Raw genomic sequence first — 57,671 nt, 5'->3', positions numbered from 1 at the left:
GTTTTCGTTAATAGATTCGCTCATTCTGCCGAATTCGTCTTGTGTAGTTACTACTAGCTTTTCCGGAGCGTTAGGGGTTTCGTAGGTAATAAATTTAAACGCATCTTCAAGCTTGGTTTGAATAGTTCTAATAGGGCTAAGCGATTTTTTAAGAAGAGTAAATACGATAGCCGAAAGTATGACTATAAAAGCTACGGCTAGGATTATTTGAGCTTTTAATAAAGGCAAGGTATTAGACGAAAAAGTATCCGCTCCGATAGCGGCTACGGCTAACCAGCCTTGATCGTTTATAGGAAGGACTTTGGCGGTTACGTTTTCGCCTTTATAGTTCGTATAAGGGATAAGTCCATTTTCATCAAATCTCTTAGCCGCAAATTCATCGGCCAAATATTTGCTTGCCGGAATCGCTTTACCGACATTTTCAGGATTTGAGTGCATAAGAATAACGCCGTCTTTATTCATTAAATAGACGTAGCCGTATTTCGTTTTACCCATTTCGAGAATTTTTTTACTTAAAGCATCCATATTTAAATCAAGTCCCAAAACACCATCAAAATTTCCATTTTTATTTACTGGAGCGGCAAAACTAATTACTAAAGCATTAAACAAGGCAGCTTTGTAAGGTTCGGTATATATAGCACCATTTGTACTCTTCGCTGCTTTGTACCAACCTCTAGTTCTAGGATCGTAGTTATCGGCTGGAGTTGTTCTAGTGCCGTCAGACTGGAAAAAATGTCCATCACTCTCGCGACCATAAAAAATATCAGTAACTAGATGACTAACATTTTCTTTTTGTATTTTTGTTTTTTCCATGTACGAGTCATCATTATTTGGTGTTTGTGCTATATCTAAAGCATACTTTTTAGCAATTTCTAAATATTCTTCAAAAAAAGAATCCGTAGTAGCTTTGATGTCACTTAGAATCTGATCCTGGGTCTGGCTGACCAACTCTACTACCTTACTTTCCGCTGTATAGTAGCTGACTGCTGAAATAGCAGCAAACGAAATAACTAGCAATGAGATGATAATCATCGCTATCTTTGAAGTTATGGACTTCATCTTTCCTCCTTTAAAAAGTTAAAATCACTTTAATTTATCGAAAAAGAATTAAAATTAGTATTAAATTTACCCTATATTTAATGCTTTTTAAAAATCAATAAAGATATCTTGATAATTAAAAATTTTTGAATAAATTTTAGATCAGAAAACGCCATCGAAAATCTAGTTTTGATTTTTATTCTTTAGCTAGATTTAAAGTATAAATTTTTACTTGAAAATCAATAAAATAACACCTGAAATAATAAGGCAGACGGCTAAAATTTCTTTTAAATTTAACCTCTCGTCAAGAAAGATGACAGCCAAAATAATGGCTAGCACAACGCTAAATTTATCAACCAGCGCCACTTGATAGACCTTGCCTGCCTGCATAGCTTTAAAATACATGAGCCACGAAAGCCCAGTCGCTATGCCACTTAGTATGAGAAAGAGCCAGTTTTTGGGGTTTAGTGAGCTTAATGGTTGCCATTTTTTAGCCACGCTTAAAAGCAAAACAAGCATCAAAATGACGACGATCGTTCTTATAAATGTCGCAAAATCGCTGTCAATATCCTTTACGCCAAGCTTTGCAAAGATAGCTGTAAGTGCAGCAAAAACAGCCGAAAGAGCTGCGTAAATAAACCACTCTGGCATCTTTTTCCTTATAAATTTAAGGGGTATTTGCTTCGCCCCACTGTAAATTTAACCCTCGTACTCGCTTAGCATGTCGATAGTCGGCGCAAAAAATAGCGCACCAGTAACAGGTGTGCTAAAGTCAAGTAGCCTATCTGAGTTGCCTTTTGGCTCGCCTATAAACATCTTTTTAAGCATCGCCTCAACGGTCGAAAATGTGCTCGCATAAGCGATGAAGTAAGTGCCTGTTTTACTACCTTCAGTAAATGGCATATTGCCACGCACGACCTTTTTATCATCTCCTACGTTTGCAGCAGCTGAGTGTGAATTTGTAGGTTTTACATCTTCGCTCATCTCGATGTCAAGCTCTTTTGAGCGACCTATTACCTTTTCTTGCTCGCTTACGCTTGTAGCGTTCCACTCTTTCATATTGTGGAAATATTTTTGTACAAAAACGTAGCTGCCGCCTTTAAATTTAGCGTCCTCATCGCCAACTTTAGCAAAGAAATCTCTCTCCTCGCCCTCAGGATTTTCAGTGCCATCAACAAAGCCTATTATCGCCCTACCGTCATGATACTTAAAGCCTTGCGTCTCATCTGTAAGCTCTGCAAATTTAAAAAGCACAGCCTTTATCGCTTGAGCCATATCGAAGCAATCAGGTGCATTTAAGGCGCGGATATGTATGTGGATGTCGCCCTTTGTGCTAACAGCTTCGTGCTTATCGCCTTTTATCGCTTTAAAATTTACAAGCTCTTTTGGTAGATCTTTTGAAATTTCAAGCTTTTTCCAAGCATCATGACCCACGCCAAGGACGCAGTTTACATTTTCATTTGCGCCAAATCTAATCTTGGCAGTTTTATTTAAATTTACAACCAAGGAGCAAAGCTCGGCAAAACCCTCTTTACAAACCTTTTTATCAGCTATTAAAACCCATGTTTGAAAGACTGTGTTGTTGCCTGGTGTCTGCGTGACTTCTTGTGAATTTACGCTCATTTTTTCTCCTTTTTAAAATTTTATGCAATATTTTCTAAATTTAGTTGCGAGCTTATCTGCTCATCATTATCGTCAAAGACAAACTCAACTTTGTTTGCACCAAAGCTCTTAGCTATCGCTTCAAGCGTGTCGCGAGCTGATTTATGAATTTTACTTTGAAGCTGTGAGATAAGGCGGACACTCATCTTTTTGACTTCATTTCTCGCCTCTTCGATTAGTCTGTTTTTATCCTCTTCTGTAAATGTACTTCCAAAAAACCCATTTAGCGAGTCAGGCAGCAAAAATGGTATAAATTTGCCGTTTTTCTCATCGTAAAATTTCATATCGGCGATCGAAAATTTATACTTACATGGGGGCATCTTTATCTTGTAGCTAGAGTTTGCGATCTGCGTGATCTCAAGTTTTGGACTAGTTAGATCGTAGATGAAATTTATCTCAAACTCAAATATCATCGAAAGCTTCTTCTCGCTTATAAGCCATCTTAGATACTCTTTGCCAAAATTTCCAAACGCATGATCTGTCTTTGTGACGATCTCTTTGCTATAAACTTGAAAAACAGATAGCTCGCCGATGCTTTTTAGCTGCGAAATTTCAGTGCTGACTGAGAGATTTTCGCTATCATCTTTTGCCTTTTTTAACGCCTTATTTGACCTATAAAATGCAAATGCCAAAACAGCTAATAAGATAGCTAATATCAAATTTGCATATTCGCTCATTTTTTCTCCTTTTAAGCTTGCTATTTTAGCTTAAATTTGTAAAGCAAAAGGAATTTTAGCTTGTTTTTTTGCTACCTTGAAATCCACAAAATAGCAAAAAATTTTTAAAACAATTGAGAAAATGAAAAACCACTTTTTTCAAGCACTTCTTTGATCTTTTCTTGATGCTCAAGACCCTTTGTCTCAAGCGTGATCGTAATACTTGCATCGCCATAATCAAGCCTTGTTGAGAAGCGATCGTAGTCGATTTTCACGATGTTTGCGTTTGCTGATTTTAGGCTATCAGTTAGACTCATGAGCGCTCCTGGCTTATCCACAAGCGTTATTTGCAAAGTCATCTTGCGGTGAGACTTGATAAGACCTTTTTCGATGATGATAGAAAGTACCTGTACGTCGATATTTCCACCACTTAGTACCACGCCTATCTTTGCACCTTTTTTAAATTTGATCTTATCATGCATGAGTGCTGCCACACCAGCTGCGCCAGCTCCTTCCACAACGATCTTTTGCGTCTCTAGTAAAAACAAAATCGCAGTTGCGATCTCCTCGTCATCAACTTGCACAAACTCATCAACACACTCAATAATATTTGCCAGCGTGATTTCGCTCGCATCACGCACAGCGATACCGTCAGCTATGGTGCGGACTGATTTTGAGTTTATGCTCTTTTTAGCGCCGTAGCTATTAAACATCGCTGGAGCACCTTTTGCACCGACACAGATTACTTTTGTCTTTGGATTAACTTGTTTTATACAGCTTGCCACACCGCTAGCTAATCCGCCGCCGCCAACTGGGACGATGACCATATCAAGATCACTTATCTCATCAAGCATCTCAAGCCCCACAGTGCCCTGCCCTGCCATGACGTACTCGTCGTTAAATGGATGAACAAAGGTCATACCCTTTTCTTTAGCATAGTTCACCGCAAAAGCGTACGCCTCGTCAAAGTTATCACCCTTTAAAATGACCTCTGCGCCAAGGTCCTTTGTGCCAGCAACCTTTAGGAGTGGGGTTGATTCTGGCATGATGATGCAAGCATGCACGCCAAATTCTTTTGCACTTATAGCAACACCTTGAGCGTGGTTGCCAGCGCTTGCAGCCACGACGCCACGTTTTCTCTCCTCATCACTTAGGCTAGCTATTTTATTGTATGCGCCTCTTATCTTATATGCGCCGGTTCTTTGTAAATTTTCTTCTTTCAGGTAAACACTTGCGCCTAAAATTTTACTAAGCTTTGCACTTAGCGCAAATGGAGTCTTAGTCACAAAATGACCGATCGTGATCTTTGCTTGGATGATTTTATTTAGTGAAACCATTTTTTCAAATTTTCCTTTTTAAAATTATTCTTTTGCCCTTAGTAGCACGCCACACTCGATGTGATGAGTGTTTGCAAACTGATCAAAAATGGCAAATTTTATCACTTTATGGCTTTTACAAAGCTCATTTAAATTTTCTTTTAGAGTCTCTGGGTTGCACGAGATGTAGATGATATTTTTGAAATTTTTGATGAAATTTACGACACTTTCACTAAGTCCTGCACGAGGAGGATCGACAAGGACATGCGAGAAGTTAAAATCGCTTAAATTTATATCCTTTAGTCTATTAAATTCCCTAACGCCAGCAAATACACTCATAAGCTCATCAGCGTCCATACGTAAAAATTTGATATTTTTAGCTTTGTTTAGCTCGCAGTTTTTAAGGGCATTTGCGATCGAGCTTTTTGAAATTTCAGTGGCAAGAACATTTTTAAATTTAAACGAAAGCGGGATGGTAAAATTTCCATGTCCGCAGTAGAGCTCAAGGAGGTCAACGCCAGCTTCTATGCACTCTTTAGCCCAGCCTATCATCTTTTCATTTACGGCTCTATTTGGCTGAATAAAGGCATTCTCACTTAGGCTAAATTTATAAATTTCACCGCCAACGTCTAGCTCATCGATCAAATTTAGCTCACCACTTAGCAACTTTTGCCCACGAGATCTGGCAAGTATGGTAACGTCAAGCTTGCTGGCTAGAATTTTCATAGCCACTTCAAACTCATTATCAAGCTTTTTGTGATAAAGAAGTGTAACCAAAATACCGCTTTTACAAGAGATAAATTCCACTCCAAAAAGCTTTGCGCGCAGTATTTCGTTCTCTTGTAAGCCATAAAGCAAGCTTGGCATAAGCTCTGAAATTTGCTCGCAAACCTTTGGACAATCATCTATAAAGACCTTTTTGCCCTTTTCGCTTGCATGCATCGTGTAGCTAAGCTTGCTGCCTTCATGCCAGATGCCAAACTCAGCTCTTGTGCGGTAGTGTTTTGGTGTTGAGCTAAAAACATCAAACTCACCATCATAAAACTCTGAAAAATTTTGTTTTACAAGGTCAGTTTTAAATAAAATTTGCTCATCATAAGGAGTAAAAAGAGTGCAAGAGCCGCACTCTTTTAAATAATTGCAATCCAAATTTATGCTTCTACTTTCTTTCCAACAAATCTAACTAGCGCCCAAATCGCTAAAAATCCGCAAGGAAGTGCGATCCAAACGCTAAGACCAAGTGCAACTGGCAAGTAGCCAACTAGCACACAAACCACACAAACGCTAAGCGCATAGACCATTTGAGTTGATACGTGATCGATATGATTACATCCTGCACCCATTGATGAAAGTATCGTAGTATCCGATATCGGTGAGCAGTGATCGCCAAAGATCGCACCTGTAAGTACGCCTGAGATATTTACGATCATATATGCATGCATCGCATCGCCCTCTAGGCCGTAGTTTTTGCCGACAGCATAAGCTAGTGGGATAGCTAGAGGCATTAAAATTCCCATCGTACCATAGCTCGTTCCAGTTGAAAAGCTAATAAACGAACCAAGGATAAAAACAGCAACTGGCAGGATAAATTTAGGCGTTGAAGAGCTTAATAAATCAACCAAATATCTTGATGTGCCAAGCTCTTTGATAACAGCACTAAGGCTCCATGCAAGAAGCAAAATGACAACTGTAATTATCATAGTCTTCCAGCCCTTTACCCATGTGCTGATAGCCTCTTTTACGTCAAAAATTTTACGCCAAACACCCATTGTGATAGCTACGATACTAGCAAGTAGTGCTGCTTGAAATAGTGATGTAGCTGAGTCTGCTGCGCCAAAAGTATCTTTAAATGTAGAAAATGAAAGCGGATTAGCAAGTGCATTTTTAAGAGCATCACCCTCAAGTGCAGCAAGACCACTAAAATAAAAACTAGTAAATGCGCCAATGACCAGCACAAGAAGTGGTACAACAGCATTTGCAGCGCTTAATTTCACGCCCTCTTTTGGCTCAAGTGTTTTATCTTCAAGATCTTGGATTTGAGTTTTACCTGAGTGAAGCTCGCCTCTTCTAGCACGTCTTTCAGCTAACAGCATTGGTCCGTATTCACGCTGCATCAAGGCTGTACAGACTATAAAAAATAAGATGAAGAGGTTGTAAAATCTATATGGAATTGTCTCGATAAATATAGAATAAGCGTTAATTCCAGTCTCTCCAACTAGCTCATAGCCCTTTTCGATGAGTGAAACCTCAAGGCCAACCCATGTCGAGATGATAGCAATACCAGCGATCGGTGCTGCGGTAGCATCTATGATAAAAGCTAGTTTTTCGCGGCTTATTTTAAATTTATCACTTATTGGTCTCATTATAGGGCCAACGATTAGGGCATTTGCGTAGTCATCAAAAAATACAAAAATTCCCATGAGCCATGTTGAAATTTGAGCTGAAATGCCGCTTTTTGCCTTTTTGCTAAGCCAAAGAGCAACCGCCTTTGTACCACCCATCTTTGTAATGAGTGCGACCACGCCGCCGATACAAAGCACTTGAAGTAAGATACCTGAGTCGGTCTTGTCAGCCATTGATTCAACGACTCTTGAAACAATACCTGTAAAGCCTTTTACGATACCCATAAAGATGTTTTCATTGATGATATTTATGAGAAATGTTCCGCTAAAAACACCTATAAATAGCGACAAGATGACGTCTTTTGTGATAAAAGCAAGTGCTATTGCCACAACAGGCGGTATAAGCGTAAATACGCCATAAATTTCAGCGTTTCTCTTTGCCACTTCTGGATCGACACCAAAAAGCGCAACGCTAAAAAAAAGTAATAATAAAATTTGTCTCACAAGAACTCCTTAAAATTTTTCTATCGCAAGTCCAGCCCAAGTCTGCGTATTTGCCATGACTTCGACTCTATTTATATTGACACTTCCGGGCATATTTAGACAATTTATCAAAATCGTCGCGATATCCTCAGATGTGATGAAATTTGTATTTTCATAAAGACTATCCGCCTTTACTTTATCTCCTCTAAACCTAACCTCGCTAAATTCGGTCTTGCAAAGCCCCGGCTCGATGTTTGTCACCCTGATATTTGTACCAACTAGATCGTTTCTTAAATTTAGACTAAACTGCTTCACAAAGGCCTTTGTAGCACCATAAACATTACTTCCAGGATATGGCCATGAGCCAGCTGTCGAGCCAATATTAAAGATATAGCCCTTTTCTTGCTTATAAAGTAGTGGCAAAACCGCCTTTGTTGAGTAGATAAGACCCTTGACGTTGGTGTCTATCATCGCCTCAAAGTCCTCCACCTTCGCATCTATCGTCTTCTCAAGCCCAAGCGCCATGCCAGCGTTGTTTACAAGCACTTCTATGTCCTTAAATTTATCAGGCAAGCTCTCAACCGCTTTAAAAACAGCCTCTTTGTCGCGTATGTCAGCTACGATAATATGCGTATCGTCAAGCTCTGCTGCAAGCTTCTTTAGCCTATCTTCGCGCCTTGCAAGAGCGACTATCTTGTAGCCCTCTTTTGAGAGTCTTCTGGCGATCGCCTCGCCAAATCCAGATGTTGCACCGGTTACAAAAGCTGTCTTTTTCATGATTTTTCCTAATTTAAATTTGGTTTTAAACCCAAATTTTCTAAAAATTTGATCGTCTTTTCGTTTTGTTCTTTCATGGCATAGTCAAGCGCGTTAAATCCAGCGTCATCAGTCGCGTTGATATCAGCGCCATTATCCATCAAAAGCTTTAAAATTTCTGGCGTTGCGTGAGCTGCTGCATGCATAAAAACGCTTCTATTTGTATGCTCTAGACCACATGTATCTTCAACTTGCGTCATACCCAAATTTATCATATTCATCTTGGCATTTTCGTCTATATAGCTCTCGTTGGCATTGGCACCATTTTTTAGCAAAAGCTCACAAAGTGGCTTATCGCTAAACTGCACAGCGTAAAAAAGCGCACTTTTTCCAAAAAAATTTTTGTGATTTACATCAGCTTTATTTGCAAGTAAAATTTTTACATTTTCTATATTTTTTAAAGCAAAAAATAGCGGCGTCTCATCGCCCAAATTCACATCGGCCCCGCGCCTTATGATCTCTTTTACCATATCGCTACTTTTTTCGTTTAAAAGAGCGATATTAAGCAAATTTGTAAGCTCAGCGGTACTGAAATTTTTTGAGTAAAGTAAATTTGCCAGCTCATCGGAATTTATCCTTTGAGCCATTATATTTTGCTCAGGTGTTAAAATTTTAGCTTTATTTACACTTTTACCGACACCAAAAGTCAAAAACTCATTTACCACGCTAGTTGCGTAGTAAGCGGCACTTGGCGTATCAAGTCCAAGGCTTTCATAAAATTTCACAAGCGGAGTTTGAGCGTTTTTGTAAGCTTCTGTAAATTTTTTATATTTTAAAAAATTAAATAAGCTCTCGTTTGCCCAGTATCTAAGATACTCCATTCTAGCGTCTTTTTCACTCTCAGCAACCTCTGGCTTTGCAAGCTCTCTTGCGTAAAATTCAGGCGCAAATGACGCTTTTAGTAAAAGCCATCTAAACTTGTTTAAATTTTCTTTATAAACTCTATCACCAACGCAACTTTGAGACTCACTTCTCACAGCCACACTCGCATCAAAAAGCTCTTTTACCTCTTTTAAGTTTAAAAGTGAACCATCACAGTAAAATAGCCCCTCATTCGTGTAAGCAATATCGTTTGGAGTAGTTTTAAAGCTCTCTTTTTTAGCAAGATCACTGCACTCTAAAGCGTGTAAATTTATCAAAGAACAAACGCTAAAAAAGAGAAAAAAAACTACTTTTTTCATCAAAGCTCCTTAAAATTTCGCGATATTGTAACAAATTTATATGCTAAACTCGCTTATTTCATTAAAATTTAGATATTTATAAATTTCATCTTTATTTAAGCTAAGGCTATCTTTTACTATCTTTTTATATTCATCTACACTTGGTAAACGCCCAAGTAGCGCACAAACAGCGGCTAGCTCAGCACTTCCTAGATAAACCTTTGCCCCCATGCCCATTCTGTTGTCAAAATTTCTTGTCGAGGTCGAAAAAACAACGGCATTATCGTTTACTCTTGCTTGATTACCCATACAAAGCGAGCAGCCTGGTACCTCTGTCCTTGCATTTAATCTTTTAAAAATTTCATAAATGCCCTCATCTTCAAGCGTGCTTTTATCCATCTTTGTCGGCGGTGCTATCCAAAGCCTAGTTGTAAGCCTGCTCTCATGCTCTAAAATTCTAGCAAGTGCCCTGTAATGGCCGATATTTGTCATACAGCTTCCCACAAAAACTTCATCTATTTTATGCACTCTTTTATTATCAGCTAAAATTTCACTTAGCGTTGCCACATCGTCCGGGTCATTTGGACACGCCAAAATCGGCTCATCTATCTGCGATAAATCAATCTCTAAAATTTCAGCGTATTTTGCATCTTTATCGGCTCTTAAAAGAGTCGGGTTGTCTAGCCATTTTTGCATTTTTTCTTTTCGTCTAAGCAGGGTCTCACGACTCTCGTAACCAGCTTTTATCATCGCATCAATTAGCGCAACGTTTGAGCGAATGTACTCCACAACGCTATCAACGCTTAAATTTACCACGCAAGCAGCCGCCGAGCGTTCAGCCGAAGCGTCACTTAGCTCAAACGCCTGCTCTACTTTTAAGCTCTCAAGCCCTTCTATCTCTAAAATTTTACCTGCAAAAACATTCTTTTTATTTTTCTTTTCAACGCTTAAAAGTCCTTTTTTAATCGCAAAATAAGGTATCGCATTGACAAGATCGCGAAGCGTCACGCCCTCTTTTAGCTTGCCTTTAAATTTGATCAAAACCGACTCTGGCATATTTAGTGGCATCATTCCAAGCACCGCTGCAAACGCCACTAGACCACTTCCCGCTGGAAAACTGATACCGATAGGAAATCTCGTGTGACTATCGCCTCCAGTGCCCACCGTATCAGGCAGCACCATGCGATTTAGCCACGAGTGGATGACGCCATCGCCTGGCTTTAGGCTCACACCGCCACGTAAATTTATAAATTTTGGCAAGCTCTCATGCATCACAAGATCACTTGGCTTTGGATAAGCGGCCGTGTGGCAAAAGCTTTGCAGAACAAAATCCGCACCAAAACTAAGGCTAGCAAGCTCTTTTACCTCATCTCTAGTCATCGGCCCTGTCGTATCTTGCGAGCCAACAGTTAAAATTTCTGGCTCCACGTAGGCACCAGCTCTCACGCCAGCTAGGCCGCAAGCCTTGCCAACCATCTTTTGAGCCAGCGTATAGCCGCCACTCTGTTCTTTTGGCTGATCTGGCTTTATAAAAATTTGCTCCTCGCCAAGCCCTAGAGCCCCTCTGGCTTTTTTGGTCACTTGGCATCCTATCATAAGCGGTATCCTTCCACCTGCTCTTATCTCATCGCTTAGAGTATTTGGGTTTAGCTTGAAATTTGCCACGAGCTTTTTCTCGCCGCCAATAAGCTTATAAATTTCGCCTTTAAATGGATAAATTTCTATCTCATCGCCCATCTCAAGCTCATTTACATTTGCAACTATCGGCAACGCACCGCTGTCTTCTGCTGTGTTAAAAAATATCGGAGCTATGGTCGTGCCTATCACGATACCGCCCGTTTTTTTGTTTGGCACGCCCTCTATCTCATCGCCCAAATGCCACTGGATCGAGTTTATACCGCTCTTTCTGCTGCTGCCAGTGCCAACCACGTCGCCAACATACGCCACTTTTTTACCACGAGTTTTAAGTTCTTTTAAAATTTCTAGACCATCAGGCATCTTTTTAACAAGCATTGCTTTTGCGTGAAGTGGTATGTCGGCCCTTGTGTAGGCCTCGCTCGCTGGACTTAGGTCATCAGTATTTGTCTCACCTGGTACCTTAAAAACGACTGCGTTTATACAGGCTTCAATTGGCTTTTTATGCGTAAACCACTCTGCATTTGCCCAAGAAGCAAGCACATCTTTTGCAAATTTATTGTTGCTACTTAGCTTTACTATCTCGTCAAAATATTCATGCACCAGGATAATATTTTTTAGCTCATTTGCAGCAGCAAGTGCGATAGTTTCGTCGCTATTTTTTAGAGCTCGTACCAGAATTTCCACGTTATATCCGCCAAGCATCTTGCCTAAAATTTTAATGGCACGCATAGCGTCAAGACCGCCAACAGCAAGCCCATCTATCACTTCGCCAAGAAAGTTTGCCTTTATCTTCGCTGCGTCATCAACGCCGGGATTGATACGAGTTTCAAGCAAACTTATAAGAAATTTTAGCTCGCTTTGCGTCTTTTCGTCACCACTAGACTTGCTAGCAAACTTTATTAGCTCGCAAACTTCACTTGTTTGCTTGGCATTTAGCGCAAGCGGTGGCACGCCCTCTTTTTCTCGCTCGCTCACGTGTTTTTCGTAGTCGGTAAAAAAGCTCATGAAATTCCTTTGTGGTTTTTGCTAGTTATTTTTAGTCTAAAATCGCTATTTTGCTTGCATTTTATCAAAAAGCAAAACAAACTAAAGTAAAATTTGCCCAAAATTTCAAATTTCAAGGAGCAAATGTGTCAAAAGCTTACCTAAAATCGCCTATCGGAATTTTGGAGATCGTTGCCAGCAAAAATGGAATTTGTGAGATAAATTTTGTAGATAAATTTGAAAAGATAGCGGTAAAAGATAAAAATTTAAAGCTTTGCTTGAATGAGCTAGAGGCTTATTTTAATGGCAAGCTTAAAAAATTTAGCGTAAGGCTTGATATAAAAACAACTAATTTTAGAGCAAAAATTTACGAGGCTTTACAAAAAATACCATACGGAGAAACGACTACATACGCAGCTCTTGCACTTGCTGCAGGCCACAAAAATGCCTACCGAGCAGCAGGATCAGCCAATGCTAAAAATCCAGTGCCTATCATCGTTCCTTGTCACAGAGTGCTAGCTAGCAGTGGGCTTGGCGGATACTCGGGTGGAGATGGCTTGCCAACTAAAATCTGGCTTTTAGAGCATGAAGCAAAGCATAAATAGCTAAAAATTTACACCAAATAAAAAGTCCATCAAATTTTAAAATTTATGAACTAGCATATCACATCATCAAATTTAAACTTACTAGAGTTTTAAATCGCATGCTTCGCTTTAGCACTATTGCATGCACCTTAAATGTAAGGGATTTAGGGGATTTAAAAAGGAAGATAAGAGGACGGGCTCGTAACTAGAGTCCCATTGTCTCTCTTTTGAATAAAAAGGAATTTACAAATTTGATCAAGCTGTCTTTACAAATTTTAAAACTTCATTCACTCGCAAGAACTAAAATCTAAATTCGCTTACCACTTAGCTCAAATTTTAGAGCCAAAATTACTCGTTCATAAAATTTTAAAATTTACTTGACACTCACTTGATTTAACAAAGCAAATTTGCAAATTTTAAAACTTTACTCACTTGTCTTAACAACTTACCAAATTCAGGTTTCATTATTTGCTTGTCACTGAAATCGAAGCGTGATATGCTCGCTCAAATTTATTTTTCTCTAGTGTGCTGCATGTGCTTATTAATGTTTAAATTATTAATTGCTTTTATGCGCTATATGGCTTTTTGTTTGGATTTTAGAATCGTCAAAATTTATAAATTTCCCTAGCCCTAATCTCGCTTAGGGCTAGGAAAGGATTATTTTTTAGCTACAAGAGCATTTTTTAGCACATCATCGATCGTATCTACGGCGATGATCTTCATGTCAGCTTTTACTTCGGCTGGGATATCTACTAAGTCGCGGTCGTAGTTCTTGCGAGGTATCAGGGCTGTTTTGATGCCAGCTTTGTGTGCGGCGATGAGCTTCTCTTTTAGACCACCGATAGGTAGCACTCTACCAGTTAGCGTAATCTCGCCAGTCATTGCTATGTCGTGTCTTACCTTTGTATCGGTTAGTATCGATGCGATCGCAGTTGCCATCGTGATACCAGCACTTGGTCCATCTTTTGGTACAGCACCCTCTGGTACGTGCAAGTGAAGATCGTAGCGCCTATAAACATCGCTAGCTTCAAGCTTACGCTTATCATCATCTAGTTTTGGCACGATAGCCATCGGTACTTTTATTTTTTTGTTGTCTATTAGCACTTTAACAACACTAAATGCGATCTGAGCGCTCTCTTTCATTACATCGCCTAGCTGACCGGTGATTTGCATGCTACCTTTACCCTGGATCCTGATAGCCTCGATCCTTAGCACGTCACCACCGACACTAGTCCACGCGAGGCCATTTACTAGACCTATCTGATCTTTTTTATCCGCTGGCTCGATCTCATAGACCTTTTTCTCTAAAAATTCTTTCAAATTTTTAGCTGTGACACTGATCTTGCCCTCGCTTTTTTTGATAAGGATATTTTTAGCAACTTTTCTTAATATATCAGCGATCCTGCGGCGTAAATTTCTCACACCGCTCTCTCTTGTATAGTCGCTGATAATTAGCTCAAGTGCCTCTTTGCTTATGCTCACATCACTTGGTTTTAGTCCGTGCTTTTTAAGCTCTTGAGGCAAGAGATATTTCTTAGCGATCTCAAATTTCTCTTGTGGGGTATATGAGCTAAGCTCAATAAATTCCATCCTGTCGCGAAGTGCAGCTGGTATCATGCTCACGTCATTTGCTGTAGCAATGAAGATGATCTTGCTAAGATCGATGTTGAAATTTAGGTAGTAGTCTCTAAATTTATTATTTTGCTCAGGATCTAAAATTTCAAGTAAAACCGCAGTCGGATCGCCCCTATAGCTTCTGCCAACCTTGTCGATCTCATCTAAGACAACTACTGGATTCATCTGCTTGGCTTCTATGAGTCCTTGCACAATACGCCCTGGCATAGCGCCTATATAGGTACGGCGGTGGCCTCTTAGTTCGTTTACATCCTCAAGTCCGCCAAGCGCGATCCTAACTAGTTCACGCTTTAGCGCCTTTGCGATCGAGTTTGCAAGGCTTGTTTTGCCAACACCCGGAGGGCCTGCAAAGCATAAAATAGCGCCATTGTTTACCTTTTCGCCAACGCCTCTAAGTTCCAAAAGCTCACGCAAAGCAAAATACTCCTCGATGCGCTCTTTTGGCTTTTCAAGACTGTAGTGATCGGCATTTAGATGCTTGCTCACTTCGCTGATGGATGATTTTTTCTTAGCTATATTTTCAAATGGAATTTCTAACACCCAGTCAAGGTAGCTTTGTAAGGTATTTGCGTCAGCTGAGTCTGGGTGCATACGCGAGAGCTTGTCTATTTGCTTTTTGATCTCTTTATAAGCGTCCTCAGCCATAAATTTCTTCTTCGTGTCAAGCTTTTTGCGGTACTCTTCAAGCTCCTCTTCACGGCTCGTATCAGCTCCGAGCTCTGCTTGAATTTGTTTTAGCTGTTCCTTTAAAAAGTACTCTTTATTTGTCTTGTCGATCTTTGAATGGACTTTATTTTTTATCTCTTTTTGAAGCTTATTTGCCTCGATCTCTTCGATAACATAGTCGATGAGCTTTAGTAGGCGTTGCTCTAAATTTTCCTCCACAAAAAAGCTATAGGCAATCTGTTTTTTTAGGCGAAGTGCACTTGAGACGAGATCGCAAACCCTGATCGCTTCAGCGCTCTCTTCGATCGTTTTTAAAAGATCAGGCGGGAAAAAGTGGCTAAACTGCGAAAGCTCTCTTACTTTTTCTCTTAAAACCACGATGAGTGCGTCAGTTTTGACCTGTGATGGGCGCTTGACGTGGAGCATATCGACGATGCCACGGAGCGGATTTATGCCTGATTGCTTTAAAATTTTGCCTTTGTCGATGCCCTGAAATAGTACTTTTACGCGTCCATCAGGTAGAGGCACACGGCGCATTATCGTGCCGATAACGCCTGCGTCATAGATGCCGTCAAAGTCTCTAGCGCCGTCTTGCTGAGGCTTTGTAGGTACTACAAGGATCGGAGTCTCTTCTTGTATGGCGAGTTCAAGTGCCTTTAAATTTTCATCATCGCTTAAAAAAAGCGGAGTTATCATAAATGGATATAAAAATAGCTCGTCCTCAACGATGATGGGAATTTCGGTTGGGAAGCCTTTATTTTCGTTTATTTGCAAAATTTCTCCTATTCAAACAGTTTTCTATACCATGCTACATCAGGTTTGATAAGATCTGAGTTTTTAAACGGCGACTCTTCAAGCTTTTGCTCATAAATTTTAGCCGAAACATCACGACCGGTCCTATTGTAAAGATCTGCTATTTGCATATCAAGGAAATAAAGTGCGAGTTTGAATTTAATAAGCATAGTCTCAATAAGTGGCTTATACTCGGTATTTGGATACATATAAAGAAATTTCTCAATCTCTGTTACGCTATCTTCCATAAGCTTTTGGTTACGGTTTGGCTGAGTGAATGAGTCAAAATTTGCTTTTATCTTTAGATACTGAGCAAACTCTGTTTTTGGGCCATTGTCGCCATATCTTTTGATATATTCATCAAGATAGTGATTTGCCATTAGATACTCTTCATCGTTTGCATGTGCTTGAGCAAGGATGAGTAAAATTTGCTCTAAAAGTGGGCTTGCCACATGTTCGCTTGCCATTGAAACATAGTGTTTGTCGGCTGCTTCAAGATCGCCATCTTTTATATCGGCGATAACCTGAGCATACCATTCATCAGGGGTTAGATTGTAAAGCTCGGTATATTTCTCAGCACAACCACTAAAAAGGCCTAAAAGAGCTACGACCGCTAGAAATTTAGAAAATCTTTTCATGCTTTTCCTTAAAAAGTTTAAATTCACGTATTCTACATTTTTTGCCATTATTTTTGTATAAATTTTTTAAAACTATGATAAAATACGACAACTTTACAAAACAGGAGTTAGTATGATTTTTAATGTTAAAAGCCCTATTTTAGGCTTTGAGCATATCAAGACGATGGAATTAATTGAGCTCGATAAATTTTTTGTTAAACTAGCAAGCAAAGATGATGAGACGTCTTTTACGATGATAAATCCTTTTGCCTTAAGAAGCTACGAATTTGATATCCCAAGCTATTATGAAGACCTTATGGATATAAAAGAAAGTTCACAGCTTAGAATTTATAACATTATCGTGGTTGCACTTCCGCTTGAGAAATCAACTGTAAATTTTATAGCTCCTATCGTTTGCAATATGGACAACATGACATTATCTCAAGTAGTTTTAGACATTGCCAAATATCCTCAGTATGGGCAAGCTGAAATGATAGAAAATTTTATACAAAAATAGTAGCTAAAAGCTTTTAAAAATCTAAGGAGAGATTTTTTATTGTTATTTAGAGGATTTGTTGTGAAGATAGCATACTTACTCTGTTTTATTGTCACATTTGGTTTTTGTGCACCCAGAGCTTGTACAACAGCAGAAGCAGCATCTATTGGTTGTAGTGGAGCAAATTATTCTTGCTTTATAGACGCTGAAGAGTATCAAGACAACTCTTCTAAAAATATCCCACATTGTATAAGAAAATCTGATAGAACCTGGACGATAGACACAAATAGCTTTTCTTCAGGCTTAGCACAAGATCACTATCATATTTACGTTGAGCAATTTTCTCCATGGAATCAACGATCATTAATAGGTATGTGGGATGATCACTCTAAAGGCTTAAGACAAAGGTCAATAAATGGCAATCTAAATACTAGAGTAAATGGTGATATAGCTACCATTGGTGCTACTATTATGATTCCACAATACACTGGATATAATTTTGTTCCAGATCCATCTAACGTAACGAAAACATCATCTACCGCCGATAGACTATTTTTAAATACTGGTAGTTTTACGTCTAGTAATTACACGCTTTGTCAAAAAACATATATTTATAATCCTAGCAAGTATCCTTATTGTCAAAATTCATCCTCTTCCACATTTGATTTTAGTGAGAAAAATACCTTTATACAAAATAATTTAAAAGGTAAAAATGTGGTCTATGCCAGACTTTACTGGGGTGGTTCTCTTTATCAAAACTGGGCAATAAAAAATCTTGGGTCAAATTTATATGTAAGCGCCTTAAATTACATAAAAGGATATAGCAGGATTGATTTTAAAGCTCCTGGAAAAAATATAATTACAATAGATGCTGATCCAAAAGATGTCTTTTGGTTTGGCTCATTTAGTGAGTATAAACCAAAATCAATGACTCTTGAATCATATAATCAAAACGAGTCTAATAGCTACTATGTAAAGGCTGGAATAAACTACCAATATGTAGCAAGTGCTGATGTAACAGATATAGTTAGAGACTCTCTTGGTACTAGTGAGTCAGATAGGACATTTTATGCTGGCAATATCAGATCAACTACGATTCCCTTTAGTGATGAATTTATAGACCCAAATGATGGCATATATAAGGTAAACAATTCCACTAATAGAAAATTAAAAAAAACATACGGCACACTGCTGTTTTCGCCAGTCCAAGGACAAAATGGCTACTGGATACAATCCATCGCACCACAATTTGCAGCTTGGAGTTTGGTCATAATTTATGACTTTGATGATAAAACTGCCGCAGCAAACAATATAGAGCCAAAGCTTGTTAGTATATTTGATGGACTAGAAAGACTTGCGGCAGACTGGATGAAGTCAAGCGATCCATTTGGTACTGTAAAGAGCTCAACCATAGATGTAAAATTTGAAAACATCTATACGCCAAAAGCAGGAAATATAGATGCTTCGCTTACAATGTTTTCCTTTGGTGGCAAGCCAGAAACAAAAGGTGAAGATATCAAGATAAAAAATGGTGGTAGCTATCAGAGTATTACCAGCGGATATAACGCGCAAGGCGATCAGTTTAATTCAACTATGACAAAATTTGGACAACTTATAAATCCAGGTAAAAAATTTCACTCTCAAGCAGACTTAGATATATTTGATATATCGGACAAAATGTCATATGCTCAAAAAGAAGCGGATATAAAATTTACAGTTACAACAATTAAAAGCTCAGGCGGTGCCAATGTTGTAAGCGCTGACCGTATAAATTTAGCTCTAGTTGGCTTTTCTTCTCGTATATACAAACCAGATGTTTGCTACATGGAATATATTTATGCAAAAAAACCTAGCAATAGTACTTTTACAAAGGTGCAAGAAAATACTCCGACGGTAGTGCCAGCAAATACTATTTTAAAAACTTTCGTTGAAGTTACAAATAATACAAATGAAGCTACCCAAGACTTTGCACTAAAAGCTACAATAGATCCAAGCCAAATTTATAATCCAAACTCAACTTATATATACGCAGATAAAGCATCACAAGGGCCCAGTGATCTACTTACTATGTCAGGACAGGTGCACTATAACGACAACACAGGCTTGCAGCAACTAAGTGGAAATGACTTAACTTTTTATTTGGGACAAGGTGCGGCTGCAAATAAGGGTGGAGAAATGCTAATTCATCAAGGCAACTACGCTTATGCCATATATGAAACTACCCTTAAGTCTAAATTTGAGCCAAATAGTTACAAAGCCACAGTTGCAAATGCTGATATAAATTTACAGCCCTATGACACATACATAAGAAGATGTAGCAATCAAAACTACAACATTACTTTAGGTGTTAGTGCCAGTCCAAATAATTTCGTCGCAAGCAATAGACAAGACGATGGCTCAGCGGCTTTTAAAACTAAATTTAAAAATAGACTTCTAACTAAAATCGTTTCTACGCCATTTAATGTCTATATCACAAACTATGATACAGATGGCAATAAAAAAGTACCAGATGCTCCAGTAGATGTAAAAGTAGAGTTGGTCGAGTCTTGCAGTGCTCCAACAAATTTATATGAACAAGATATAACATTTAATGGTGTAACTGATATTTTGTTGTCAGGCATTAGTATTGATAGAGCCTATAAAAGCGTAAAATTTAGAATTTCTCATCTTGATCCAGTGACAAATACTACAAAGGTTGAATGCGAAAAATTAGATGATTTTGCTATAAGACCAAGTCACTTTAGGCTATGGGATACTGACAAGAATACGATCAATAATAACAATGTTTTAATAGGCGGCAAAGTTTATAATAACATTGCTCTTGCAGCTATGAAACCTCTTGATAGTGGCTTAGCAAATGGCTATATAAATAACATAAGTGGCTCAAATGGAGAGATAAAACTTGTACCAGCATATAGTGCGACTTGTGATCCTAGCATTATAGAGAGCGAGAACAAACTAAGCGTAGATTTTAACGATCCAAATAAAGCATTGGGTAAAATTTTCCGTCACACATCAAGTGGACCTGTTGGCTTTTCTTACTCAGATATAGGCGATACATATTTTTATGTATTAGACAAAGACTATACAATAACTGATCAACATACACCATCAAGAGCTGATGATTGTGTAAAAAACTCAATTAGCAACGATCCATCACAAGATACTGCTCAAGAAGGAAGGATCGGATGTAGTATAAAGCTAGAAGGTAATAGAGATTATCTATTTAGGCCAAAAGATATACAAATAAGTAAGTTAAAGATAACAAAAGATAGCGATATAACATACCTTGATAATGAAGGCATACAAAAAGCAAAGCTTGACTTTGAAGTAACTGCTAGGTTGTTTAACGATGACCCTGCAAAACTTTATAATGAAGATTGCTATGCAAAGAATATGAACTTTGACATAAAGCTAGATAGAGTTCCTTTAAATTTTACAGACAACGATGGCAATGCCGGTACATTAGCAAAAGCAAATGAAGAAATTTTGTTTTTTGAAATTCCTGGCTCAAATACTAGAAAAGCAATAGATCCAAGTGCTACAAAATCAACATTTTATGTAGAAAAAAATACTTTTGTAAATGGCGTAGGCAAAGGTGAAGTATATTTTAATTTTGAAAGAAAAGTAAATCATGCTAAAAATCCTTTTACTATTTCGAGTAATGATTTTAGCTTTAGCGGTATGTCAGACAGTACCGATACAGTAAAAAAATATGAAAAACCAGCAACAGAAACGACAGCAAAATTTTACTTTGGTAGGGTTTATGCACCATTTTATGAAGGGCTTTATAGTGGCTTTTATGCCAAAATTTATTATGGTGCCTACTGCGATGGATGCAATAAAAATATCTATATGAAAGATAATGGCAAACTGTGGCAAGACTTTCCAGCTGCACCATTTTGGGCTACCAATCCAAAACATAGCGCAGGAGTACTTAACTATCACGACTTTAGCTTTACAAACACTTACAGCGGCACTGTTTTAAGAAATGATGTAAGCAACATAAGCAATGGCGAGCAGATAATTTTTATAAGAAACCCTTCAGCGGTTACTGATGTGGCTAAAATGAGAGCACCTAGTTGGCTTCTTTATAGTGAATTTGATGAAAAAACTGAAACAAATAATTTCAATCTAAATTTTCTAGTACCAAATGGCAAATGGGCTGGTAAAGTCCTAAAGAGCAATAATATAGAAGATAAGACAAGCAGTGCAGTTGGAGGTTTTATAGGAGTAAAATCAAATAGTGATAATAACCTAGATATAAGCGATAAGACAAACAGGAGAATAGAGTGGTAAAAAGAGGTGGCTTTTCATTGATAGAGCTTATCTTGTCAGTGCTTGTAGTAGCCATAGTAAGTGCAAGCCTGCCACTAGCGGTAAGAACTACTTCAAATTTAAGCGAGCAGTCCTTAATGCAAGAAGGACTAATGAATGCTAAAACCTATATGTCATTAATATTAAAAGCACCATTTAGCGATCAAGTCTTAATAGCCGGTAAAAATACCATGCCATCATCTATAACCACTCAAGAGGCTATAATTTTTCCCCTTATTATCTGCGAGCAAGGGGCAAATCCAGATTTTTATGAAAAAAGTGGTGTAAAAGGTGAAGGGCATAGGATACTTGCATATCCGGTGCAAAATTCATCTGCATGCGCCATAAGACCTAGTGATTCAAAGCTTCCAGAATCAATCAAAAGCGTAAATTTTAAAGTAAAATCTATCAAAAATTTCAATACCCAAAAATCCATCTCACCAACTGCTAGCACTACTAAACGCGACTTTATCATAGATACAGAGACGACTCCAACTATAACAAATGGAGCTGATAAATTTGTAGTTAGCACTCCTTTAAATGATAGTGACGTTTTACAGATAAAGCTAGATACGACTATGAAAACTACAAAAGAGAGCAAAAGCGTACTTTATGGATATGCCTTTAATATAGGTGAAAGCAGTACTCTAAGTGTAAAAGAATGGAAATGAAAAAAACAAAAAAAGCTTTTACATTAATTGAGCTAATAATAGTCATCACCGTACTTGGCGTTATCTCACTTATGAGCTTTAACACACTTATGAATTTATATCAAAACTATTTTCAAAGCAAAGTAATAAACGAACTAGAAACACAAAGCGAAATCGCTCTAGAGCAAATTTCAATGCTACTTAGCCACAGAATCAAGCAAAGCGTTATCGCTAGAAAAAAAAATGGAGATTACCTAGCCCTAAATGATAGTGGCGTAAATCTAAGTAGCGACTTTGAAATTTTAGAATTTATCCCAGCTGCTTATGAGCTATTTGATGGCATAAACGAATATAAAGGAGATGATACTAACGGAGATCCCATCTTTGAAGAAGGCATATATAGCGGATATGTAGATCTTGCAAATAGTTCTATTGCAAATGGACTAAAAAGCCCTGGAAGCAAATTTAATGATGCTTTTAGAAACGGCGTAATGGACTTGACCTGCGAAAATGATAGCAATGAAGAAGATGTAAATAGTGGCTCTAGGTGTATAAACGCCGATAATGAAAATGGCGGTTTAGTAGCGATATTTTCTAGCATACTTTATAGAGTTGGTAGCAGCTTTGGCTATCAAGAAAATTTAGACCAAAGACACTTAGATATTGCAAAAATAGGCATACAATCAATCGACACACTTAAAATTTCAAGTGATTTTAAAAATAAAAAAATTTCAGAACAGTATAAACTAGCTTATACAGCCATTGCCATAGCACCAGCTGAGCAAAGTGCCGAGGATATACAAAACGGCTCTTTTGACCTTAAAATTTACTACAATTATAGGCCATGGCTAAATGAAAGCTTTAAAAAATTTAGCTCAACATCTACAAAGGATATCAAAGCCGAAAGTGCAACACTAGCTAAACATGTAACAAGATTTGTCTTTACAGAAAAAAATGGAGTCATCGCGCTAAAGCTTTGCCTTAAAGCGGAAAAATCAGAAATAACCATTTGCAAGTCAAAGGCGGTTTATTAATGAGAAAAGGATTTACGTTAATAGCAGCGATATTTTTTCTAGTTGTAGCAGCTTCTATCAGTACTCTTGCTCTTTCGATAGCCAGCACATCAGCTAGACAAAGCAGTGAAATTTATCTAAGGGAGCAAGCACAACTCGTTGCTCAAGCAGCAGCAGAGTATGCGATGTTTGAAATTTTTAGAACTGATTTCTCAAATAAATGCTTAGATAAAGTAAATGGAGAATTTAACGATATGTTCGACTTTAAAGTAAAAATAACTTACTTTGGCGATATCGGTATATGCACTCCACCGACCATCATGCCAGGAACAAACGGAGTCGCAAGTACTGGCAACATGATCTTTGATGTTTTTGTAACATCAAAAGATAAAAAAACGCCAAATCCTATAAATTTTCACAAACGAACTCTTCAGAAACTTTAAAATTTTATAAAGATTTTAGTTTAATTTGTTTTTAGTTTTAGCGTGTTATAATCATCTTACTTTCTATAAAGGAGATTACGATGAACATAAGCATTGTAGGAAAACAATTTGAGCTAACAGAGCCAATCAAAAACTATATCCAAGACGCTTTTGATACTCTTGGCAAATACAATCTCGACATCATCTCAGCAAGATGTGTTGTAGCAGCCGATGAAAAACAAGGAAAAAAAGGCTTTAATGCAGAATTTTCTCTAAATATGGCTCATAAAGATACGATAGTCGTTCGCCAAAAAGATAAAGACCTTTATGCTGCGATCGATCTTGCTATCGAAAAAGCATCAAAAGTTTTAAGAAGAGAGCATGATAAGAAATTTACCGTAAAAGGCAAGGCTGACGACAAAGAATTCCGCTCAAGAATAGGCGAAGAAAAGATCGAAGGTGTCGAGGAGATCGTACCTATGGAGCTTGAAATTTATAAACCACTTGAGGTCGAAGAGGCGCTTGATAAACTAAAATCAAGCGATAAACAATTTTACGTATTTAACGATGTTGATGCCAAAATGCGCGTCATCTACAAAAGAACAGACGGAACTTTCGGTCTTTACTAAAAACAGGGGCAGCTTTGCCCCTAAAATTTATGCTAATTCACTATAAATTTTCTTTCTAAAATCTAAAAAGTCCTGTTATAAAAACTGATACGCTAGCAAATGGCTTTAAATTTTTAAAAAGGTGTTAAGCTCTATCAAGATGGTTTTAAATTTGAAATTTTACCCAAGTATTTGAGTGAACCTTTAAGCATTAAAAATCCAACTATATTTTTATAAATTTTATGAGTAGTTTTCATTTAGCTTTGTTGATTAGATTATTAGAGTTATCAAAACCTTATCAAATTATCAATTTTGGTTTTTAACTCAACGTCCAAACATAATGAAAGAGTACTTTAAAATCAAAAAGTGCCTAAAATTTTACGGAATAGATATCCTTGCATAAGATAGATGTAGATACAAGGCGGGCTTTCATGTGAGCCACTTTTAGAAGAGGCAAAATAAATTAAAACGACATAAACTAAGTTACAGCTGGTGGAGAGCACGGCAAAGAAGTAAGTGCTGTAAAAAAGTAAGTATTTTTTAAAAAATAATTGTAAGCATCAAGATATGGAATTTTTTATGGACTGGAAAAGCGTATGGAAATACGACAAATAGCGAAACAGAGCAAACGAGCTAAAAATGTTTGATAGTACTAGAAATTTTTAAAGATAAAAGAGAGATAAAGCTCTCTTTTTGATTTTTAAAATATCAAATAACTAAAACAAATACTATCTATTTCTCTAAATTTTCACTAGTTTTTGGTCTAAAGGCCTTATTTATCTTTCTTATCCAAATGATTAGCGAGATAAATAAGATAAAGTAAAATACATAGCTAGCTACCGGCCAACTAGTATCAGTACCGCTCTCTTTTAGTGAGATGACATTTCTAAACTCTTGAAGCATAGAAATTCTATATCCATAATATTTTACAGTTACGTTTTTATCGCTATTTGCAAAGCCTTGAGCTTTGGCTTGTACATCAGCTGAGTTAAATTTAAAATAAAACGGAAATCCCCATGCAGTATCTTCATTTCTATAAGCCATGACTTTATTTGAATTATTAGAATCTTTAGTGTAGACAAAATAAACATCTCTAGTAGGGCCATCAGCTGGATTTTTAGCATCAATGATACCATCTTTGTCCATACGTTTGACATCGCCACCTGTGATTTGCACATTTGCATAGTGTGGAAATGAATAATCAACTACAAGAGCTAAAAAAGAGTGTAAGAGTACGATAAAAATAACGCAAATTCTTTTAAAAAATGTAATCATTTCTTTCCTTTAAATTTGCGTTATTTTATGAAAAGATAGCTTAATAAAGGGGCAAAATACCCCTTTAGTTTTAAGCTTTTTTATTAAGCATGAATTTTAGAAGTTGCGCAAAGAAGCTGATTCCACCGATTATTAAAATCGTATCGCCAATCATTCTTACCCATCTTAAATTTTGCAAGTGTGATTGTTGTAAAAGCTCAGCGCTTCTTGCATACCACATACCATGCTCTAGGCTCGCAAATGCTTGATAAATTCCTATTGGAAGCAACGAAAGTACGATCATTAGCATAAGACCTATATTTAGGCCCCAAAAACCTACTTTCATAAGTTTTTCATCAAATTCTTGACCTTTGAATAGATAAGTAGCTACTAGCCAAACAAATCCAAGTGCCAAAAATCCATAAACACCAAATAGTGCAGCATGTCCGTGAACTGGAGTCGTATTTAGGCCTTGGATATAAAATAGTGAAATTGGAGGATTGATTAAAAATCCAAATACACCAGCACCTAGCATATTCCAGAAAGCAACTGCTATAAAGCAGTAAAGTGGCCATTTTAATGTCTTAGCCCAAGTTTGAGCAAACTGAAGTCTATAGTGCTCATAAGCTTCGGCGCCAAGCAATACAAGAGGAACTACCTCAAGTGCTGAGAAGCTAGCACCAACTGCCATTATAGGTGTTGTAGTACCCGCAAAATATAAGTGGTGGAAAGTTCCTGGAATTCCGCCTACTAGGAAAAGTGATGCACTTGCAAGCGTTGAAAACGTAGCAAATCTCTTTGAAACAAGACCAAGACTAACAAACACAAAAGCAAGTGAAGCGGTAGCAAAGACCTCAAAAAAGCCTTCAACCCAAAGGTGTACAACCCACCAGCGCCAGTATTCCATTACTGGAAGTGGACTTCTTTGGCCGTAAAATAATCCTGCTCCGTAAAATAATCCAACTGCAACAGCTGAAGCTGCAAAGATAGCAAGTAAATTTTTGTCACCTTTGTTCTTGAATCCGCCAATAAATCCGCGAAGTAAAAGTAGCATCCAAATGACAAGACCGACAAATAAAATAATTTGCCAAACACGTCCAAGCTCGATATATTCATATCCTTGATGTCCAAACCAGAAGCTTAAATTTATAGGCATAATATTTGCGATCGCTAAATACTCGCCAGCAAAACTACCAACTACAAGGATTAGTAGTGCGTAAAATAATAAATCTACGCCAAGCTTTTGGAATTTTGGATCTTTACCGCCATTTATAATAGGTGCTAGGAAAAGACCGCCTGCTAAAAATCCTGTCGCAATCCAGAAAATACTAGCCTGAATGTGCCATGTTCTAGCAAGTGAATAAGGAATATAAGCTGATAAGTTTATACCGTAAAATTCTTGTCCTTCGACTGTATAGTGAGCCGTAAAGCCACCTATTAAAATTTGAAATGCAAAAAGAGCCAAAGTTACAAAAAGATATTTTTTAAGAGCTTTTTGAGATGGAGTTAGGCTTAATTTACTAAGCGGATCCTCGCTAATAGCTTCCAACTTTTCATCATCTTTTTTACCATAAAAAGAGCTAAACCAAACAAGAAATCCAATACCAGCAATAAGTATTACAACGCTTGCGATTGACCAAAAGATATTTTCGCTTGTTGGTACATTATCGATTAGTGGCTCATGTGGCCAGTTGTTTGTGTATGTAGCATCGCTGTTAGGTCTGTTTGCTGCGGTTGCCCAGGCTGACCAGAAGAAAAAGTTATTAAGATCATCTCTATCAGAAGCATTTGGAAGAGTATTCTCTTTCATCGCATAAGCTTCTCTTAAAGATTTAAACTTAGGGTCATTTCCAAAAAGTGACGAATACTCTTGGCTTACTTGTTTCATAGCCTTTAATCTATCACTACTAAGTACGATCTTATCGTCTTTTACGCCATTTTCTCGGTACTCTTTTTTAAGTAGAACTTTTAGATTTGCCTTTTGCTCGTCATTCAAGTCAGCATATTTTGAGTGATAAATTTCATCTGCTTTTAACTCTAAAAATATAACTAACTCTTTATGAAGCCAGTCCGCACTCCAATCAGGTGCTTGATATGCGCCGTGTCCCCAAACAGAGCCAACTTGCATACCTCCTATGCTTTGCCAGGCCTCTTGACCTTTATAGATGCTCTCTTTGTCGATCACGACATTGCCATTCTCATCTGTAAAATTTACAACTGGTGGCGAGCTTCTATAAACCTCAACGCCGTAGTAGCCTAAAATACTAAAGCAAATTACTAGTACTGCAACAAGTGCTAGCCAATACTTTTTGTATTCACGCATTGATTCTCCTTTTTTTAAAAATTTTAAGGCGAAGTTTATCTCATTTTAAAAAAGCAAATAATGACATATGTCAATAAAAGGAGAGAATTTATCCCATTAGTTTTATAAGAATTTACAATATATGCAAATTCTTCATAATGTATATGCAAAATTTACATAGAATTAATATAAATATTATTAACATACATGTTTATACTTCAAAAATAAAGGAAAAAATATGCAAACAAATTTTATGCATAAAGTAACCAAATTTAGCCTTGTTGCTTCACTATTTATGGCTCTTAGCCTAAACGCAGCTGAGTCTGCTAGAAGCATCACAGATATGAAAGGCGTAAAAGTAAGCGTGCCTGAAAAAGTTGAAAAAATAGCTGCACTTTGGCACGCAAACAACGAGATCATCCTAGCACTTGGCGGTATGGATAAAGTGATCACCACCACAGATCTTATCAAGAAAAACAAATGGTTTGCCCTTGTCTATCCAAAAGTAAAAGACCTACCAGCTGCGTTAAATGGCAAAGATATTCAAGTAGAAGAGCTAGTTAAGCTAGCACCTGATGTTGTCATAGTTTCTAGCAAAAACTACCAAGAAGAGCTTACTAAAAATGGCTTTAGCGCGGTAAATATGATATATAGAGACTATCCAGATATGGAAAAAAGTATCTATGCAACAGCTGAAGTTATCGGCACTGACAAGGCTAGAGCTTTGGCCGAAAAGCTATCAAACAACATCCATGAGAACTCAAAATTTGTAGAAGCCAAAACAAAAAATATCCCAGCTGACAAACGCCCAAAAGTACTTCACCTTCTTGGCGGAGCAAATTTATTAAAAGTTGATGGCACAAACACTATCCAAAACACTTGGATAAATTTAGCTGGCGGCAAAAACGCAGTATCAAAAGAGGGCTCTATGATCGAGCTTACAGCTGAAGAGATCATCAATGCAAACCCTGATATCATCATCGTTGGCGGCAACGACACAGACGCTTTGATCAAAAATGTTAAAGAACACCCTGCATTTTCAGGTTCAAACGCTGTGAAAAATGGCAAAATTTACGGCAATCCAAAAGGTGTATTTGCTTGGGATAGATATGGCGCTGAAAGCGTGCTTCAAATTTTATGGGCAGCAAAAACTATTCAACCTGATCTTTTCAAAAACCTAGACATGAAAGCAAAAACAAAAGAGTTTTACAAAGAGTTCTTAGGCCACGAGCTTAGCGACACCGAGTATGGCTACATGCTAAAAGGTCTAAACCCTGACGGCAGCAGCAAATAATATATGAAAAACGCAAATTTTTCATTAGTTGCTATATTTTTAGCTCTACTAACGCTTGTTTGCGCCTTTGTCGCACTTGGCGTTGGTAGATTTTACATACCTTTTAACGACGTCTTTAGCGTGCTAGCTCACAGCTTTGGCTTTGACGATGGCGCAGCTAGCAACATCACAAATGTGATAGAAAATTTGCGCATACCTCGCATCATCGCAGCTATCTTAGTCGGTGCCGCTCTTAGCGTGAGCGGTGCTGCCTATCAAGGCGTCTTTAAGAACCAGCTAGTAAGCCCTGATCTTCTTGGCGTATCAGCAGGTGCTTGCGTAGGAGCTGCAACTGCTATTATCTTTGATCTGTCTCTATTTTGGGTGCAGGCTTTTGCATTTGGTTTTGGCCTAGCAGCTGTTGCTATCACTCTAGCCATACCAAAGATGATGGGGCGCACTAGCACACTTATGCTGGTTCTTTCTGGTATCATCGTAAGTGGCCTAATGGGCTCAATAATCGGCTTTTTAAAATATGTCGCTGATCCTGAAACAAAGCTACCTGACATCGTCTACTGGCAGCTTGGAAGCCTTGCAAAGCTTGATAGCGAGAATTTAAAATTTATAGCCCCAGTGATGATCATCTGCGCCATTTTACTAATCGCCATGAGCTGGCGTATAAATTTACTCTCTCTTGGCGACGAGAGTGCGGCTAGACTTGGCGTAAATGTGGCTTTTGAGCGTGCTATCGTTATCATTTGCGCTACGCTTCTTACAGCATGCAGCGTCTGCATAAGCGGTATAGTCGCTTGGGTGGGGCTCCTCATGCCACACCTAGCGCGCATGCTAGTTGGTGCAAATAACATAAAAAGCATGCCAGCAAGCATATTTATGGGTGCGATATTTTTGCTATTTGTGGACACCTTGGCTCGTAGCATAAGCGTGAGCGAAGTGCCTCTTGGCGTACTTACTGGCTTTATCGGCACAGTATTTTTCGTCTGGGTCTTGTGGCGAAATAAAAAGGTTGCGTGATGCTTGAAGTTAGAAATTTAAACTTTAGCTACCCAAATGGAGCTGGCAAACTAGAAAATGTAAATTTAAAGATAGGTGCAGGTGAGATTTTAACCATTCTTGGTCGAAATGGAGCTGGCAAATCAACAACTTTAGGCTTAATAAGTGGCTCGCTAAAGCCAGTTTCTGGAGAGATTTTCCTTGATGGCAAAAACGTAGATAGCCTAAGTAATAAAGACCGAGCAAAAATAATGGCCTACGTCGCTCAAAGCGAGATCACAGAGTACGACTACACCGGGCTTGAGTTTATAACAATGGGTCGTGCGGCGCACCTTGGTATCTTTGCAAGACCTAGCAAAGAGGACGAGGAGATCGCTAAAATTTACACCAAAAAGCTTGAGATCGAGTATCTTGAGGATCGCTTCATCACGCAGATGAGTGGCGGTCAAAAGCAAATGTGTATGATCGCTCGTGCGATGGCTGCGCAGCCAAAGATGATCATATTTGACGAGCCAACGAGCGCTCTAGACTACGGCAACCAGTATAAATTCCTACGCACAGTAAAATGGCTCAAAGAGCTTGGCTACTCGGTTGTGCTAACCACTCACAACCCTGACTTTGCTGTGCTTCTTGGCGGATATGTCGCACTTGTAAAAGGTGATGGAAATGTTGAGTTTGGCTCAGTCATCGAGATTATTAAAAGTGAAAATTTAAGTAAACTTTATGGACTCGATCTAAACGTGAGCTACATCGACAAAGTGCAAAGAGAGTGTTGCCTAACTTATCCACTTTAAATTTATCTGCTTTCAAAAGGATAAATTCTTTTGAAAGCACTTCTTGTACTTTTTGTTATTTCACACATACTGCCTTTGGAGTAAAAATGAAAAAGTTAATTTTGATTTTATTTTTTGCATTGATAGCAAATGCGGCTGATAAATTTGATTGCTCTAAACGCTACTGCAAAGAGATAAAGAGTTGTGAAGAAGCATATCACTATCTAAGAAACTGTGGACGCAGTGGCTTTGACCGCGATCATGACGGTATACCATGCGAGAATGTATGTAAAGAGCGTGGAGTAAAAAAATAATTTTATTAAAATTTACTCCACTAAAATTTAAAGCTAGCAAAATCAAATCAAAAATTTAGGTTAAATTAGAAGCAACTAGGCGTTATTTTTAGCAAGCGCCGCCACTCTAGCCTTTGCGGCCTGTGTGATATCATCCTCGTAGTCGTAGAAGTTAAAGGTCGCTCCATGCTGGAAAAAGCCATTTAGTATATCGCCGCTTTGGCGGTTTTTCAGATCAAGCTCGGCCACCTTAAAGCCGTCATTTGTCGCGCAAAATTCTTTTAGCCTAGCTGGCGCCTCTTTTAGCTTGGTAAATAAAAAGCAGTATCCATCGCCGCCATTTCGCCCCACTCTACCGCGCAGCTGATGAAGCGTGGCAAGTCCTAGCCGCTCAGCGCCCACGATCACTATCGTATTTAGCCTTGGCAGCGAAATGCCAACCTCAACAACGGTGGTTGAGAGCAAAATTTCGCCCTCTTCTCTAAATCGCCTTAAAATTTCCTCTTTCTCTTTGTCCTTGCCGTGCGTGACAAAGACATTTTTGAAATTCTTTAGCCAAAAGCCCTGCGCCTCGCTTAGGCTTTGGTAGTTTGAGCTCTCGCTGCTCTCAACGAGCGGGTAGATGATAGCCACTTGAAAGCCATTTTCTAGCTGCTTTTTGATATGAGCGAGCAGATAGCCAAACTCGCTAGCACCCAAAATTTGGCTTGTTATATTTTTCTTAAATGGCATCTGCTTTAAAAAGCTAAAATTTACGATCTCAGACTGAATTAAACTTAACGTCCTTGGTATGGGCGTAGCTGAAAACTGCACGAAATTTGCTCGCTCGTCCTCGTTTGAGGCAAGCTCTTCTATCTTTTTGCGCTGATTTGAGCCAAAGCGGTGTTGCTCATCGACCATGACAAGCGGCGAATTTGGTAGCTCGTGAAAGAGCAGCGCATGCGTGCCAACGATCAAATTTACACCGCTAAAGTCTATCTTTTTCTCCCCACTTCGCACCAGCATCACATTCATAAATGGCGGCAGCAATCTCTTTGCTTCGTTATAAATTTGCTCGCTTAAAATACTTGTTGGCGCCATCAAAATGGCACTTTGCGGATATACACTAAGAGCTGCTGCTAAGATCACTAGCGTCTTGCCACTTCCCACATCGCCCATTATGACGCGCCTTTTTGCCTGCACGGCACTAAGGTCGTCTCTTATATCATTTATCGCGTTTATCTGGTCGTTTGTCGGCATAAATGGCAAGCTCTTAAGCCAAGAGCTTATATCAAAAAGCTCTATTTTAGGGCTTTTAAAGTAAGTTTTTTTCGCACTTAGCTTTTTTATGTAGTTAAAAATTTCCACAAATTTTAAAATGTGCGCGCCCTCATTATGATTTTTTAGGTGATATAAAATTTGTACGCTTTGCTCATCTAGCCTTTGCAGATCAGCTAGAAATTTAGCCTCTTTTTCATTTAAGCCCTCGGCTAATAAATTTTGTAAATTTATATATTTTAAAACGAGTTTTTTAACTTCATCGTCTTTTAGCTCGGTCTTAAATTTAGGCACTATCTGGCCTACTTTTGTGGTGATTTTTGGATTTACGATCTGCCACGAGCCAAAGGCGTAGGAGCAAAGCCCATATATCGCCATCTCTTTGCCTGTCTTAAAAGCGCCGTAGTGCCAGGACTTTGCGTTAAAAATGACGATCTTTACGCTACTTTGCCACTGCTCACAAAAGGCAAGTGCCGTTAGCATGCCAGGGCGCGAGGCGAGTGAGGTGATCTTTACATTTATGCAGACCTGCCCTTCTCTTGGGCTCTTAGCGATCGTCGTATCTTCAAAGCCCTTTGGTAGCACGAGAGCAAGGTCAAGTAGGCTAAGCACGCCTATTTTTAGAAGTTTTGCTCTGTCGCTTGCTTCAAATTTCATTTTTTAAAACGTAAAAACTTAGCTCGTTTATCTCTGCGTGGGCTTTTATGAAGCTATTTAGCTCGCTTAGCGAAAGGGCTGAAATTTTATCCAAGTCCTTTAAAAATACCCCAAGCTCGCCATGTTCGTAAAACTCGCCCTGCGCGATGTCAAGGCGCTTAAATAGCGTCTCAAGTCTAAGTGGCAACGAACCAAGTAAAAATTTCTTCGCCTGCTCGAGCTCGGCCTTGCTAACGCCTTTTTTACTAAATTTTAAAATTTCCTCTTTTATAACAGCGATAGCCTCATCTTTTTTTTCATTTTTTGTCTGCATGTAGCCGTATAGCTGGCTGTAAGAGAGATTTAGCAAATTTCTAGCGTAGGCGCTGTATGCAAGGCCTCTTTTCACGCGTATCTCCTCCATGAGCCTCGAGCCAAAGCCACCCTCGCCTAAAATAAATGTCGCCACTGCGGCCTTGTATTTCTCCTCTGGCTTTACATCAAACGGCGCGCCAAAGTAGATGTATGCCTGCTCGCTTTGTCTGATGATCTCGCTGCTTTCGCACTTGTTGCTTGGGCTAAAACGCTCTAGTTTTCGCACCTTGCCAGGTTTTAAAATTTCTAAAACGCTAGCTAGCTCTTTTGTCTGCTTCTCGTCGATGTCGCCACCAAGCACGCAAAGCAAATTTGAAAGGTCTAAGTGCTCATTTAAAAATTTCCTCACATCTTCAAGTGTGATCGCTTTTACGCTCTTTTTCGTGCCGATACTTGGCTCTGAAAGCACGCTTTTTGGATACAAAAGCTCAAAAAGCCCTTGCCTTGCCACGTAGTCAAAGTCGTTTTCATTTGCTGCGATCTCGCCAAGTGTGACGGTTTTGCACCTATTTAGGATCTCATCTGTCAAATTTGGGGCGAGCAGTAGCTCTTTTAGCTTGCCGCATGCAAAGCCAAAGTGTTCTTTTAGGCAGTTTAGATCGATGCAGAATGTCTCAAAGCCACAGCTTGCATTTAGGCTAATCGCCCTTACCTCAAGCTCTTTGGCAAATTTAGCCGATCCTAGCTTTATATCTCCCTCGTTTAGTAAATTTGCGCTAAGTCTCGCAAGGCCTGCGAGCTTGCCATTTTGAGAGCTACCGGCTGCTTTGAAAACAAGTCTGAGGCTCACTACCGGCATAGCTTTTGAGCTCTCAAAAACGACTGGAATTTTTATATTTTTTACATTGATATCTAAAATTTTCATCTAAAATTTCTCCAAAATATCGTAGTTTGTGTTGCGCTTAGCTGGAATTTCTCCGACATCTTTTATAAGCTCGATCATCTGATCTTGATTCATCCTAAAGCTAGCTCCTGCGGCCTTTACGACGTTTTCTTCCATCATCGTGCTACCAAGGTCATTTGCGCCAAAAAGAAGCGCTAGCTGGCCTACGTAGCTGCCCTGTGTAACCCAGCTGCTTTGGATATTTTTAAAGTTATCCAAAAAGAGCCTTGAAACCGCAAGAAGCCTTAGATAGACGTTTGAGCTTTGCTTTTTGATCTCTGGAAATTCTTGCATGAGCTTTGTATTTAGCCCTTGAAAACTCCAAAGTATAAAGGCTCTAAATCCAGCCGTTTCGTCTTGTAAATTTCTGATATGTTCCCAGTGCTCCACGATCTCACGAGTGCTCTCAACCGTGCCAAACATCATCGTCGCAGTCGTCTTCATGCCAAGCTCGTGCGCCTCTTTGTGTATGCGAAGCCAGTCTGCGGTGTCACATTTTTTTGGCGCAATGATATCACGCACTCGGTCGCTTAAAATTTCTGCTCCAGCCCCTGGCATCGAGTATAGGCCCTTTTGGTTTAGGCGTCTTAAGACCTCTTTTGTAGAAATTTTTGAAACTCTTGCGATATAGTCAATCTCAACAGCCGAAAAACCATGTATCGTAATACTTGGATAGTGTTTGCTTATGTAGCTTACGAGCTCCTCGTACCACTCAATCTTTAGCTTTGGATGAACGCCACCTTGAAATAAAATTTGCGTGCCGCCAATGGCGATTAGCTCCTCGATCTTCTTGCCGATCTCCTCAAAACTTAGCACGTATGCGTCTTCCTCTTTTGCGTGGCGGTAAAATGCGCAAAATTTACAATCCACCCAGCAGACGTTTGTATAGTTGATGTTGCGATCTACGATAAAGGTCGTAATGCCCTCTGGATGAAGCTCTTTTTTTCTGGCTAGCGCCATCTTGCCAAGCTCGTGAAGCGGTGCATTTTCTATAAGATCGATGGCCTCATTTACACTAAGTCTTTTCAAATTTAACCTTTTATTTTGCTTATTTTTGGGCGAAAGTTTAGCTAAAAATGCTTTTAAATATGATAAATCAGGCGTTATGAAAAATTAATTTTTAAAGGCTAAAATGTGAGAAATTCTTTAAAGGAGCAAGTTATGAAAAAGGTGATATTTGCCGTTATTTGCGGACTATTTTTAGTTGGTTGTGCTAAAAATGAGCCAAAGCCAGCAAGCCACGAAGGTTGCGGTTGCCCTCATCATAAAGAGATAAAAAGCGATATGCAAAAACAAGATTGTTACCATCAAGGCTGCATGATGCAAGGCCCAATGCACGGCGATATGCAAGGCTGCCCAGCCCACACAAAATAGATAAAGTGCCAAAAAGGCACTTTTATTTTAATATCACCTTGTCACCTTTGGTGCCAAGGACCGTCACCTTCTCTCCGTTAGCTAAATTTCCATCATATTTCCAAAGAGTACCTTTGAAATAGACCATATTTTCTCTGATCTCGCCAACTCCGGCTTCGTCTAAAAATTCCTCGTTAAAGCTCTCTTTTCTGGACATAAATTTACTCTTTAACGGCGCTTTTAAAAGCACAAGGAGCACGATCGCAATCGCCGCCGTAATTAAAATTTGATAGCTCCAAGCAAAACTAAAACCAAAATTTATAGCTCCAACTACGATAAAAGCTATGCCAAAAAATAGCAAATAAAACGAGAAAAAGATAAACTCGGTGATGCACAAAACTACACCGATTGCTATCATTATATAAGGGCTGATCACGCCTTATCCTTAGCTAAGAAATTTTTTAAAACGCTAAGCGAGCCGATGAGTTCAGTCGCTTCATAAGGGACTAAAATTTTGTCTTTTGAGCCATTTTTAGCTAGCTCGCTAAATGCCCCAACCCTGTCACGTGCAAGCAAAAATTCAGCAGCATTTGCATTTTTGCTCATGCTGTCATTTATCATATCCATGGCCTCTTTTTGAGCTGTTGCAATGGCGATTTGCTCGTATTTTTTTGCATCAGCCATACGCTCTATAGCCTCTGCCTGAAGTACTTTTTCTTGTTTTAGCGCTTCGGCATTGCGTATTAGTGCCTCTTTTTCAGCCAATGCTTTTAGCTCGATCGCACGTTTTTCACGCTCAGCTTTCATCTGCATATTCATCGCCTCTTCGATGCCAAGTGGGACAGAAATTTCAGAAATTTCTACACGCATGATCTTTACACCCCAGTTGCCAGCAGCGTCGCCAAGAGCCACTTGAAGTGCGGCATTTAGGCGGTCACGTGAGCTTAGTGTATCGTCAAGATTCATAGCGCCTATCTCGCCACGAAGCGTTGTCATGGCTAAATTTGCAATGGCACGCTTGTAGTTATCGACATTATAAACCGCCATTTTTGCATCAAACACCTTTAAAAAGACGATACCATCGACGCTTATATTTACGTTATCTTTTGTGATGACTTGCTGTTTTGTAATATCTACTAGCTGCTCTTTTACGGTGATTATCGCTCTTATTTGATCGACAAATGGAATGATTATGTGAAATCCGCCGTCAAGCACTTTGTGAAATTTACCAAGTCGCTCGATGAGTAGATTATCAGCTTGTGAGACGATCTTGATGCCAGCCTTTAAAAACAAGAGCGCAAAGATAACCAGAACTACGACTAAAACGCCAAATGCTTCGATTTGCATTTTTACTCCTTTAATTTATAATTTGTTATTTTCTTAAGTATTATAATACATTTTAAATTTTATTTTCAAAAAGGATTAGCATGAAAAATTTTATATTTGCACTAAGTGCGGCTCTACTTTTGGCAAGTTGTGCCTCATCTAGCCAAAACACAAACGTCCCACAAGGCAAATGTGAAGTAAAAAGTAGCTGTGAAGCTCGAATTAGCAGCATCGAGGGCACTTATAAAGCATTTTTACCTTGCGCTAGCTGCATGGGTATTGACTCACGCCTAACATTAAAAAAAGATGGCACATTTGAAAGCGTGATGGACTATAAGTCAAAAGACAACTACAAAGCCGTTAGCAAAGGCAAATACTCAATCGAAAATGGCGTGATAACAACGATTGATGAGTATAAAGAAAAGAGCTTTTATAAAATAGAAGGCGAGAACCTAAAAATGCTAGATATGGATCAAAAAGAGGTCGCTGGCGAGCTAAAAGATAAATACATCTTTAAACGCGTAAAATAAATTTTAAAGGCAAAATGATATAATTTTGCAATTTTTAAGGAGTTGCAAATGAAATATCTTTTTGCCATACTTATCTCATTTTTCATCCTTGGTTGCGCAAAAAATGAAAATTTAGAGCCAAAACAAAATACACAAAATACAGTAAAAGAAGACAAACCGCTAGTTCAGGCAAATACACCCAAAAAGCCAGAAAAGCTAATACTTCCAAACTCAATTTATAGTAGTTTTCACACTATTTTGCCTTGCCCAAATTGCGAAGGCATAAAAACTATCATTACGCTAAATAAAGATAAAACCTACACAAAAACAATGCTTACTATGGATAAAGAAATAAGCTTAGTTGAAAAAAATGGCACATTTGATGTTGATGACAGTGCTATCATTTTAAAAGATGAAAATGGCAATCTTAGCTACTTCGCGCCAAATAAAAACTCACTTCTTCAGCTTGACGATAAGAAAAATAAGCGAGTTGGCGTGCTAGCTCAAATTTATAATTTCGAGCCGGTAAATAAAGCTTACAAAGATAGTTTTTTTGCTAAATTTTATAAATTTAAAAACAAAGATAGTTTTTTAGATATCGTAATCGTACCAAGCAAAAATGGTGCGAAAATAAGTTTTTATTCATCATTAAAAAATGGCTCGCCACTTTGCGAGTTTAATTCGGAGCTAATTTACGATAAAGGAATTTTTTACCTTTTAGATGAAAAAGGCATTGCTCTAAGCATACACAGGATAAATAATGCAATTTTTCTAGTAGCAAACGATAAAATTTGTAAAAATGCTCATATAAGCGGACGATACAAAAAAGATAAAGATCAAAAAAATCTCTTTGGCAAAGGCTTTTTTGCAGAGCTGACAAACGAATCAGCAAATAGAGATGTGATAAAAATTTATGGCTCAAAAAACATAAAACGGGATAACACAAAAAAAGAAAGCAGCTACATCGTAACAAACAAAAATGAAAGAATTTTTGAATACACCTTGCTAAATGGCATTATCACAAGCATTGAAATTTACTCAAACGAGTTTAAAACTCCAGAAAATATCAGCCTTAAATCAAATTTCAAAGATATAAAAAATTCTCTTGTTATCTCTAAATTTAGTAGTGACAAAAACAATATCTATCTAAAAATAGATAGCCACGATATGCTAATCGCACTAAAGAATCCACTTACCAAAGAGATAACAAGCCTAAACGATATCCCAGATGAGACAAAGATAGAGCAAATAACGCTAATGTGGAATCAATAAGTTGAAAGGATATCTTAAACTTTTAAAAGAAGAGAAAAATTTTCGCCTCTTAAGCATCATTCAGCTTATATGCTATTTTGGCGTATGGTTTTCGCACACAGGTATTTTTACCCTTCTTATCAAGCTTGATGCTCCTGTTTGGGCGATTACGCTAAGTGCAGCGATGGCATTTGTCCCAGGTGTTGTCATAGCTCCGTTTAGTGGAATTTTAGTTGATAAATTTAGCCCAAAACCAATGCTTGTCATCATGATGACAGTTGAGACGATAAGCGTTTTCATGCTTCTTTTTATAGACTCACTTGATTTTTTATGGCTACTTTTACTCATCATTTTTGTTAGAAATGGCACTGGCGGAATGTATTTTCAAGTAGAGATGAGCGTGCTGCCAAAAATTTTAAGCAAAGAAAATCTCAAACTCGCAAACGAGATCCACTCTATCATCTGGGCGGTCTCATACACTGCTGGTATGGGGCTAGCTGGAGTTTATATACACTTTTTTGGGATAAAAAGTGCATTTTTGCTTGATGGCATACTATACATTCTTAGCTTTGGTTTTTTATACTTTTTAAATTTACAAGGTCTAAAGCCAGAATTTATAGAAAAGCCTCTAAAAATGCTCAAAAATGGGCTTAAATATCTAAAAGAAAATAGGCTCATCGTGCATCTTATATTTTTGCACGCCTTTGTTGGCATTACCGCTTATGACGCATTGATCGCACTTTTGGCTGATTACAAATATGCAAATTTACTCTCGACATCATTAATTATAGGACTATTAAATACTTCAAGATCCATTTCACTTATGTTTGCTCCAGCCATACTTAGTAAATTTATAAATAAAAATACGCTTATTTTCGTATATATCGGTCAAGGCCTTGGTATCATCATTTGGGCTTTATCGCTTTGGAATTTTTATCTATCGCTTATTGGCATTATCTTTGCTGGATTTTGCACATCAAGTCTTTGGAGCTACACTTATACAATGCTTCAACAAAACTGCAAAAAAGAATTTTATGGCCGAGTGATTGCATATAACGATATGGTTTTTCTTGGCTTTAGCGCTCTCATTTCATTTATCATTGGTCTGCTTTATGATATTGGACTTAGCGTTGAGATGATTGCGAGTTTTATGGGAAGCCTCTTTTTTGTAGGAGCTTTTTACTATCACATCGTATTAAAAAGCTACAAAATAAGGTGATTGATTTTAAATTAAGTCGCCTAAGTTAAAAGGCGACTTGGCAAATTTTTATTTTTTTAGATAGTAGGTAGTTCCATTTGAAAAGCGCTTTTCATAAGCTGGAGTGTAAGGCACAAGATCAGCGTGCCCAGCGTAAAGCCTACCATCTGGCTTAAGCAATTTATGAAGCCTCTCAACGCATTTTAATCTAAAATCATCATCAAAATAGATCATCATATTTCTTGAAAGTACGATATCAAATTTTCCTAGATTAAAAATAGCATCATCAAAAACATTTAAAATTTTAAATTCGCACCTTGGTAAATTTTCTTTTTTTATCTTAAATTTATCATCAACTTTTGTAAAAAATCTCTCTTTTTGAAAATCGCTTAATCTATGCAAGCTCCTCTCACTAAAAATACCATTTTGACAGCTTGCTATGGCTTCTGAGTTTATATCTATACCTACGATTGAAATTTCATGCTGTTTAAATCCCATCTCATAAGCAAGCATTGCAAGCGAATATGACTCATCTCCAGTAGAGCAAGGAGCACATAAAATTCTAGCTCCTCCAAGCTCCTTTGCGTAATAGATCACATCTTTAAGTTGAGGCAACTCTCTATAAAAATAAGTCTCATTTACAGTTACTAGATTTAAAATATCTTGTCGTAAGCTTGTGTTATATCTTATCATCGAAACAAGATCTTTAAAGCTTTTTATCTGGCGATCTCTAATAAAAATGGTAATTCGCTGCAACGTAATATCTCTTTTTGGCTCCAGATCAACTCCGCAAAGAGTTTTGATAACATTCATAAATTCATTAAAACTATCCATATCTTGTGGAGTATTTGTTTGCATTGTTTTTGTATCTTTTGCGTCATTAGTTAGTAGCATTTAAAAAATCCTCCAGCTCTTTTTTTATCATAGTTAGATTTAATGATTTTAAGCTTTGATTTAGCTCTTTTGCACGTTTTGGCATACCATAAACTATCGCGCTCTCTTCATTTTCAGCTATACATTTTGCTCCAGCCTTATAAAGCTTATCAAGCCCAGATGCACCATCGTCTCCGATGCCAGTTAGCAAGATAGCTAAGACATTTGCACTTTTGCAAATTCCAACTCCAGATTTAAACAACACATCAACATTTGGCGTATATATAGTCTTTTCTTCTGTATTTGGCTTTGCGCTGATTGGTAAATTTGGCGACACCACTACATTTTGTTCGCAGACATATACGGTATTTTCTTTTAAAATTTTCCTCTCATTTAAAATTTCAACATCCAAGCCACACTCTTTTCCGATTTGCATAGCAAAAGAGTTTATAAACATTTTATTCATGTGCTGGGCTATCACGATGATAGCTCCATTTAGTTTTACGTTTTTTAATAACTTTTTTAAATGCCCAGGCCCGCCAGTAGACGCTCCTATTAATATTAATTTTTGTGCCACAAATAGCCTTTAAAATTTTAATTTAATATTTAGCTTACGCCACTTTTTTGTATATCGTCAATATCCCCGCTACTCTTTATATGCCTTGCTAACTTTTAAGCAAATTTATAGATCATTTCTTTGTGATCTTATATAAAAAGCTAAAAATTTCAGCAACAGCTTTATATAAATTTGGTGGAATTTCTTGATCAACTTCAACCTTGCTTAAAATTTCAATAAGATCAGGATCCTCTTTGATCGGTATATCATGTTCTTTTGCAAGATCAATTATTCTATTTGCTATCTCACCAGCGCCACTAGCCAGCACTCTTGGAGCATTATCTTTAGATCTGTTGTAGCCAAGAGCTACTGCTTTTTTCTTATTTACTTGCATTAAATTTTCTTATCAAAGCCCACATCAAGGCCGCCAAATTTTTTAAATCTATCATTTAGCTTTACTTTTGACAAAGTTTTGATATTAAAGTTTGAAACTATAAGTCCAAGCTTTGATATTGCTTGTTTTAATTCGCTAGAGTTTGAGAGGATTAGCTCCTTAAACTCATTTGTTTGCGTAGCTACCGAGAGATCAATATACCTTTTATCAATAAGTCCAACCATCACGTTTATCTGTCCAAATTTCTTAAAATTTAGATCGATCTGAGCGTAAAATTTATCCTTTTTGCCTTGCTTAAATGCGATATTTCCACCCTCAACGCCGTCCCAAATATAAGGCATATAGGTTTGAATCCCGCCTTGAAGGCTTGATATCATTTGATGCATCTCAATCTGCGAAATCATCTTATTTGCAGCATTTACGCTTTGCGGATTTTGACTCTTTTCACTGATATTTAAAAGCGTACTTTTTATATCTTGGCTTAGCACCTTTGAAATTTCGCTGCTATTTTTAGTCGTAATATTATTTATATCGTTTGTAGCGAGATTTAACTGCTTTAAAAGTGCCTTGCTCTCAATTAGCTCATTTTTAGCCAAACTTGCCTTAGCATCAACAAGACTTAGGCTATGAGCAAGACGTCTCGCCGCGCTTTGGAGCTTATCTTGCAAGCTGCCATCCTTTGAAACATCGCTCATCTCATTAAACGCTTTTACAAGCCCTGCTTCATCGCCTATATTATTTAGCGTTTTTAGATCGTTTTTTATGCTATCAAGGATAGTTTTTAGCTCTTTGTGATTTTGGCTAAAACCAAAATTTTGATTTAGCTTTTCATTTGCTAGGCTTGCGACTTTCTCGCTTAAATTTGAGATGAAATTTTGCATTTTGCCTATTTGATTTTTTACTAGCTCGCCATTTTGATCTTTTGAAAAATTTTTATCTAAAAATTTAACCACACTATCAAGCTTATCAACATCTTTTAAAAGCGTTTTTATGTTTGAGTTATCAAGGATGTTTTTTGCGTCATTGCTCGCTTTTTCAAGTATAGAAGCAAGTTTTGAAAAAGAGTTTTGATTGTCTAATTTTTCATCATTTAGGGTTAAAATTTGATTTAGCAAATTCCCGCTTGAGAGATTTTTTATATCGCTTAGTAGCTTCTGAACCGAGCTTGGAAGCTTCTCTGGACTAAGTGCATCTTTTAAATTTGCTTCAAGCATTACGCCTGAGTTTTTGATCTGGTCATTTAGTGAGCCAGCTTTTAGATCGGCTATTGGTTTTAGAAATTCCTTTAGTTTTAGTGCAAGGCTCTTTATCTCAGGGCTTTCATTTTGCGTTGCTTCTGCTTCTAAGCTTTTTGCAAGGTCTGATAGCTCGCCTGCTAAATTTGGAGCGATTTTCGTATCTTTTGCCTGAGATAAAATTTGTTCAGCCTTGCTAAGACTTGAAGCACTTTTTAGATCATCAAGCATTCTTGCAACGAGTTTTCCAACATTATCAAGTGTCTCTGAAACGCTCTGCTCACTAGGCGTTTGTACGCTTGGCTGATTTTTAAAAAGCGAGCCTTCATTTTTACGAACTGGCACATTTTGAGTAGTATTTTGCCCGGTTTGAACCGAAGTGTTTGATATATTCAAAGAATTTCCTACGTCCATTTTTTACTTTTTATTTTTTCTATCGGCAAAATTTCCATTTTGCTCAATAGTAGCTATGCCAGCCGTCCTTGCAACGAGCCTATCGTTGTACTCTTTTCTCATGTGCTGTGGTATTGTCTTTTGTGTTATTGCAAATAAAATAAGTCCAGCAAAAAGCACCAAATAAACATAAATAAAACCAAACGAACCAAAAATTTTCATCGCATAGCTCATAAGAAGTGGCGAGAAAAGCGAGGCAAAAGAGTAGCTAAAAAGCAGTGCACGTGCTACTTGAACGCTCTTTGCCTTGTCTGTGATCTCGTCGTTTGCTCTAGCCAGAGAAAGTCCATATGTGCAAAAAATACCACCGCCAAAGAAAAATGAAAGAATGTATTGAATGCTTAGGTTGTTGCCATTTAATAAAAATAAAACCGCACTCACCAAAGCCACGCTACTGCATAAAATTAAGGCTGGCCTTCTTCCGTATTTATCAGAAAAACCTCCGATAAAAATCTGAGCCAAAAAGCCCCCTATCATCGCAACAGTCATAAAAAATGATGCTTCCTTTGCGCCGTATCCTTGAAGTATGATAAAGAGGCTTGCCATCGAGAAAAAACCATTTATCGCTAGGCCCGCAATGAGAGCCCCTACAAGAGCTAGTGGGACTATGCCAAAAATTTTTGGGATATTTATGGGCTGACGCTCTGGGATTTGAGGCTGATTTATGCGGATTAAATTTAGTGGAATGCTTGAGAGCATGATAAAAGCTGCACTTATTATAAAAATTTCAAATACACTAAGATCAAGGGCCAAGATCAAAATGCCTAGTCCAAAACTGGTGTAAAAAACGCCTTCATAAAAAGCTATCACACGAGATCTTATTTTATTTGGAATTTTTGCATTTAGCCAGCTTTCTATAACCATTAAAAGCGCATAATAACAATACCCCAAAAACACCCTTAATAATGCCCAAAAGATCAAATTTTGACTGATGGCATGAAGCATGGCTGAGACTGCAAAAATGGCTGAAAAGATGGCAAATGCTCTGATGTGCCCAGTAGTTGAGATGACTCTGTGAGCTGTAATGGTGCTAATTAACGCACCCACAAAAAAGCCTGTATTGATTAATCCAATCTCTAGCTCACCCACTCCATTTTGCTTAAGCAGTGCACTACAAGATGCGATGACTAGGCCATTTCCGATAAAAAGTAAACTCATGCCTAAAAATAGTGGCCCCATCGAACGGATGATCCTAAAGCTACTTGCCATTAGTATCCTTTGCGGTATTAAATTTATTCTCCATAAGCCCAAAAATAAATGCACCAATAGGCATCGGAGCAAGCCCCACTAAAAAGCCAGGCACATTTAGTAAATTTTCATTTCTTAAAAATAAAAATCCCAAGAATAATGCTGCATAAGCCACCAAGCGGTAAGGCATAAATGCTACCACATAACTCTTATCCTTAAATGAAAATTTCTGCTTTTTTAGCCTTGTTTTCTCATCCTTTAGGTTAAATTCTTTTATCTCTTCTTGAAGAGAAATTTCATCCTCCTCATCCTCGTCCTCTTCTTTTATTGTGGCTAAAATTTCATCTCTTGCATTTTCTAGCCTTGAGTTTATACGGTTTTTATAGGCAAAAAAACTAGCCGTTAGGATGATAAGCGAGGCAAAAAATGAAATTTGCGAGCTTATAAAAAATTGATTTGATATAAATTTGCCAACCACGCTAAGAGCTAGCCAAAGCGCAAAATAGCAAATCAAAAGTCTACTAATCGTCCTCATCATCGTCTTTTGTGTAGCCTTTATACCTACTTTCATCTTTTAGCTCATCTAGGCTTTTTATCTGTGCTTTGTAAGCTTTATAGACATTTAAAATAGCAGCTGCAATGCCAATAGCAAAGCCTATCCAAAGAGCTGGTGTGAAATTTGTAGCCTTTTTTACAAAATACCCTAGCCCAGTGCCAAGCAAGATCGCAACTACGATTGAAACGCCAAGGCTTAGTTGCTCAGCACCTGCTACGATATCTTTTATCTTAAATTTTGCCATTAGGCTTTTATCTCCAAAAACGCCTCTTTAGCTGCGCTTACCGCTAGATCGATATCGGTTTCATTCATCGCATCGCAGACAAATCCCGTCTCAAACTGACTTGGCGCTAGATAAATTCCGCGTTTAAGCATCGCTTGGTGAAATTTAGCAAATAGCTTTGTATCGCTCTTTAACGCATCGTCGTAGTTTTTCACGGCGTGATCTGTAAAAAAGTAGCCAAACATAGAGCCACAAACATCAGTTTGGATGGTGATGCCAGCACTCTTTGCAGCCTCTTTAAAGCCGTCCATTAGTTTTTTAGCTAGTTTTTCAAGTCTAGCATATAAATTTGCGTCGCTATTTATCTTAGAAATAGCCGCTATGCCAGCACTCATCGCTACTGGGTTGCCACTTAGCGTGCCTGCTTGATAGACAGCGCCATCTGGGCTTAAGCAGTCCATTATCTCAGCTTTACCCCCAAATGCAGCGACGTTCATGCCTCCGCCTATAACCTTGCCAAATGTGATGAGATCAGCGTCCACCTCATGAAATGGATATGAGCCAAGGCGTGAGGCTCTAAAGCCACTCATAACCTCATCAAGGATAAGCACAGCGCCAAATTTATCGCAAAGCGCTCTAAGCTCCTCTAAAAATTTCTTATCAGCTGGCACAAGCCCCATATTTCCAGCGATAGGCTCGATTATGACGACACCGATTTTGTCTTTATTGTTCTCAAAAATGGCTTTTACGCTCTCGATGTCGTTGTAGATAGCTAAAAAAGTGTTTTTCACAACATCTTGTGGCACGCCGCTGCTTGAAGCGTTGCCGTATGTCGTAGCACCACTTCCTGCTTTGATAAGAAGTGCGTCGCTGTGTCCGTGGTAGCAGCCTTCAAATTTTATTAGACCATCTTTTTTAGCATATCCTCTAGCCACTCTGATAGCGCTCATGGTAGCCTCTGTGCCAGAGCTAACGAAGCGAATTTTATCTATTTGTTTAAACTCATCGCATATTAGCTTTGCTAGAGTGGTCTCTTTTGGAGATGGCGCGCCGTAAGATACGCCTTGTTTTACAGCAGAGATGATCGCTTCTTCGATATCTTTGTCGCAGTGACCAAAGATGAGCGGTCCCCAGCTTTGGATGAAGTCAAGGTATTTTTTACCCTCGATGTCGTATAGATAAGCTCCCTTTGCGTGATCGATCATTACAGGCTCACCACCAACACTTCCAAATGCACGAACAGGCGAATTTACACCACCTGGGATATATTTTTTGGCTTCGCTAAATGCCTCTTTATTTGTCATTTTTTATCCTTTTGATTTTGTGTTTTTAAATTTGTTTTTTGATTATCTTTTGGGTTTGTAGCTGGTTTTACTGCTGACTTTGGTGCTTGCGTAGTAGCGGTTTTTGCTGACTCAGCTGGCTTAGCTGTGGTAGTTTTAGCTGGTTCTGCTGGTTTTGTAGCAGGGGCGGCTTTAGCAGGTTGCTCTGGCTGTTTTTGCGTAGCAGCAGGTGCGACTGGCTTGGCTAAATTTTGTGTTTTTGGCGCTTTTGCAGGAGGTTTCATCTGATTTGTGATGTATTCATAAAGGATGGTCGTCTCCTCGTCTGTTAAAAAGTAGCTTGGCATGACGCCTTTTGGTTTTGTAAGAGCTGCTTTAAAGCTTTCAAAATCTATATCGTTTATCTTTGGCGCTCTAAGCTCGTCATCGACCGTTTTGTTTGTTTTTTTGTCAAAGTGCTTGTATTTAGAGATTAGGCTGCCCTCGCCCTTTGCGCCGTGACATTTATCACAGCCTATGCCACGTGGATTTAGGTAGAGCATCTTGGCGTACTCGGTCTTTGTGATAAAATCAGCACCAAAAATCGCCACGCAAAAAAGCAAAATCAAAAAAACAGACCTCATAAACCTCTCTTTTAAAAATTTAATTTATTTTTAGGTATGATACCACCCTTGTGATTAAAAAAGCTTTTAAGTAAGGATCGAATATGAAAATTTTAGACGGAAAAGCCGTATCTTTAAAGGTCAAAGAAAGCGTAAAAGTAAGAGCTGATGAGCTAAAGAAATTTGGTATCGAGCCAACCTTAGCCGTCGTCTTAGTCGGCGAAGATAAGGCATCTCAAACATACGTTAGAGCCAAAGAGAAAGCCTGCAACGAATACGGCATAAAAAGCGTGGCTCACCGTCTAAGTGAAAATACAACCCAAAATGAGCTACTTGCACTTATAAACGTGCTAAATTTAGATGATAGCATCCATGGCATCTTGGTTCAGCTACCACTGCCAAAGCACATCGATACAAACGTCGTGCTCGCAGCGATCGATCCACGAAAAGATGTAGATGGCTTTCACGCTGTAAATGTTGGCAAGCTCGTTAGCGGACTTGAAGGCTTCGTGCCTTGCACACCCCTTGGCGTGATGGAGATTTTAAAAGAGTATGGCATAGAAGTAGCTGGACTAAATGCAGTGGTGATTGGCAGAAGCAACATCGTTGGCAAACCTATGGCAAATTTACTCCTAAATGCCTCTGCAACGGTTACTGTGACACACAGCAAGACTAAAAATTTAAAAGAAATTTGCAAAAATGCTGACCTCATCGTTGCAGCCATTGGCAAGCCATTTTTCTTAAAGGCTGACATGGTAAAAGATGGCGCAGTAGTCGTTGATGTGGGCATAAACAGACTTGATGATGGCAGGCTTGTGGGCGATGTGGATTTTGACGAGGTCGCACCAAAATGCTCATACATCACGCCTGTTCCTGGCGGCGTTGGCCCGATGACCATAGCCATGCTTTTAAACAACACAATCCTTGCTGCACAAGCAAAGATAGCTAAAAATTAAAGAGTGAGATAATGAAGAGAGCTTTTACTAAATTTTATGACTTTTGCTCGAGCTGGACAGGCACGGTTATCATCGTTTTGCTTGTCATTTTCTTTGTAGCTCAAGCCTTTGTAATCCCGTCTGGTTCGATGAAAAATACGCTTTTGGTTGGTGATTTTTTATTCGCTAAAAAATTTGTTTATGGTATACCAACACCAAGAATTCCATGGCTTGAGGTAAAAATTTTACCCGAGCTAAATGACAATGGGCATCTTGCAACAGGTGATGGTCCGGCAAGAGGCGATATAGTCGTCTTTCGTTATCCAAAAGATGAAAAGACCCACTTTGTAAAACGTTGCTTTGCCACAAGCGAAGATGAGATAGTATTTACCGAAAAAGCCTTGTATTTGCGTCCAAAAGAGGGAGATAGCTTTATAAAGGCAAACTGCCGTGAAAATTTAAATGGTAAAGAGAGTAAATTTGGCTACTCATGTAGCGATATAACCGAGCTTGATGGCAAACTTTTCATAAAAGAGCCATATAGATTTAGCGGCATCCACTACGATGAAAATGTAAATTTATTTGAGCAGATGATTTTCATGCTAAATACAAACAAAGATAGTGTTTTTATGAAGCCAGTGTCCATTAGCTCACTTCCTCAAAATCCAAATTTTAACTTTAATGCATTTTACGTCAAAGTGCCAAAGGATGAGTACTTTATGATAGGCGACAACCGCGATCACTCAAATGATAGCCGTTTTTGGGGAAGCGTGGCTTACAAGGACATAGTCGGACAGCCTTGGTTTATATATTTTAGCTGGGATAAGAACTACAATGTGCGTTGGGAGCGTATCGGACGCTTTGTGGATACGATAGAAAACGATGAGTTTTTTACAAAACAAGCTCTAAAAGAAGGCGAAGTAGATGGGCTTCATTGATAACATAGACATAGTCAAAGTCGCCACTATCGTCATCTCTTTAATAATCGCCATCGTAGGCCACGAGATCGCTCACGGATATGTCGCTTATAAATTTGGCGACAACACCGCAAAAAGCCTTGGCAGACTTAGTATAAATCCCATAAAACACATCGATCTTGTTGGCACTATCATCGTGCCACTGGTGCTTTATCTAAGCACTGGCATGATGTTTGGCTGGGCAAAACCAGTGCCTGTAAATACCTACACAGTCGTGCGAAATGGCGGCTACAAGGCAGCTATCTACGTAAGTCTAGCTGGCATTTGCTACAACATCATCTTAGGCATCTTGTCGCTTTTTGTGCTAAAGGCTTTATTAAATATAGAAACCTTTGAAATTTTACTTCAGTTTTTATTTACGCTTGCGCTTTTAAATTTGATGTTAGCCATCTTTAACCTCATCATCATCCTCATCTCGCCTTTAAAAGATACTATATTTTATCCGACAAGATATGTTTTAGATATCGCAAGCGCCTTTATAAATGGCTAAATTTAGAGCAAATTTGCTCTAAATTTTTGGCTTTGTGATCTTATAAGAGTACTCTTTTTTAAATTCCTCTTTTGGAGCAAGGCTAAATTTAAGCTCCACCTTGCCATCTTTGTTGATATCTTTTTTGTCAAAGCCCTTTAGCTCGACCTTTACCGCCTCATCAGCAGATACTGGCACGCGATCAACCAAAGTGACATCGACACTTTTACTTGAGTTATTTTTGACTCTTATCTCATAGCCCTCTTCGCTTATGTGCTCCTTGCCAAGAAGCGAGCTCTTTTTAAATTTATTTAATCGCTCTTTTTTAAGCTCGATTAGCTCGTTTTGTCCCAAAAATAGCTGAGATGGCTCATCTTTTGCTTTCATCTCAAACTCGCCAGGACTACCGACACTCACACCATTAACATAAAACTGCGTTTTAGCTGGCGTTAGGTCGTCATTTAGCTTAAAGCTAGCTACATTATATGCCTTTAGCGAGCCATAAAAATCAGCAAAAATACTAAAATTTGCATCCATTTTTTGCGTGTCATAAGTTATATATTTGCTCTCGCCTTTTGCTAAATTTATCCCATCTATCTTCCAAATTTTAGCAAACTCATTTTCATCTCTTTGCACACGCATATCAGCGACCTCAGCAGTGACTTTCGCAGCTCTTAGCATATTTTTTGAAGCGCTATATCTAGCAGCTTCTGCCTCACTCTCCTCATACCAAGGATAAAAGCTACTTGGAGCAAGCGCCTTTTGATATCTGGTTGGGTAGATAGCGAGCTTTAAATTTTTAACATCGCTTGCAAAAGGGTTGGTGAGCAAAATTTCTTGTTTTATCAAGATATTTTTGTTTTTCATATCTGCATAAATTTCATTTAGCGTCTTTGGGGCCTCGTCATCCATATATGAAAGCGTCGCCTCTTTTGGGCTGCAAGCAAATTTCATATCAAGCTGCAAAAATCCAGCCATCTCGCTTTTTGGCTCATTTTCTTTAAGCGCTTCAAGCTCGCTTTTAGCAGCTGAAATTTTCTCGATATTTTCTAGGCTAAATTTATAAAACTCATCAGCTCTTTTTGTCACGTCGTTACTTTTATCTTCTCCTACCAAAGCTTGTTCTATAAACCTGCCTCTTGCATTTAGCGCCTCAAGTTTATTATTTAAATTTATAACTTCTTGTTTCCATTTTATGTAACTTTGGCTACTTTCTTCGCTAATCTTTTTTAGATTAGCATTCGCGTCACAATCCCCATTTATAGTGATGCTCTCGCTCTCCACGCCCTCTGGCACAAAGGCACTAAAAGAGCTGTTTGCGTCACTAAATTTTTGAGTGATAATGGTTTGATCTGTGTAGATCTCTATTAGATTTTCATTTGCAAAGGCTAGCGTAGAAGCCACTAAAAAGAGTGCTTTTTTCACATTTTCTCCTTTAAATTTTTGGTAAATTATAGCTTCATTTTGGCTGAGAGTAAAATTTTATTTTAATGCAACTTTGACTATAATCAACAAAAAATTTAACGGACTTTTCATGAAGATAGACAAAGTTTTCTTAGCTAGCGATCACGCTGGTTTTGAGCTAAAAAACGAGCTTAAAGAGGCCATTAAAGGGCTTGGATACGAAGTGGTTGATCTTGGTGCAAACGATAAAAATAGCGTTGATTACCCTGATTATGCGCATTTGTTAGCAAGCAAGCTTGAGCCTAACTGCTACGGCGTGCTAGTTTGTGGCACAGGCATAGGCATCTCAATCGCCGCAAACAGGCATGAAAACGTAAGGTGTGCCCTTTGTCACGACGAATTTACCGCAAGGCTTGCCAGAGAGCACAATGACGCAAATGTCATCGCTTTTGGCGCAAGGGTTATCGGCGCAGGCGTTGCTATCTCGGCGGTAGAAGCCTTTTTAAAGACTGAGTTTGCAGGTGGCAGACACGAAAGAAGAGTCAAAAAAATCGAGCTTGAGGCAGGCAAATGATAGGCGAGTGGATCGTTTTTACCGCTCTTGTTTGTGCCGCGATCTACCTAACCGTCATGGTTTTTTACTTCAAAACGCTTCTTAAAAAAGAGCGTGCGACAAAAGATTTTATGAAAAATAACCTCCAAGACACCGAGGTCGTCATAAGAAAATTTCAGATCCAACTTCAACGAAGCCTCGGCAACATCGACATCTTAACAGACGAGCTAAACAAAACTAAAAACGACGTGACCTCGCTTCGCACAAGAAATTCCCAGTACCGCCTAGAAAACGACAAGCTAAGACAACGCATACGTGAGCTTGAAGGCAAGATCGAAGCGCTACTATAACCTCAAATTTAAGGAAATTTATGAAAATTTTAGATCAAAAAGGCAAAGAATTTTTACTAAACTCTATTCGCTGCATAAATGATTTTCCAAAGCCTGGCATAGTTTTTCGCGACATCACTACGCTACTAAACAACAAAGAGGCATTTAACTTTTTGATAGATCATTTAGTGGCGAGATATGAGGGTGCAAATATCGACTACATCGCTGGCATCGAGTCACGTGGCTTCATCTTTGGCGCGGCACTTGCGGCAAGGCTAAGGCTGCCTTTTGTGCCTATTCGCAAGCCAAAAAAACTGCCTTTTATCACGCTTTCTCAAAAATATAGCCTAGAGTATGGCGTCGATGAAGTTCAAATTCACATCGATGCTTTTGGAGAAAAAGCGGGCGCTAGAGTGCTTTTGATGGATGATCTCATAGCCACTGGAGGCACCGCAAAGGCTTCAGTTGAGCTTATCAACCAAACTAACGCAACCTGCGTTGAAGCTTGCTTTCTCATAGATCTAGTCGATCTAAAAGGGAGCGAAAAATTAAAGTCGCTTACTAAAATTTATAGCGTTTTAGAGGTTTAGAATGGAAGAATTTTTCATAGAACTGCTTAAAGAGTACGGCTACATCATACTTTTTGTCTGGTGTATCATGGAAGGCGAGATGGCCTTAATAATGGCTGGAATTCTCGCTCACACCACGCACATGCATATCGCACTTGCTATCTTTGTGGCTGGACTTGGAGGCTTTGTGGGAGATCAAATTTACTTCTACCTTGGCCGTTACAATAAAAAATACATCGCAAAAAGGCTTCACACGCAGCGGAGAAAATTTGCAGTGGCGCACATAATGCTGAAAAAATACGGTTGGCCGATCATCTTTTTGCAACGCTATATGTATGGCTTTCGTGTCATCATACCGCTTTGCATAGGACTTACTGGCTATGACGCTAAAAAATATGCCTTTATAAATTTAATCAGCGCTTGGTGCTGGGCGGCGATCACCACCATACCTGCTTGGATACTTGGCGAGCATATATTAGTGCTACTTCAAAAAGCAAAAGAGCACTGGTATGTCGCTATCCCAGTGGTTGCCATATTTATGGGGCTTTTGATCTATGCATTTAAGCGCATCGAAAATAAAATTTTAAACGAAAGGAGAGATAGAAGACATGCAGTTTCAAATAGTTGATAAAAAATTAAAAGATATAAAAGCTGATATTGAACTAATTTTCGTAGTAGATAAGGACTTAAAACATAAATTTATAGGCGATAAAGAGGCTATTAAATTTAATAATTACAAAGGTGAGAGTGTCCTTGTCCTAAGCGAGGCAAAAAGGGCTTACGTGCCACTTTTTAAGCTTGATCTTGACGAGCTTAGAGTTGCAGCTGCTAAAGCTTATAACGCACTAAAGTCGCTAAATATTAAGAGCATAAAGTTAGCTTCTTACATAGCGGAGTGTCAAAAACTAAGCTTTGAGGCGCTAGCTGAGGGCTTTTTGCTTGGAAGTTATGAATTTAACAAGTATAAAGAGAAAAAAGAGAAATACACCCTTAAAGAGATCATCTTTTCTACTGAAGAATTTGCTGGCAAAAAGGTCGATCTAAAAGCTGCAAATGATGGCTTTAAAGAGGCAGAGATAATAGCAAGTGCTACAAATTTTGCAAAAGATATCGTAAATGAAATCCCAGAAATTTATACACCACAAAAGATGGCCGAGGATGCGCAAAATTTAGCCAAAAACATCGCAAGCATAAAGTGCGAGGTCTATGACGAGAAATTTCTAGCAAAAGAAAATATGAACGCATTTTTGGCGGTAAATCGCGCAAGCGTGCATAAACCAAGGCTCATCCACCTAACTTACAAGCCTAAAAAACCTAAAAAACGCATTATCTTTGTTGGCAAAGGCCTAACATACGATAGCGGTGGCCTTAGCTTAAAGCCGGCTGATTATATGCTAACGATGAAATCAGACAAAAGCGGTGCAGCAGCAGCTCTTGGCATCATAAAAGGTGCGGCGGAGCTAAATTTACCATTTGAAATTCACGCCATTTTGGGTGCAACTGAAAATATGATCGGTGGTAACGCCTACAAACCTGATGACGTGCTTATTTCAAGAAGTGGCGTTAGCATAGAGGTGAGAAACACCGACGCAGAGGGACGTTTGGTGCTGGCTGACTGCCTAAGCTACGCGCAAGACTTTAAGCCAGACATCTTAATTGACATGGCAACCCTAACTGGCGCTTGCGTCGTGGGACTTGGCGAGTACACAACAGGCATCATGGGTAACAGCGAGAACCTAAAAAACGAGTTTAAAAACAAGATAAAAGATAGCGGCGAGCTAGCAACTACGCTTGATTTTAACCCTTATCTTAGCGAGCTTATCAAAAGCCAGATCGCAGACGTTAGCAACTGCGCCTCAAGCAGATATGGCGGCGCAATCACAGCTGGTATGTTTCTAGCTAAATTTATCAAGGACGAGTATAAAGATAAGTGGCTACACCTCGACATCGCAGGCCCAGCGTACCGCGAAAAGGCATGGGGGTACAACCAGACAGGTGCGAGCGGGGCTGGCGTGAGGATGAATTTATACTTTTTACAAGCACTTGGCAAGGAGAATTGATGGGACTTTCAGTTGGAATCGTAGGCCTACCAAATGTGGGCAAATCAACGACATTTAACGCACTTACAAAGGCGCAAAACGCCGAGAGCGCAAACTATCCGTTTTGTACGATCGAGCCAAACAAAGCCATCGTGCCAGTGCCTGATAAGCGTCTAAATGAGCTTGCAAAGATAGTTAATCCTAATAAAATTCAGTATTCAACCATCGAATTTGTCGATATCGCTGGTCTTGTGAAAGGTGCAAGCTCTGGTGAGGGACTTGGTAATAAATTTTTATCAAATATCAGAGAAACCGAGCTTATTTTGCATATCGTTCGCTGCTTTGAAGATGAAAATATCACCCACGTCGAGGGTAGCGTCGATCCAGTAAGAGACATCGAGATCATCCAAACCGAGCTAATATTAGCTGATATCGAGCAGCTAAACAAAAAAGTAGAAAAGCTCACAAGAGAAGCAAAAGCAAATGCAAAAGGTGCGAAAGAGGCACTTGAGATAGCAAATTTACTTTTGGCTCACCTAAATGAAGGCAAAAGTGCAAGTAGCTTTGAGCAAAGAGATAGCGAGGCGTTTTTGGCGTTAAATAGAGAACTAAGACTTTTAAGCGCCAAAGAGGTAGTTTATGGTGCGAACGTCGATGAAGAAGGACTTAGCGAAGATAATAAATTTGTAAAAGCGCTAAAAGAGTATGCAAAAGCCTCAGATCACGAGGTGATCAAGCTTTGCGCTAAAGTAGAAGAGGAGCTAATAGGCCTAAGCGATGAGGAGGCTCACGAGTTTTTGGCATCTCTTGGCACGAGTGAGAGCGGACTTGAAAAGATCATCAAAACGTCTTTTGCAAAGCTAAATTTGATAAGCTATTTCACCGCTGGCGTCGTGGAAGTAAGGGCTTGGACGATCACAAATGGCTGGAAAGCGCCAAAAGCAGCAAGCGTCATCCACAACGACTTTGAGAGGGGCTTTATCAGAGCCGAAGTGATAAGCTATAACGACTACATCGCACATGGCGGCGAAAACGGAGCCAAAGAGGCTGGCAAGATGAGGCTTGAAGGCAAAGACTACGTCGTACAAGATGGCGATGTTATGCACTTTAGGTTTAATATTTAAATTTAGCCCTCTTTTGGGCTAAATAGTCAAAATTTACACATAAAAATATTTAAGTCTTGGGTTGTAAGACGATTTTAAACTTCCTTATTATAGTTAATAAAAATTCTTTTAAAAAATATACTAAGTTATCTTATGTCTTATTAATAATTTTTATTGATACATAAGCTTCTCTATACAAGTAATGATGTAAATGCCATCTCCGGCTTTGTGATATAAATATGGGTTTTATAAGTAAAGATAATAGCTTAGTTGCAGAGGTTGATGGCTCAATGAAGAACACAATTAAAGCAAGAAAGATTTCGATAGATAAAATAATGCACTCATTATATTTTACAAGCTTTCATACCTAATACTATTTTAAGCTCATATTATATATGGATATATGAAAAAACCACCAAAATCTAAGCAAATAGGACACCGGCCAAGTAGGGTATAAAAAATTTTACTCATATGCCTAGCGTATTTATTTTATTATTCCGATGGTCTCAGCAAATTTAAGCTCTTTATTTTCAAAGAGATTGTATTCGATCGCATCTTTTTCGCTAAGTATCACGATAGTTGAGCCAAGCTCGAAATTCCCAAGGCGTTCACCCTTTTTGATATGTAAATTTCCATACTCGTAAATTTGTGTAAAATTTGCCATCGCATTTGTCTGTATACGCTCATCAAAACAAAATTTCATCTTTCCGACATTTAGCGCACCTACAAAAACAAGCCAAAGTTTCTTACCATTTTTTATCTCACAAAATAGCGCTACGCGTTCGTTCTTTGTATAAAGGCTGTCTACTTTTGCAAGCCATTTTGCAGCCACGCTGTAAAGTTTACCCGGAATATATATGGCTTTTTTAATGGCAATATCGCAAGGCGCATGATAATGATGATAATCTTTTGGGCTAAGATAAATATTTGCAAAGTCATATTCGCCCTCAAGCTCACTCTGCCCCAATAGCTCACTTACACTATACTCCATGCCTTTTATGCTAAAGGCCTTTAGTTCCTTTGTGCTACCAAAACTAAGACAAGTACCATCAACTGGGCTTATAAACATCTCATCTGCTGCATCAAAATCTCTTGGTTTTATGAGCCTTCTAGTAAAAAGCTCATTTAAATTTTTATATTCATTTGCTGGCTTAAACTCGCTCATATCTATCTTAAACAGCTTTATGTAAAAAGAATTTATGGCTTCTTGAAGTGGTTTGAAAAAGTTAATCTTTGCAACCTTTCCAAAAATTTGAGAAAACAGATTGTCTTTATTCATTTTATTCCTTACTTAAATTTAATATTGCAATCTCACTTGGAGCAAAAATTCTAACAGGAGGCCCCCAAAATCCAGCACCACTGCTAACATAAGCTTGCATTTTATCATTAATCTTATAAAGCCCATGTAAAAATCCCTGATCAAGTAAGACCAAAAGACCAAAAGGAAAAATTTGACCAGCGTGTGTATGACCGCAAAGCACCAGATCAACGTCTTGCTGCATTGATTTTATAAATTTTGGCTGATGAGAGAGCAAGATAGTAGGTAGCGATGGGTCACGTCCTGTCAATGCCTCATCTAAATTTGGCTCTAAATGCTTAAACCTAATGCCAGCCAAATCGTAAACGCCAGCTAGATTTATACTCGCAATTTTTTTGTTTTTATTACCTAAAATTTCTATGCCAAGAGAACTGATTTTTTCTAAAATACCATCTATCCCGTGATAATACTCATGATTGCCAGGGACGTAAAATGTACCATAAGTACTTCTTAGATATCTTAAGGGATCAAGAAAATCGCCAATAGACTGCGCACTCACATCGACAAGGTCTCCAACTATCACAACAATGTCTGGTTTTGCTAAATTTATATCACTAACAAGCTTTGCCATAAAATCTTTTTGCAAAAACTCGCCAATATGTACGTCCGTTATCATGGCTATTTTTAGGTTGCTTTGTAAATTTTTTATTTTTATATCTATTTGCCTTACCTTTGGTGGCATTAAAGCGTTGAAAATACCTTTTAAAAAACAAGCAATTACAAAAATGACAAATGTAATATCAAAGCAAAATTTTATAAATTTTCGTCTTGTTGGACTAAAGCTACTTTTAGAAAAAATGCTACGTAAAATATCGTAAAATAGACTAACAGCAAACAAAAATAGTGAAAAACCTATGCTTGCAAAGAAAGGCTGGCTAGGAAAGATCAAGGTAAACGACCCAAAGACCGGCAAAGAAAAAGAAATTTACGTAGGCAATAGGCGGCTAAGGACTATATTTAATACCAACATGAGAACGGCTTACGCCAAGGCTAGGTATGAAAGCCAGATGCAAAGCCTAGGCG

The 57,671-nt window shown here is 38.4% G+C and carries 53 protein-coding genes and 2 pseudogenes; 24 read left to right on the top strand and 31 right to left on the bottom strand.

The features are described from left to right. Positions 1–306: 306 nt before the first annotated feature. From CYP54_RS10305 to CYP54_RS07135, 10 genes and pseudogenes are all read right to left on the bottom strand, one after another. A pseudogene (locus CYP54_RS10305) lies at positions 307–1,032 on the bottom strand (PDC sensor domain-containing protein); the annotation flags it as partial. 234 nt (positions 1,033–1,266) lie between these two features. Further along, the gene (locus tag CYP54_RS07175) at positions 1,267–1,689 is read right to left on the bottom strand and encodes an EamA family transporter (RefSeq protein ID WP_103600986.1); all 423 of its coding nucleotides are present in this window, start codon (positions 1,687–1,689) and stop codon (positions 1,267–1,269) included. A 48-nt stretch (positions 1,690–1,737) separates the two neighbouring features. Further along, the gene (locus CYP54_RS07170; RefSeq protein ID WP_103600985.1) at positions 1,738–2,661 is read right to left on the bottom strand and encodes a Dyp-type peroxidase; all 924 of its coding nucleotides are present in this window, start codon (positions 2,659–2,661) and stop codon (positions 1,738–1,740) included. A 20-nt stretch (positions 2,662–2,681) separates the two neighbouring features. Then, positions 2,682–3,377, bottom strand: coding sequence for a DUF4230 domain-containing protein (locus CYP54_RS07165; RefSeq protein ID WP_103600984.1), 696 nt, complete (start codon positions 3,375–3,377; stop codon positions 2,682–2,684). A 104-nt stretch (positions 3,378–3,481) separates the two neighbouring features. Beyond that, positions 3,482–4,693: a threonine ammonia-lyase gene (ilvA, locus tag CYP54_RS07160; RefSeq protein ID WP_103604730.1), complete on the bottom strand. Its 1,212-nt coding sequence runs from the start codon at positions 4,691–4,693 to the stop codon at positions 3,482–3,484. A gap of 24 nt (positions 4,694–4,717) precedes the next feature. Next, positions 4,718–5,821: a tRNA (uridine(54)-C5)-methyltransferase TrmA gene (gene trmA / locus CYP54_RS07155; RefSeq protein WP_103604729.1), complete on the bottom strand. Its 1,104-nt coding sequence runs from the start codon at positions 5,819–5,821 to the stop codon at positions 4,718–4,720. A 2-nt stretch (positions 5,822–5,823) separates the two neighbouring features. After that, a complete protein-coding gene (locus CYP54_RS07150) occupies positions 5,824–7,518 on the bottom strand; it encodes a Na+/H+ antiporter NhaC family protein (RefSeq protein WP_103579857.1) in 1,695 nt (564 codons plus the stop codon). Between the two features lie 9 nt (positions 7,519–7,527). Beyond that, entirely contained in the window at positions 7,528–8,274 is a 747-nt protein-coding gene (locus CYP54_RS07145) for an SDR family NAD(P)-dependent oxidoreductase (RefSeq protein WP_054196367.1), read from the bottom strand. 8 nt (positions 8,275–8,282) lie between these two features. Then, a complete protein-coding gene (locus CYP54_RS07140; RefSeq protein WP_103604728.1) occupies positions 8,283–9,494 on the bottom strand; it encodes an ankyrin repeat domain-containing protein in 1,212 nt (403 codons plus the stop codon). A 36-nt stretch (positions 9,495–9,530) separates the two neighbouring features. Next, positions 9,531–12,116, bottom strand: a complete 2,586-nt coding sequence (locus CYP54_RS07135; protein WP_103604727.1) for a bifunctional aconitate hydratase 2/2-methylisocitrate dehydratase — start codon at positions 12,114–12,116, stop codon at positions 9,531–9,533. A 125-nt stretch (positions 12,117–12,241) separates the two neighbouring features. On the opposite strand from CYP54_RS07135, the gene CYP54_RS07130 reads away from it, so the two are divergent. Continuing rightward, positions 12,242–12,700, top strand: a complete 459-nt coding sequence (locus CYP54_RS07130) for a methylated-DNA--[protein]-cysteine S-methyltransferase (protein WP_103604726.1) — start codon at positions 12,242–12,244, stop codon at positions 12,698–12,700. 636 nt (positions 12,701–13,336) lie between these two features. On the opposite strand, the gene lon is transcribed toward CYP54_RS07130, so the two are convergent. Next, entirely contained in the window at positions 13,337–15,754 is a 2,418-nt protein-coding gene (gene lon, locus CYP54_RS07125; protein ID WP_103604725.1) for an endopeptidase La, read from the bottom strand. 8 nt (positions 15,755–15,762) lie between these two features. Further along, positions 15,763–16,410 carry an outer membrane protein assembly factor BamD gene (bamD, locus tag CYP54_RS07120; RefSeq protein ID WP_021091013.1) on the bottom strand — a complete coding sequence of 216 codons (648 nt, stop codon included), beginning with the start codon at positions 16,408–16,410 and terminating at the stop codon, positions 15,763–15,765. A 112-nt stretch (positions 16,411–16,522) separates the two neighbouring features. Here bamD and fliW point away from each other — a divergent pair, with 112 nt between their 5' ends. From fliW to hpf, 6 genes are all read left to right on the top strand, one after another. Continuing rightward, positions 16,523–16,906, top strand: a complete 384-nt coding sequence (fliW, locus tag CYP54_RS07115) for a flagellar assembly protein FliW (RefSeq protein WP_103604724.1) — start codon at positions 16,523–16,525, stop codon at positions 16,904–16,906. 60 nt (positions 16,907–16,966) lie between these two features. Further along, positions 16,967–21,184 (top strand): hypothetical protein, encoded by a 4,218-nt coding sequence (locus tag CYP54_RS07110; protein WP_141108519.1) that lies wholly within the window; start codon positions 16,967–16,969, stop codon positions 21,182–21,184. Further along, on the top strand, positions 21,178–21,873 hold the full coding sequence (locus CYP54_RS07105) for a type II secretion system protein (RefSeq protein WP_103604722.1): 696 nt from the start codon (positions 21,178–21,180) through the stop codon (positions 21,871–21,873). Before CYP54_RS07110 ends, CYP54_RS07105 begins: the two co-directional genes overlap by 7 nt. Next, positions 21,870–22,886: a type II secretion system protein gene (locus tag CYP54_RS07100; protein WP_258033707.1), complete on the top strand. Its 1,017-nt coding sequence runs from the start codon at positions 21,870–21,872 to the stop codon at positions 22,884–22,886. Before CYP54_RS07105 ends, CYP54_RS07100 begins: the two co-directional genes overlap by 4 nt. Further along, complete coding sequence (locus CYP54_RS07095; RefSeq protein ID WP_072594818.1) at positions 22,886–23,308, top strand: hypothetical protein; 423 nt, start codon at positions 22,886–22,888, stop codon at positions 23,306–23,308. Before CYP54_RS07100 ends, CYP54_RS07095 begins: the two co-directional genes overlap by 1 nt. Before the next feature lie 80 nt (positions 23,309–23,388). Beyond that, on the top strand, positions 23,389–23,916 hold the full coding sequence (gene hpf / locus CYP54_RS07090; RefSeq protein ID WP_087579818.1) for a ribosome hibernation-promoting factor, HPF/YfiA family: 528 nt from the start codon (positions 23,389–23,391) through the stop codon (positions 23,914–23,916). A 711-nt stretch (positions 23,917–24,627) separates the two neighbouring features. Here the strand turns inward: hpf and CYP54_RS07085 are convergent. Together CYP54_RS07085 and CYP54_RS07080 are read right to left on the bottom strand one after the other, a co-directional pair. Next, positions 24,628–25,170, bottom strand: coding sequence for a DUF1523 family protein (locus tag CYP54_RS07085; protein WP_103604720.1), 543 nt, complete (start codon positions 25,168–25,170; stop codon positions 24,628–24,630). Positions 25,171–25,240: 70 nt separating this feature from the next. Further along, the gene (locus tag CYP54_RS07080) at positions 25,241–27,472 is read right to left on the bottom strand and encodes a nitric-oxide reductase large subunit (RefSeq protein ID WP_103604719.1); all 2,232 of its coding nucleotides are present in this window, start codon (positions 27,470–27,472) and stop codon (positions 25,241–25,243) included. Positions 27,473–27,689: 217 nt separating this feature from the next. Here CYP54_RS07080 and CYP54_RS07075 point away from each other — a divergent pair, with 217 nt between their 5' ends. The 4 genes from CYP54_RS07075 (at position 27,690) to CYP54_RS07060 (ending at position 30,822) form a co-directional block, all read left to right on the top strand. Continuing rightward, the gene (locus CYP54_RS07075; protein ID WP_103604718.1) at positions 27,690–28,745 is read left to right on the top strand and encodes an ABC transporter substrate-binding protein; all 1,056 of its coding nucleotides are present in this window, start codon (positions 27,690–27,692) and stop codon (positions 28,743–28,745) included. Between the two features lie 3 nt (positions 28,746–28,748). Further along, positions 28,749–29,756: a FecCD family ABC transporter permease gene (locus tag CYP54_RS07070; RefSeq protein ID WP_103604717.1), complete on the top strand. Its 1,008-nt coding sequence runs from the start codon at positions 28,749–28,751 to the stop codon at positions 29,754–29,756. Further along, positions 29,756–30,529: an ABC transporter ATP-binding protein gene (locus tag CYP54_RS07065; protein ID WP_103604716.1), complete on the top strand. Its 774-nt coding sequence runs from the start codon at positions 29,756–29,758 to the stop codon at positions 30,527–30,529. The genes CYP54_RS07070 and CYP54_RS07065 overlap by 1 nt, the downstream gene beginning before the upstream one ends. A gap of 86 nt (positions 30,530–30,615) precedes the next feature. Then, a complete protein-coding gene (locus tag CYP54_RS07060) occupies positions 30,616–30,822 on the top strand; it encodes an excalibur calcium-binding domain-containing protein (protein WP_103604715.1) in 207 nt (68 codons plus the stop codon). 75 nt (positions 30,823–30,897) lie between these two features. Here the strand turns inward: CYP54_RS07060 and recG are convergent, their stop codons facing one another. Genes recG through CYP54_RS07045 form a run of 3 tightly spaced genes read right to left on the bottom strand, consistent with a single transcriptional unit; the run spans position 30,898 to position 34,981 of the window. Continuing rightward, positions 30,898–32,715, bottom strand: a complete 1,818-nt coding sequence (gene recG, locus CYP54_RS07055; RefSeq protein ID WP_103604714.1) for an ATP-dependent DNA helicase RecG — start codon at positions 32,713–32,715, stop codon at positions 30,898–30,900. Continuing rightward, positions 32,705–33,934 carry a M16 family metallopeptidase gene (locus CYP54_RS07050; protein WP_103604713.1) on the bottom strand — a complete coding sequence of 410 codons (1,230 nt, stop codon included), beginning with the start codon at positions 33,932–33,934 and terminating at the stop codon, positions 32,705–32,707. The genes recG and CYP54_RS07050 overlap by 11 nt, the downstream gene beginning before the upstream one ends. Then, entirely contained in the window at positions 33,935–34,981 is a 1,047-nt protein-coding gene (locus tag CYP54_RS07045; protein WP_103604712.1) for a dehypoxanthine futalosine cyclase, read from the bottom strand. A 105-nt stretch (positions 34,982–35,086) separates the two neighbouring features. On the opposite strand from CYP54_RS07045, the gene CYP54_RS07040 reads away from it, so the two are divergent. Next, positions 35,087–35,326 (top strand): hypothetical protein, encoded by a 240-nt coding sequence (locus tag CYP54_RS07040; protein ID WP_258033706.1) that lies wholly within the window; start codon positions 35,087–35,089, stop codon positions 35,324–35,326. Between the two features lie 22 nt (positions 35,327–35,348). Here CYP54_RS07040 and CYP54_RS07035 read toward each other — a convergent pair whose 3' ends face one another. Beyond that, positions 35,349–35,741 (bottom strand): NfeD family protein, encoded by a 393-nt coding sequence (locus CYP54_RS07035; RefSeq protein ID WP_103604710.1) that lies wholly within the window; start codon positions 35,739–35,741, stop codon positions 35,349–35,351. Continuing rightward, entirely contained in the window at positions 35,738–36,652 is a 915-nt protein-coding gene (locus CYP54_RS07030) for an SPFH domain-containing protein (protein ID WP_103604709.1), read from the bottom strand. The genes CYP54_RS07035 and CYP54_RS07030 overlap by 4 nt, the downstream gene beginning before the upstream one ends. Before the next feature lie 80 nt (positions 36,653–36,732). Here CYP54_RS07030 and CYP54_RS07025 point away from each other — a divergent pair, with 80 nt between their 5' ends. From CYP54_RS07025 to CYP54_RS07015, 3 genes are read left to right on the top strand one after another with little or no spacing between them, the layout of a single operon-like run. Continuing rightward, on the top strand, positions 36,733–37,161 hold the full coding sequence (locus CYP54_RS07025) for a copper resistance protein NlpE (protein WP_103604708.1): 429 nt from the start codon (positions 36,733–36,735) through the stop codon (positions 37,159–37,161). 48 nt (positions 37,162–37,209) lie between these two features. Continuing rightward, a complete protein-coding gene (locus CYP54_RS07020; RefSeq protein WP_103604707.1) occupies positions 37,210–38,412 on the top strand; it encodes a copper resistance protein NlpE in 1,203 nt (400 codons plus the stop codon). Between the two features lies 1 nt (position 38,413). After that, the gene (locus CYP54_RS07015; protein WP_103604706.1) at positions 38,414–39,610 is read left to right on the top strand and encodes an MFS transporter; all 1,197 of its coding nucleotides are present in this window, start codon (positions 38,414–38,416) and stop codon (positions 39,608–39,610) included. 48 nt (positions 39,611–39,658) lie between these two features. Here CYP54_RS07015 and CYP54_RS07010 read toward each other — a convergent pair whose 3' ends face one another. The 9 genes and pseudogenes from CYP54_RS07010 to CYP54_RS09915 form a co-directional block, all read right to left on the bottom strand. After that, on the bottom strand, positions 39,659–40,483 hold the full coding sequence (locus tag CYP54_RS07010; RefSeq protein ID WP_103576375.1) for a CheR family methyltransferase: 825 nt from the start codon (positions 40,481–40,483) through the stop codon (positions 39,659–39,661). Further along, on the bottom strand, positions 40,470–41,039 hold the full coding sequence (locus tag CYP54_RS07005) for a CheB methylesterase domain-containing protein (RefSeq protein WP_103576374.1): 570 nt from the start codon (positions 41,037–41,039) through the stop codon (positions 40,470–40,472). The genes CYP54_RS07010 and CYP54_RS07005 overlap by 14 nt, the downstream gene beginning before the upstream one ends. A gap of 112 nt (positions 41,040–41,151) precedes the next feature. Next, positions 41,152–41,412 carry a FlhB-like flagellar biosynthesis protein gene (locus CYP54_RS07000; protein ID WP_021090972.1) on the bottom strand — a complete coding sequence of 87 codons (261 nt, stop codon included), beginning with the start codon at positions 41,410–41,412 and terminating at the stop codon, positions 41,152–41,154. Then, positions 41,412–43,043 (bottom strand): flagellar hook-length control protein FliK, encoded by a 1,632-nt coding sequence (locus CYP54_RS06995; protein ID WP_181001544.1) that lies wholly within the window; start codon positions 43,041–43,043, stop codon positions 41,412–41,414. The genes CYP54_RS07000 and CYP54_RS06995 overlap by 1 nt, the downstream gene beginning before the upstream one ends. 21 nt (positions 43,044–43,064) lie before the next feature. Beyond that, positions 43,065–44,309 carry an MFS transporter gene (locus tag CYP54_RS06990; RefSeq protein ID WP_103604704.1) on the bottom strand — a complete coding sequence of 415 codons (1,245 nt, stop codon included), beginning with the start codon at positions 44,307–44,309 and terminating at the stop codon, positions 43,065–43,067. After that, complete coding sequence (locus CYP54_RS06985; RefSeq protein WP_258033704.1) at positions 44,299–44,859, bottom strand: hypothetical protein; 561 nt, start codon at positions 44,857–44,859, stop codon at positions 44,299–44,301. The genes CYP54_RS06990 and CYP54_RS06985 overlap by 11 nt, the downstream gene beginning before the upstream one ends. Continuing rightward, complete coding sequence (locus CYP54_RS06980; RefSeq protein ID WP_084108504.1) at positions 44,810–45,088, bottom strand: AtpZ/AtpI family protein; 279 nt, start codon at positions 45,086–45,088, stop codon at positions 44,810–44,812. Before CYP54_RS06980 ends, CYP54_RS06985 begins: the two co-directional genes overlap by 50 nt. Next, the gene (gene hemL / locus CYP54_RS06975) at positions 45,088–46,371 is read right to left on the bottom strand and encodes a glutamate-1-semialdehyde 2,1-aminomutase (protein ID WP_103604702.1); all 1,284 of its coding nucleotides are present in this window, start codon (positions 46,369–46,371) and stop codon (positions 45,088–45,090) included. The genes CYP54_RS06980 and hemL overlap by 1 nt, the downstream gene beginning before the upstream one ends. Positions 46,372–46,637: 266 nt before the next feature. Next, positions 46,638–46,973, bottom strand: a pseudogene (locus tag CYP54_RS09915) (c-type cytochrome); the annotation flags it as partial. 83 nt (positions 46,974–47,056) lie between these two features. On the opposite strand from CYP54_RS09915, the gene folD reads away from it, so the two are divergent. The 3 genes from folD to CYP54_RS06955 are packed head-to-tail and all read left to right on the top strand — an operon-like array spanning position 47,057 to position 49,354. Continuing rightward, on the top strand, positions 47,057–47,908 hold the full coding sequence (gene folD / locus CYP54_RS06965; RefSeq protein WP_103604700.1) for a bifunctional methylenetetrahydrofolate dehydrogenase/methenyltetrahydrofolate cyclohydrolase FolD: 852 nt from the start codon (positions 47,057–47,059) through the stop codon (positions 47,906–47,908). A gap of 11 nt (positions 47,909–47,919) precedes the next feature. After that, a complete protein-coding gene (gene lepB / locus CYP54_RS06960; protein ID WP_103604699.1) occupies positions 47,920–48,825 on the top strand; it encodes a signal peptidase I in 906 nt (301 codons plus the stop codon). Then, a complete protein-coding gene (locus tag CYP54_RS06955) occupies positions 48,812–49,354 on the top strand; it encodes a site-2 protease family protein (RefSeq protein ID WP_103604698.1) in 543 nt (180 codons plus the stop codon). Before lepB ends, CYP54_RS06955 begins: the two co-directional genes overlap by 14 nt. A gap of 18 nt (positions 49,355–49,372) precedes the next feature. Here CYP54_RS06955 and CYP54_RS06950 read toward each other — a convergent pair whose 3' ends face one another. Beyond that, the gene (locus CYP54_RS06950; protein WP_103604697.1) at positions 49,373–50,758 is read right to left on the bottom strand and encodes a DUF4139 domain-containing protein; all 1,386 of its coding nucleotides are present in this window, start codon (positions 50,756–50,758) and stop codon (positions 49,373–49,375) included. 109 nt (positions 50,759–50,867) lie between these two features. On the opposite strand from CYP54_RS06950, the gene rpiB reads away from it, so the two are divergent. The 6 genes from rpiB to ychF are packed head-to-tail and all read left to right on the top strand — an operon-like array spanning position 50,868 to position 55,351. Continuing rightward, positions 50,868–51,311, top strand: coding sequence for a ribose 5-phosphate isomerase B (gene rpiB / locus CYP54_RS06945; RefSeq protein WP_103604696.1), 444 nt, complete (start codon positions 50,868–50,870; stop codon positions 51,309–51,311). Then, a complete protein-coding gene (locus CYP54_RS06940; protein ID WP_002939538.1) occupies positions 51,308–51,640 on the top strand; it encodes a hypothetical protein in 333 nt (110 codons plus the stop codon). The genes rpiB and CYP54_RS06940 overlap by 4 nt, the downstream gene beginning before the upstream one ends. 20 nt (positions 51,641–51,660) lie before the next feature. After that, entirely contained in the window at positions 51,661–52,209 is a 549-nt protein-coding gene (apt, locus tag CYP54_RS06935; RefSeq protein WP_103604695.1) for an adenine phosphoribosyltransferase, read from the top strand. Position 52,210: 1 nt separating this feature from the next. Further along, positions 52,211–52,816, top strand: coding sequence for a DedA family protein (locus CYP54_RS06930; protein ID WP_021086394.1), 606 nt, complete (start codon positions 52,211–52,213; stop codon positions 52,814–52,816). After that, positions 52,797–54,248 (top strand): leucyl aminopeptidase, encoded by a 1,452-nt coding sequence (locus CYP54_RS06925; RefSeq protein ID WP_103604694.1) that lies wholly within the window; start codon positions 52,797–52,799, stop codon positions 54,246–54,248. The genes CYP54_RS06930 and CYP54_RS06925 overlap by 20 nt, the downstream gene beginning before the upstream one ends. Beyond that, a complete protein-coding gene (gene ychF, locus CYP54_RS06920; RefSeq protein ID WP_103604693.1) occupies positions 54,248–55,351 on the top strand; it encodes a redox-regulated ATPase YchF in 1,104 nt (367 codons plus the stop codon). The genes CYP54_RS06925 and ychF overlap by 1 nt, the downstream gene beginning before the upstream one ends. A 463-nt stretch (positions 55,352–55,814) precedes the next feature. Here the strand turns inward: ychF and CYP54_RS06915 are convergent, their stop codons facing one another. Together CYP54_RS06915 and CYP54_RS06910 are read right to left on the bottom strand one after the other, a co-directional pair. Further along, positions 55,815–56,609, bottom strand: a complete 795-nt coding sequence (locus tag CYP54_RS06915; RefSeq protein ID WP_103604692.1) for a phosphatidylserine decarboxylase — start codon at positions 56,607–56,609, stop codon at positions 55,815–55,817. Between the two features lies 1 nt (position 56,610). Then, positions 56,611–57,330, bottom strand: coding sequence for a metallophosphoesterase (locus tag CYP54_RS06910; RefSeq protein WP_258033701.1), 720 nt, complete (start codon positions 57,328–57,330; stop codon positions 56,611–56,613). Between the last annotated feature and the right edge of the window lie 341 nt (positions 57,331–57,671).

This window comes from Campylobacter concisus (assembly GCF_002914005.1).
GTDB classification, from domain to species: domain Bacteria; phylum Campylobacterota; class Campylobacteria; order Campylobacterales; family Campylobacteraceae; genus Campylobacter_A; species Campylobacter_A concisus_N.
The sequence above is the reverse complement of the archived record's forward strand: the minus strand, read 5'-3'. Positions and strand labels throughout refer to the sequence as shown.

What these genes read in the sequence shown, in the direction of transcription:
- CYP54_RS07175 (WP_103600986.1), bottom strand. Translation starts at nt 1,689, where the DNA reads ATGCCAGAGTGGTTTATTTACGCAGCTCTTTCGGCTGTTTTTGCTGCA.
- CYP54_RS07170 (WP_103600985.1), bottom strand. Translation starts at nt 2,661, where the DNA reads ATGAGCGTAAATTCACAAGAAGTCACGCAGACACCAGGCAACAACACA.
- CYP54_RS07165 (WP_103600984.1), bottom strand. Translation starts at nt 3,377, where the DNA reads ATGAGCGAATATGCAAATTTGATATTAGCTATCTTATTAGCTGTTTTG.
- ilvA (WP_103604730.1), bottom strand. Translation starts at nt 4,693, where the DNA reads ATGGTTTCACTAAATAAAATCATCCAAGCAAAGATCACGATCGGTCAT.
- CYP54_RS07145 (WP_054196367.1), bottom strand. Translation starts at nt 8,274, where the DNA reads ATGAAAAAGACAGCTTTTGTAACCGGTGCAACATCTGGATTTGGCGAG.
- CYP54_RS07140 (WP_103604728.1), bottom strand. Translation starts at nt 9,494, where the DNA reads ATGAAAAAAGTAGTTTTTTTTCTCTTTTTTAGCGTTTGTTCTTTGATA.
- CYP54_RS07135 (WP_103604727.1), bottom strand. Translation starts at nt 12,116, where the DNA reads ATGAGCTTTTTTACCGACTACGAAAAACACGTGAGCGAGCGAGAAAAA.
- bamD (WP_021091013.1), bottom strand. Translation starts at nt 16,410, where the DNA reads ATGAAAAGATTTTCTAAATTTCTAGCGGTCGTAGCTCTTTTAGGCCTT.
- fliW (WP_103604724.1), top strand. Translation starts at nt 16,523, where the DNA reads ATGATTTTTAATGTTAAAAGCCCTATTTTAGGCTTTGAGCATATCAAG.
- CYP54_RS07100 (WP_258033707.1), top strand. Translation starts at nt 21,870, where the DNA reads ATGAAAAAAACAAAAAAAGCTTTTACATTAATTGAGCTAATAATAGTC.
- CYP54_RS07095 (WP_072594818.1), top strand. Translation starts at nt 22,886, where the DNA reads ATGAGAAAAGGATTTACGTTAATAGCAGCGATATTTTTTCTAGTTGTA.
- hpf (WP_087579818.1), top strand. Translation starts at nt 23,389, where the DNA reads ATGAACATAAGCATTGTAGGAAAACAATTTGAGCTAACAGAGCCAATC.
- CYP54_RS07085 (WP_103604720.1), bottom strand. Translation starts at nt 25,170, where the DNA reads ATGATTACATTTTTTAAAAGAATTTGCGTTATTTTTATCGTACTCTTA.
- CYP54_RS07080 (WP_103604719.1), bottom strand. Translation starts at nt 27,472, where the DNA reads ATGCGTGAATACAAAAAGTATTGGCTAGCACTTGTTGCAGTACTAGTA.
- CYP54_RS07075 (WP_103604718.1), top strand. Translation starts at nt 27,690, where the DNA reads ATGCAAACAAATTTTATGCATAAAGTAACCAAATTTAGCCTTGTTGCT.
- CYP54_RS07070 (WP_103604717.1), top strand. Translation starts at nt 28,749, where the DNA reads ATGAAAAACGCAAATTTTTCATTAGTTGCTATATTTTTAGCTCTACTA.
- CYP54_RS07065 (WP_103604716.1), top strand. Translation starts at nt 29,756, where the DNA reads ATGCTTGAAGTTAGAAATTTAAACTTTAGCTACCCAAATGGAGCTGGC.
- CYP54_RS07060 (WP_103604715.1), top strand. Translation starts at nt 30,616, where the DNA reads ATGAAAAAGTTAATTTTGATTTTATTTTTTGCATTGATAGCAAATGCG.
- recG (WP_103604714.1), bottom strand. Translation starts at nt 32,715, where the DNA reads ATGAAATTTGAAGCAAGCGACAGAGCAAAACTTCTAAAAATAGGCGTG.
- CYP54_RS07050 (WP_103604713.1), bottom strand. Translation starts at nt 33,934, where the DNA reads ATGAAAATTTTAGATATCAATGTAAAAAATATAAAAATTCCAGTCGTT.
- CYP54_RS07030 (WP_103604709.1), bottom strand. Translation starts at nt 36,652, where the DNA reads ATGCAAATCGAAGCATTTGGCGTTTTAGTCGTAGTTCTGGTTATCTTT.
- CYP54_RS07025 (WP_103604708.1), top strand. Translation starts at nt 36,733, where the DNA reads ATGAAAAATTTTATATTTGCACTAAGTGCGGCTCTACTTTTGGCAAGT.
- CYP54_RS07020 (WP_103604707.1), top strand. Translation starts at nt 37,210, where the DNA reads ATGAAATATCTTTTTGCCATACTTATCTCATTTTTCATCCTTGGTTGC.
- CYP54_RS07010 (WP_103576375.1), bottom strand. Translation starts at nt 40,483, where the DNA reads ATGCTACTAACTAATGACGCAAAAGATACAAAAACAATGCAAACAAAT.
- CYP54_RS07000 (WP_021090972.1), bottom strand. Translation starts at nt 41,412, where the DNA reads ATGCAAGTAAATAAGAAAAAAGCAGTAGCTCTTGGCTACAACAGATCT.
- CYP54_RS06990 (WP_103604704.1), bottom strand. Translation starts at nt 44,309, where the DNA reads ATGGCAAGTAGCTTTAGGATCATCCGTTCGATGGGGCCACTATTTTTA.
- CYP54_RS06985 (WP_258033704.1), bottom strand. Translation starts at nt 44,859, where the DNA reads ATGAAAGTAGGTATAAAGGCTACACAAAAGACGATGATGAGGACGATT.
- CYP54_RS06980 (WP_084108504.1), bottom strand. Translation starts at nt 45,088, where the DNA reads ATGGCAAAATTTAAGATAAAAGATATCGTAGCAGGTGCTGAGCAACTA.
- hemL (WP_103604702.1), bottom strand. Translation starts at nt 46,371, where the DNA reads ATGACAAATAAAGAGGCATTTAGCGAAGCCAAAAAATATATCCCAGGT.
- folD (WP_103604700.1), top strand. Translation starts at nt 47,057, where the DNA reads ATGAAAATTTTAGACGGAAAAGCCGTATCTTTAAAGGTCAAAGAAAGC.
- lepB (WP_103604699.1), top strand. Translation starts at nt 47,920, where the DNA reads ATGAAGAGAGCTTTTACTAAATTTTATGACTTTTGCTCGAGCTGGACA.
- CYP54_RS06955 (WP_103604698.1), top strand. Translation starts at nt 48,812, where the DNA reads ATGGGCTTCATTGATAACATAGACATAGTCAAAGTCGCCACTATCGTC.
- rpiB (WP_103604696.1), top strand. Translation starts at nt 50,868, where the DNA reads ATGAAGATAGACAAAGTTTTCTTAGCTAGCGATCACGCTGGTTTTGAG.
- CYP54_RS06940 (WP_002939538.1), top strand. Translation starts at nt 51,308, where the DNA reads ATGATAGGCGAGTGGATCGTTTTTACCGCTCTTGTTTGTGCCGCGATC.
- apt (WP_103604695.1), top strand. Translation starts at nt 51,661, where the DNA reads ATGAAAATTTTAGATCAAAAAGGCAAAGAATTTTTACTAAACTCTATT.
- CYP54_RS06930 (WP_021086394.1), top strand. Translation starts at nt 52,211, where the DNA reads ATGGAAGAATTTTTCATAGAACTGCTTAAAGAGTACGGCTACATCATA.
- CYP54_RS06925 (WP_103604694.1), top strand. Translation starts at nt 52,797, where the DNA reads ATGCAGTTTCAAATAGTTGATAAAAAATTAAAAGATATAAAAGCTGAT.
- ychF (WP_103604693.1), top strand. Translation starts at nt 54,248, where the DNA reads ATGGGACTTTCAGTTGGAATCGTAGGCCTACCAAATGTGGGCAAATCA.
- CYP54_RS06915 (WP_103604692.1), bottom strand. Translation starts at nt 56,609, where the DNA reads ATGAATAAAGACAATCTGTTTTCTCAAATTTTTGGAAAGGTTGCAAAG.
- CYP54_RS06910 (WP_258033701.1), bottom strand. Translation starts at nt 57,330, where the DNA reads ATGCCACCAAAGGTAAGGCAAATAGATATAAAAATAAAAAATTTACAA.